Source organism: Pseudomonas sp. D47 (genome assembly GCF_045447305.1).
GTDB lineage: Bacteria > Pseudomonadota > Gammaproteobacteria > Pseudomonadales > Pseudomonadaceae > Aquipseudomonas.
Map to the genome: position 1 here is coordinate 57,672 of NZ_JBJGXU010000017.1, position 56,724 is coordinate 114,395.

Consider the following 56,724-nt stretch of genomic DNA (forward strand, 5'->3'; position numbering starts at 1 on the left):
GGCGCCTTCGGGCGCCGTTTTGCGTTTCTGAGGGCAGGTAGTTTTACCCTCCCCTACTCGCGGAAATTTCCTTCTCTATCTGCCTCTGCATCTGGCATCTGCGCGCCGAAGGCCGCCGTATGGTGGTTGCGTTTTAGGAAAGTTCCCACAACCAGGTCACTTGACCCATGGCGAGTGGGCCACCAAACTATACGCAGGCTAAGTACAGAACATGGATGCTCTATTTATCGAATTGCCGGCCTTCGAGCGGCATCGCAAGGACTATCTGAGTGACGAGCTTTTCCAAGGCTTTCAACAGGAGTTGATGAAAAACCCGGAAGCGGGTGACGTGATCGAGGGAACTGGCGGGTTACGCAAGGTTCGCTTCGTGGATGAGCGACGTAACAAAGGCAAACGCGGTGGCCTGCGGGTCATTTACTACTGGTGGTCGGGCGGTACGCAATTCTGGCTGTTCACCCTGTACGGCAAGCACGAACAGGACGACCTGGCCCCCCATCACAAAAAAGCCCTAAAACACATGCTGGACAGGGAAATCAAAGCGAGAACACACCATGAAACGTGAAATCTTTTCCGAACTGGTCGAAGGCTTCGACGCACTGGCTGAAGAACGCCAAGGCAAAGTCACCCTGCGCACCCACAAGGTCCGGCTCAACAACCTGGCCCCGCTGACGGCCGAAGAAGTGGTCGCCGTGCGCCAACAGCTCAACCTCTCCCGTTCGGTGTTCGCTATGTACCTGCGCACCAACGTCCGTACCCTCGAAAACTGGGAGCAAGGCCGCGCAAAGCCAAATGCCCAGGCCGCCACCTTGATTCGGCTGGTGGCGCGGTTTCCAGAAACCGTGGCGCAACTCGCTGCATTAGGTTGAGAGACTCGTCGCAACCTCTGTGGCGAGCGGGCTTGCCCCGCGTTGGGCTGCGAAGCAGCCCCAAAACCAGGCGCAGCGCTTTATCTGAAAGAATGCAGCGATACTGCACTTCAGACATGCCACTGGCCGCAGTAGCGCGTTCGGGGGGGTTGGCGGATACAAAGGAAGCTTGATGGCGCAGTCGAATGCGGGGCGTTGGCCGCCCCGCATCCAGGCGTTCGCTTAGAACGCGATACCGACTTTGAAACCGTACTCGTCACGCTTGAGCTTGGTGTTGTCAGCGACATACGAGTCATCGTCGAGCTTGTATTCGGTACGGGTGTAATACAGGCCCGCCATCACCGGCAAGTCGCCCTTCTGGTTCATCAGCAGGCTGACTTCGGCGTAAGGGTTGGTGCGGTCCTTGAGGTCCACGGTGTCGCTGCCGACGCCGTCGACCTTGAGCCTGGAGCGGCCGTCGATGGTACGACGGGCGCCGGCTTCGACGCGCAGGGTCATGTCATCGAACTGGTGGTTGTAACCCAGTGCGGCCTTGGCGAACGGCGATTTGTTGGTGAGCTTGACGTCGTAATCGTTGGTGTCCGGCTCGTAGCGGGTCCAGCTGTAGCCACCGCCCACAATCACGTCGACGAAGTTGCGCGCGTCCAGCGCGGCACGCCAGCCGAGGTCCAGGTCAGCCTGGCCTTCCTTGAGCTTGTTGTCGCTCTTTTCGCCGTACTTGGCTTCGATACCGGCCTGGTAGATAAAGCCGGACTCGGCGGTGAGCTTGTTGCCGAAGTTGTAGAACAGACCCGCTTCGGGCATGTGGTCCTTGTCGCTTTTGCTGCCGCCTTCAAGTTTGAAGTCGTTATAGCTGCCCTGCAAACCGAGGATGGAAATCGGGCCGGTGGACGGTGCGGCGAACACCACGGCAGGCGCGGCGACCAGCGCCAGCAGCGAGGAACCCTTAAGCAGTTTTCCGAATAGCTTGGACATCGTTTTACATCTCCTTGTCTGGTGAGCAAATTATTCAGGAAACGGTTCGAACCCCGGCTTTCGCCAAAGGTTCGAATTAATTTGCGTCGACTTGGAGCAAAAACGATTCAGTGAAGGCTCTACCTCAAGTCTCTTTCGAGTTAGCCATTACTAAGCCATCAAGGGCTTCGCGAAGCAGAGGATGGGCCGGCAGACGAATGCCCAATGTCTCGTGCAGCACTGTCAACAGCTCATCGGCGCTCTCGATTGCGCGCTTTTCACTGGGCCGATCCAGGTAGTGGACGGCATAGTTGGCGTTATTCAAGGTGTAGCGTTTGCCCGGCGCGAGCAGCGCGGCTTTGAGTTGACCGACAAACGTTGAAGCCGGGTGCGTCGACACGTACCAGTTGCCGATTTCATAGTCGATATCCGCCTGCTCTTGCAGGTCGAACACATACAAGCCACGCCACTCCTCGCCGACCTGGGCCCACAAGGTGTAATCGGCGCCATTGAACGTCAGGCGATAGGGTTCATGGGCGGTGGCCTGGGTTGCGTCCGTGTCCAACTGCAACGGGCTGCTCGGCACCATGCCGCCGAAGCCGACGTCGGTGACGTAGCGCACGCCATCCAGGGTGACCAGGCTCAGGCGATGGGTGCGACCGGTGCGCGCATCCGTTGGCCCGCCCATCACCACCCAGCCGGTAAGGCCGCGCGCCTCGAAGCCCAATTCCTGCAACAGCGTCAGAAACATGTGGTTCAGCTCGAAGCAATACCCGCCACGCCCGTCGAGCAGTACCTTTTGCTCGATGCTCGGCAAGTCGATTGGCACCGGGGTGCGCAGCAGTGTCGACAGGCTCTCAAAGGCGAAGGTGCACACATGGCGCAACTGCAGTTCGCGTAAGGTTTGCAAGGTTGGCGGTGGCGGCGAGTCATAGCCCAGGCGTTGCAGGTAGAGCTGACGGTGAGTCAATCGGGGCATGGCGCGATCCTTGAGCGCGTGGCGAAGGCGTCACTATGCCGTGCCAGCCTGCGACTTGTCATTTTGACTGAACCTTTTTGAACACTTGCCTATCCATCTATAACAAGACAGGGAGGCAACATGAGTACCGCAAAAATCTACACCATCAACTATCAGCTGCACGGTCAACCGAAGTCCTTTGTGGTGCGCGCAGAAGTCATGAACAACGCCGAGGCCTGGCATTGGGCCGCGGTGGATGCCGACATCGCCCATGTCAGCCGCATTGGGCGTGTAGGTCACGAACAGGTGAAAAAAACCACCCGGCCTTGGGCGGAGAAGTTCGGTATTACCGAGGTCACTTGGGTACCGCCCAAGTAAGCACAGCCGCATAAACAAGCCCCATAAACATCAGCCCCGCGATGGCGGGTCTGATGCGGGTGCTTCACGTTGTCTTCAAGTCGCCCAACGGATCGTAGGGCGGCTTTTTTTTCGGCTGCTTTTCCTTGTCCAGCGGGGCTATCGCAGGCCCGATGGGGTCGACCTGCGGGTCGGACACGTCGGGGGAATCCGGGTCAAAGCCCAGTTCGTCCTTGCCGCTGGCATGCTCGCTTGAACGCGGGCCTTTCGGGGGATTGCTCACAGTGACCTCCTAAACTTAAAGCGGGCGGGCTTTGTCGTGCAGGTTTTCCAGGTCTTCCTCGACCCGCTCCACATCGTCGTCATGACGCTGGGCCGGGTCATTGGGACGCAACGCATCGTTGTCACGTTCCTCTTCGCCGGGCGTGCGGTCGGGGTTGGGTGTACCAGGCGGTGGCTGTTTATAATCGGGCATGATGGTCTACCTCACGGTGGCTACACAGGTTTAGAGAAACCGCCGCGAGCCATCGTTCAACTTGATTGCGCAAAGCGTGCGAAGATGCCACCCCGCCCCTTCTTGAGACCTGACCCGGATGTTCGAGCTCAAACCCTGCGACCCTGCCACCTTCCGCCAACAGACCCGACGCAGCACGCTTATCATCGCCGTGCTGTTCGTGGCCCTGGCAATGCTGCTGTCGAGCCTGGCGGTGATGCTGTTTGGCACGCCCGGCGGTGACAACTTTCGCTTCAATGTCGGCGGCGTGTTCGCCGGCGTATTGATCACCGTCGCCCTGGTGCGCGGCCCGTTCTGGACTCAGCCTTGGCTGGCGCCGGCGGTGTATGGCTGGCAGCTCAAGCGCAGCTTGATGAGCGTCACCAACGTGATGCACAAGGTCACCGAACGCGTGCAAGCCAACGACCCGACGGCGATCAAACTGCTGCGTTTTTACCACTTGGGGCTCACGCAGATGCATGAACTGGAGGCCAACTCCAGCGCCCAGGCGCAATTGGTCGGCGAGATCGACGTACACACCGCGAAGATGCAGGGCTTGAGGATCGACACCGAGCAAACCCGCCTCGACCCCGCCTGGCTGGGCAGCGTTAAAAAGGCCTGACAGCGTCAGTTAGAAAGCTTAGTTCGCCAGCAGAACACCGCGCTCACCGCGATTGCCGCGCCAGCCAGGCCAAACACCCAGGGCGCCGAGGCCACCGGCAGCAACAGGCCGGCCAGCAAAGGCCCGAGGCCGGCGCCGACGTCGCGCCACACTGCGTTGGAGGCCAGGGCTGAAACACGCATCGAACCGGGGTTGCGCTCGGCCACCAAGGTGGTCACCAGCGGCAGTTGTAGCGCGCGCAGCACCAGCACCGCCGCCGCGCCGACGATCACCCAATAACTGCCGAACGCGGTCAGGGCCAGGGCACTCAAAAACGAAAACAGCAGCAGCATCGAGGTCGCGCCAAAACGTTGCGCCGCCCGGCCGCCCAACGGGCTCAGGAGCATCTCCGAGGCATACCGCAGGGCCATCAGGCCACCGGCGATCAGCACCGCATCGCCGCCGAGAAGCTTCTGTGCCTGGATCGACAAGCCAAAGATAAACAGCCCATCGAGCGCCACACCTTCGATAAACGACCAGGTTGCCACACTGTCAGGCCACTTGAAGCGTCGCCCGGTGCTGTGCAAGTCATGGCTTGCGGTGGGTAAGCCGCGCGCCACCCACAGGCCGACCAGGCAGCAACCGGCGAGAATCACAAAGATCGGGCGCGGCCCGGCCCATAAGGTCAGCCAGCCACCCAGCGGCAACGCCAGCATCGGCCCGAGGGCGATCACCGCCCGTGAACGCCCCGCACGGCGGGCTGCGCCAGCGGGTTCGGAAGTCGCCAACACTTGGGTCGAGAGGTTCAACGCGGCAAAACACAGGCCCCAGATCAGTCGTAACCCCAGCAATGCGGCGAAACCCGACAACAGCGAGTTGCCCAAGGCACACACCGTGGCAGCACCGGCGGCGATCATGCAGGTCAGCCGGTCGCCGTTGCGCGCGTAGAAATTCAACACATGCCGGTAACCGAAAATCCGCACCAGGCGGTTGGCTGCCAGCAACACCCCGGCCTGGGCCAGCGTGATGCCAAAGGCCTGGGATTGCATGGGCAGCAGCAAGTAGAGCAGCACGTCACTGGGCAGGCATAACGCGAGGGTCAGCGCGGCGCGTCGGGAGGTGAGATCAGCAGTGCGTTGGGCCAGGCTGGGCATAAATCTGAAACATCCCGAAATATTCAGGTCGCAACGTTAGCCTTCTCACGCCGGGTTTTACAACGATCTATCCGGCTTTTTTCCATAGGGCAGTAAACGCAGGCCGCTGGCCACACTGCCCACCAGTGCAAACCCGCAACCCAGCCACAGCGCGTATTGCGGGCCGCTGCCCAGGGACAGATGAAAACAGAACGCCACCAACGACGCCCCCAGCGTCTGGCCCAGCAACCGCGAAATCGCGACGATGCCGCTGGCCCCACCGCTGCGGGCCAACGGTGCGCTGGTCATGATCGCCTTGAGGTTGGGCGATTGAAAAAAGCCAAACCCGGCGCCGCACAGGGCCATGCGCCAACCAATATCAAAGGCTGACGCGCCATTGCCCAAGTTCGCCAACGCGGCCATGCCCACGCTGAGCATCAGCAAGCCGACGCCGCACAGCACGCCCAGCGACACCCGATCCGCCAGGCGCCCCGCCACCAAGGCCATGACGGCGACCACTGCCGGCCACGGCGTCATCAGAAACCCGGTTTCTACCTGGCTATGGCCGAGCACCGCCTGCAACAGGAACGGCAGCGACACAAAGGCCAGGCCCTGGGCGCTGAACGCGCAGATCGCGGTGAGGGAAGACAGCGCAAACACCGGCCGTTTGAACAAATCCAGAGCCAGCATCGGCGCCGGATGACCGGCCTGGCGGCGCAGCAACACCGCGCCGCACATCAGCGCCACGGCGATCAGGCCCAAGGTCAGTGCGCCCTGGGCACCGTGTACCGCCGTGCCCAGGCCCAGCACCAGCAGGGCAAACAACCCGGTACATAGCAACGCGGCGAGACGGTCGAAGGCGTGGCCGGTCATGGGCAGCGTGGGTAATGAACGCAGGCCCAGCCCCAGGGCCAGCAGCCCCAGCGGCACGTTGATCAGGTACAACCAATGCCAGGTCGCCACCGACAGAATCGCCGACGCAGCGGTCGGCCCGAGGGTGAACGCCAGCCCCACCACCAACGAGTTATAACCCAGGCCACGCCCAAGCATTTTTGAAGGGTAGATATGCCGCAGCAACGCGGTGTTGACGCTCATCACCGCCGCCGCGCCCAGGCCTTGCGCCACGCGCGCGGCGGTCAGCGTCAGCAGCGACCCGGCCAGCCCGCAAAACAGCGACGAGATAATAAACAGCAGCAACCCGCCGAGGTACACCCGGCGGTGCCCCAGCACATCGCTCAACGACGCGAACGGCAGCACCGTGGCGATAATCGCCAACTGGTAGGCGTTGACCACCCAGATCACCGAGGCGGAGTCGGTGCCGATGCCTTCGGCCAGGGTCGGCAGCGCCGTATTGACGATAGCCGTGTCCAGGGTGGCCATGCCGATCCCCAAAGAAAGGGCGATCACTGCCGGCAGGCGTTTATTGGCGGGCAACCCATCGGCAGCAGAAGACATGAACAACCTGGCGCTGGTAACAAAGGCGTTTAGATTACGGGCAGCCGGGAAATTTTTCAGTGGCCGTTTGCCTGTCTGTCAAAGTTTTCATGTCCACTGTGGAGCGATAGTGAGCAGAAGGCTTTCTGTGGAGAGCGGGCTTGTTGTGACAGGCGCAGATTGCGACGGACTTGGCGCGGTTGCAGGAGCCCAAGCTGCGCATCGCCTCCCTGCCCCGCTTCCAGCACCGCCAGTGTGATCGCTCCATAGACGCTCCGCGTCCACTCTCAAGGTGGTAACGCAGAGCGTCACGGGAGGCGTTCCCACACAGGGTGGGAACGATCATTCAGGTGGTCCCTGCCTTCAGTTGTTGTCGAAACCGAGCTGACGGTACAGCGTTTTCATGTCGTAGTAATCGGTGCATTCGACAATTTTATTGTCCTGAATCCTGATCACGCAGGTACCATCCACGTTGATCTGATTGTAAGTTGCGCCATAACCGAACAGCTCGCCCTTTTGGGTTCCCGTCATATGCCACTGAATCGTCCCGCCGCGCTCGCCAAGGCTGATCAGGTCGCTGATAACCTTGAAATCGGGCAATGCCTTTCTGATCTGGTCAAAAAAATCGCCCAACTCGTTCCGTCCGCGCATGATTTGCCGCGCGGCCTTGTCCTCATAGACAGTCGTCTCTGAAAATATCGCGAGAAATCGCTCTTTTGAGGGTGTGGACCAGCTCTCGGCCCACTCGTTGATCAAATTACGCTGTTGATCTGTCATGTTGAAACTCCTAGGAAAGTTGGAAACAGTTCAGCGACAACCTGACGGTTAACGCGTCCATCCCTCGCCTGTGACAGATACAACTTCAGCTCCTGCTGAGCAGATACTCCCTCTGAACCCAAAGCGCTAACCAAGCGTAGCCTGCACGGCGCTTAAATCAATCGCGCCACGACCCACCCATCCGCTACCGCTTGGAATGAGGCATACGACACCGAGTCGCCAGGCACAGCTTTTCGGGCAATCTGCGCCGCCGTTCGCTTGATCAGCGGGTTGCCGTCGATGTCTTTGCGTTCGCGTTTGGTTTCGCTGCGGGTCATTTTCATGTCGCGGCCCAATAGCCGGCGCTGCATGGATACCAAGCTGCCTGCATCGCAGGCAAGCCCTCTCCCACAGTTTCAGATGTGCGCCTAAACGCAGATTGCACTCAGGTCCAGATGCCCATCCTTGAGCGGCGGGCACCAGTAATAACCCCCGGTCAACGGCGTGCTGATGCGATACAACCCATCCACAATCCCATCCTCCAACCCGCTCATGCGCCGCAGTTGCGCTTCAAACGCATCAAAGGAATGACCAAAGGCAAGGAACATCAACCCCGCCTGACCGTTCTCGGCCCAAGGCATCGAGCGGCGCACCACGAAGGCTTCCGGGGTGAAGCTTTCCTGGGCCGTGCGTTTGGTGTGGGCGGACTCGGGTGCGTCTTGCAACTCTTCGTTATCACCATGGCGGCGGCCGATGATGTGGTCGCGCTCTTGCGCAGGCAACGCGGCAAAACCGTCGAGGTCGTGCTGCCATTGCTGGATCGCGGCAAAACTGGCGCCACTGTCGGTCATCGCGGCTTCAACCGCTGCATCGTCGTGGGGGTTTTCGGTGCCGTCTTCGTAGTCGGTCAAATCGAAACCGGTCTTGTAACGGAAGCCTTCGGTCATCTGCACCAGGCGAAACGCCGGGGCCAAGGCTTTTTCAAAGGTGCGGCTACGCAACAGCAGCTCACCACGATCCACGCCATGCAGCCACACCCACAGCGCCTGCTGGGCGCCCGGGCCGCTGACGGCCGGGAATGCGCGCAAGCCTTCAACCTTTGCACCCAAGGCGGTTACCAGCGGCTCACCAAAACCGACCACCGCGGCCGAATCCGCCAGCTGCACCAGCGCGTCCAATGCGGCGGGCACGGCTGCCAGGCTATCCACGGCAAAAAACAGATGGCGTGCCTGCAACGGCACCGGTGCGGCAAGAATGCCCGGCTGGTACTGACTCATGTGAACTCCTTCTGAAAAGCCGCGCAGTTTACTCCGACGAGCGTGACACACACAGCGGCGCGTACAAGAAAGCGCACAAGCCTTGCCATAGAGCCGGTTGTTGGGCGACTCTCTAGTCATGTTTTGCAACTATTCCAGGGGTAGCGACATGACCACCAGTAACCTGCTCGCCCAGCTGTTTCCGACTTCCGCCAACGACATTCCCGAGCAATTTCGCCTCGCAGCGCCCATTGAACAGCGTGATTACTTGGTCGACGGCCAGTTGCAGGTGTGGAACGGGCCGTTGGCTCAGGTGCTGAGCCCGGTGCAACTGGGCGATGAGCGCGTGCATATTGGCAGCACGCCGTTGCTGGACGCCGACACCGCCCTCACCGCCCTCGACGCCGCCGTGCGCGCCTATGACCGTGGCCAGGGCGAATGGCCGACGATGCGCGTGGCTGAACGTATCCAGCATGTGGAAGCCTTCTTGCGGCGCATGCGCGAACAGCGTGATGCGGTGGTCAAGCTGCTGATGTGGGAGATCGGCAAGAACCTCAAAGACTCGCAGAAAGAGTTCGACCGCACTTGCGACTACATCACCGACACCATCAATGCGCTCAAAGAACTCGACCGCCGCAGCAGCCGCTTCGAGCTGGAACAGGACACCCTCGGGCAAATCCGCCGCGTACCGCTGGGCGTGGCGCTGTGCATGGGGCCTTATAACTACCCGCTGAACGAGACCTTCACCACGCTGATCCCGGCGCTGATCATGGGCAACACCGTGGTGTTCAAGCCGGCCAAGCTCGGCGTGTTGCTGATTCGCCCGCTGCTGGAGGCGTTCCGCGACAGCTTCCCGGCCGGGGTGATCAACGTGATCTACGGCAGTGGCCGCGAAACCGTCAGCGCGCTGATGGCCAGCGGCAAGATTGATATTTTCGCGTTTATCGGCACCAACAAGGCCGCCAGCGACCTGAAAAAACTGCACCCCAAACCGCACCGTTTGCGCGCGGCATTGGGCCTGGATGCGAAGAACCCTGGCATCGTGCTGCCCCAGGTGGACCTGGACAATGCGGTCAACGAGGCTGTCACCGGTTCCCTGTCGTTCAACGGCCAGCGCTGCACCGCACTGAAAATCCTGTTTGTACATGAAGACGTGGTCGACAGCTTTATCGAAAAATTCAACACCAAGCTTGCGACGTTAAAGCCTGGCATGCCGTGGGAAGACGGCGTGTCGCTGACGCCACTGCCGGAAGTGGGCAAGGTCGATTACCTCAACGCGCTGGTGGGCGATGCGGCGCAGCACGGCGCCCAAGTGGTGAATGCCAACGGCGGCATCAGCCGTGGTTCGTTCTTCTACCCGGCGGTGCTGTACCCGGTGAACCCGCAAATGCGCGTGTACCACGAGGAGCAGTTTGGCCCGGTGGTGCCGATCGTGCCTTACCGTAACCTGGAGACGGTGATCGACTATGTGCTGGACTCGGATTTCGGCCAGCAACTGAGCATTTTCGGCACCAACGCCGTGGAAGTCGGGCGGCTGGTGGATGTGTTTGCCAACCAGGTCGGCCGTATCAACATCAACGCCCAATGCCAGCGCGGGCCGGACACGTTCCCCTTCAACGGCCGCAAGAACTCGGCCGAGGGTACGCTGTCGGTCCATGACGCGTTGCGCGTGTTCTCGATCCGCACCCTGGTGGCGACCAAGTTCCAAGAGAGCAACAAGGCGCTGGTCAGCGATATCTTGCGCAACCGTGATTCGAGCTTTTTGACCACTGACTACATTTTCTAAGAACACCTCAATTCCTGAGTGAAAGCAGTCTTGTGTGGGAGCAGGCAAGCCAGCGCCCACACAAGCCCGGCTCCCACAATTTAGACCGCGTTCGCCCTGACTACCGAGGCCACTTAACTACCGATGAACCTGCCCTTCTTCGCCCGGCGCCTGTTGCGCCCCTTGCTCGACCCCTACCGGCGCTATCGCCATGCCAAGCTGATCCACGCCGTACGCGTGTCCATCGGTTTGTTGGCGACGATACTGCTTACCACCGGCATTAACCTGCCCCACGGTGAGTGGGCTTCGGTGACCATGCTGATCGTGATCGGCGGCTTGCAACACCACGGCAACATCGGCAAAAAAGCCGTGGAGCGCGCCTATGGCACCTTGATCGGCGCCAGCGTCGGCTTGCTGCTGGTGGTGCAACAGGCCTATTTCGGCCAGCCGTTACTGACCTACTTGCTGATGTCGGTGGTGTGCGGGTTCTTTTCCTATCACGCCATCGGCAAGGGCGGTTATATCGCGCTGCTGTCAGCGATCACGGTGTTTATTGTCGCCGGCCACGGCGATAACCCGATCTCGGATGGCTTGTGGCGCACCGTGGACATCCTGATCGGCATTGTGTTGGCGCTGGCGTTCTCCTTCGCCCTGCCGCTGTACGCGGTGTACTCGTGGCGCTACAACCTGGCCAGTGCATTGCGCGACTGTGCCGAGATTTACAGCCGGATCATCAGCGGCCAGTCGGTCACCGATGATGAGCACTTCAAGCTGCTCAACCGCCTGAATGCAGCGATGCTGCAACTGCGCTCGTTGATGCCGTCGGTGTCCAAGGAAGTGCGCATCTCCATGACCGAGTTGGACGCCATCCAGCGACACTTGCGCATGTGCATCAGCACCCTGGAGATTCTCGGCAATACTCGGCCCGATCCACGCGATGAACAGGCGATGGCGCGCATGCAGGTGATGTTGAAGGCCGAGCATCGGCAGATTCGGGTGCATCTGGTGGGGATGGCGCGGGCATTGAAGTTGGGGTTTACCGACCGGCTGGATCGACCGGCCGCGCAGGTCTCGGATGAAGCCGGGTTGGAGGCGCCGGTACAGAGTGCACTGGATGGGTATCGGTTATTGACGTTGCAGTTGGCGAGCAACGTCGACGCCATGCGTCAGCGGTTGGCAAAAACGTCGAGCCATTGGAAGATTTGAGTTAGGGAAAAAGAACAGTCTACGGTTGAGTAGAACTGTCCCGACTCAGTACTCCTTACAGTGGCTTCAAGCAGGACCTATATAGCGACTGCGCAGAGTTTCTATGCTGACCTGAAAGACGTAAAAGGATTAGACCGTATCGTCGGATCGATCTGTTCCTCAAAAAGATAATAGGTAATGTATTGGTTCATAGGCCTGGGCCTGCGCACGCATGCCAATGGTGACTGTTTGACGCAAGAAAGCGAGACAACGCTATGTTTACGATAGCGTTGTCTCGCTGAGTTCAAGCGTATTACCGCACAGGCGTTTTGAGAAATTAAACAGCGCTAAGGAACAAGGAGCTCTGTCCAGGTGTGTTCACCGAAATCAGTGTGCGAGTTCCATTAAACTGGTTATACGCCATTGATACACCTCCTCCATTGACGACTGCCGTGGTCCAAAAATAGGTTGTGGCCTGAGGGCCGACTGAAATTGGAATTTTTCCAAAAGCGTGGTACAGCAACCCCCAGTCGGTTTCGGTCAGTTCACGTGCGCTTGGAAATCCGCCGCCTATCAGCGCATTCCGATTAATAACAAAGTTGGCTTGGCCATCTTTTGCATTGCCCCATCCCACTAAATGCAGCATCCAGCAGTTCGATACGTTCACCGTATAATTTACGCTGTTTCGATTTGCATCAGTGACCGTGATAACCGCTGAGCCGCTACGCAAACCTGTGATTTTTCCAGTATTTGCATCAACTGTTACCCGATCCCCTATAGCCGAGAAGGTGTAAGGGCGGCGCCCCCCTTCTGGTAGCCTGGTAATGGTATTACCAGGGAAATCATTAATCAGATTAATGCCCGAGAGTATGCTTTGCCCAGACAACATGACGAGTGAACTGTCTATTCGCAAGGGTGACAACAACAGGTACGTCGTCTGTGGAAATGCAATAGTCTGGCCGTTAGTGTTGATCGAACACGTGATGATTATTTTGTTGCCGTGGGGCACGCTGTTTAACCAACTTCTTGATACCGCTATATTCGCCAGTCCGTTCAGTACCTCGGATTCCAAGATCCTATAGTCGCTGCGTACGGTCAACGGCACGACGCCCTCACTGTTCAGCGTTATCGTGATTGTTTGTCCAGCAACACTGAGAGGCCACTTGGTTATTGCGATGTACGCATCGCCCACGAGGTAGCTCAATTCCAGCGTCCCACCGTCAGCAATCCCATTAATAAGCGCCCTCGGATAGTCGGCGACACTGGCAGTTTGCACCGTCAGTTCCTGAGTCTCTGACGTCGGTGTTTTGCCCCCCACTGTCACCTGGTAACTTAACTTGATAGTTTGGCCCGCGCTCTGGGCGAGGATTTGCGCACTGATGGGGAAGAACACTGTTCCACCGGTTGTCCCGGTCTGGGGCGCAATGTTGACGACGTTGCCATTTGGAATGCTCCAGTTGAGGCGGATTACATCGGCAGGGGACATGCTGCGGTACGCCACCGCCACAGCGGCGCCATTGAGATAGTTCTGCAGCGTGATCGTCTGAGGCCCTGACATGTTGTCGAAGGCCGGCGCCGGATACGTCAATACCGGCGTGCCCAGCACCCGCACCGTGCTGCTGCCCGAGCGCCCAAGCAATACCCCTGTTGGGGTGAACAGCTCGAACGACATGCGAACAAACCCTTCCTCTTTGAAATACTCATTGGGCACCGGCGTTTGATTGCCGGCCCTTTGCGTGTGGGAAAACGGCGGCAAGCGCTTGCTCGTTTGTGTACCGTCAGCCTTGATCAGGGTCAGCGTCACAACGATCTGGTTGGGTTGGCTGGCGATCGCTACCGAGCGTGGCGGTGTCGCCAGCACGCTGAGAGGGAGATTACTTTGGGTGCCCAAGTCTAGCAGCGTTGACTCAAGGCCATTGACATAAAACAACGGTGGATCAAACAGCGCGGGGTCCAGGTTGCTGCTCAATAGGTAGGGCGGCGAAAACTTATCGTTCCCCTCCGGGATGTTTCCGGCCACATCTATCACGGTGCAAATGAGCGCTACGGTGCCCGATTGACTGATCCTCTGGAAAACCGCCGACGGAATAAACACTCGATACGGCCCCGCCCCGGCGGCCTCTGCGGCGCTCAAACGGCGTTTGGTGGCGATACCGTCCAAATAGACGAAAATTTCGTCGTTCTCACGGGCGTTCTGATACTTATCAACCAGGGCCCACATTCCGTTTGCTGCTGTGCTTGCATTAATATCCGCGTCTGCCGAAAAACCTTCAGCCACCACGCGCAATCCATCGTGCCCGAAGATGTCCGGCCTACGGTCTATGCCGGCAGGGCGGGTTTTCTTGACCAGATACTTCTCGGTAGTCGAACGACTTCTCTGACCGCTAGCCTTACGCACCACTTCCCAGTAAACATCGACTAAGCCCTCCTGCAGGCTGGTCGGGAGGAGGTTGTTCAGGAGGACGTTCAAGAAGTAACGCGGTGCCTTGGTGGTAATGCTGCCCTTGCTCAACTCTTTGCCATTACCGTACAGGTAGAATTCGTCACCGATGGTGTCAGCGAACCAGGCCTCGGAGGAGAACTCGGCATAAGGGTCGCTGGCGCGTAGCCCCAAGGCCCATTTAGCTTTTTCAGGGTAATCGAGCTTATCTGGTGGGTCGGTTTTATCAAGCTGGATGCCGAAGGTCGCGGTGGGTGGATCCAGGGATATGTCAACGGTTGAGCCGGTTGGAGTCGTCATCATCATTACCTTGCTGGTTCAGGGCGCGCGGGAACCGCGCGATGGGCAAGGTGAATGAAGCGCTTGGGGTATTAACCGAATCTACTGTCAGAATTGACAGTGCCGACGAGTGGTCAGTGGGCCGCGATCAAGCGATACGTCAGCGGTTGGCGAAGACGTCGAGCCATTGGAAGATAGGGTAATAAAAAAGGGCCGCCTACCGTTAAGTAGAGCTGCCCCATTGCATGGTCACATGCGTTTACTGAAGTGACCAAGTACCTCAAGTCGGAATAAAACTCACTGTATTCGATGCTTGATTGGCGATCAGCGCGAGTCTGGTATTGGGCACGAAAGCAATGCTTGCAGCGTTTTCGAAGCCCGTGAGACGTCTGATGATTTGGTCCGTATCAACATTGATAACGAACACCGAATCACGGTAAGCCGCTAAACCTCCAGGGCCCACCGACCCCACCCAGAGCTCTCGCGCATTCGGATTGAGCGCAGCGCCCCAAGCGTAACGAACACCCGGTATCTTCTTGATAACGACGTTTTTAGCGGGATCAATAACGAGGATATTATCAACGTCAGTGACATAGACGCGGCTGGCCGCGCCACTGTCCGGGCCAAACACCATCTGTACGGGTCTATTAGTGCCTGGAATTCTTCCCACAAGGCCGCTGCGGCCGCTGGCATTAACGATACCCACCTCCAAATAGGAGGAGATGAAAACCTGTGTTTGCTCACGATTGATCGCCATAGCGACCGGGTCACGCGTCACGGCGATACGGTTAATACTTGTACCCGTTGCCGTATCATGCACAGATACCAGTGCGTTTCTGGTGCACGCTACGAACAAGCGCAAGCCATCGGCACTCATCGCGAGCCCCGAAACATCGTCACCGCCTGCGATCTGAACGGTCATAATCGTCTGGTAGGTCGAGGTATCGATGACCGTGTAGCTGCGGCTACCAAAATTGCTGACATACAAACGCTTATTATCTGGACTCAACACCGAATCGAAAGCCATCGGTACTCCGAAAATGGTGCTGATGACGCTACGCGTCTTGATATCAATCACCGAAATCGAATTGCTATCCCGACAGGTTACAAAAGCCCGCAGCCCGTCGTTGGTAATACTAATTGCGTGTGGCCCTACCCCTACAGCGACAGTGGCGGCAACCCCACCGGCCTGTGCTTGAAACGTCAGTACCTGAAAATCTGAGCCGGTTCTTTTCAGCCCCGACGTCACTTCGTAATTTAACCGGATAACTTGGCCCGCGCTCTGGGCAATAATTGACGAACTGATAGCGAAGAACACAAGCCCACCGATCACCCCGGCCTGCGCAGGAATGCTGGCGAAAGTGCCATTGGCAAAGGTCCATTTAAGGTTGATGGCGTGTGCGGGGGTCATACCCTGGTACGCCACTGCCACAATGGCACCTCCCGCGTAATCATTCGGGGCGATAGTCTGAGGCCCAGGCCGGTTGTTGAAGGATGGCGCAGTGAGCCTCAAAGCCGGCGTGCCCACCATCCGCACCGTGCTGCTGCCCGAGCGTCCAAGCAATGCCCCTGTTGGGGTGAACAGCTCGAACGACATGCGAACAAACCCTTCCTCCTTGAAATACTCATTGGGCACCGGCGTTTGATTGCCGGCCCTTTGCGTGTGGGAAAACGGCGCCAAGCGCTTGATCGTTTGCGTACCGTCAGCCTTGATCAGGGTCAGCATCACAACGATCTGGTTGGGTGGGCTGGCGATCGCTACCGAGCGTGGCGGTATCGCCAGCACGCTGAGTGGGAGATTACTTTGGGTGCCCAGGTCCAACAGCGTTGACTCAAGGCCATTGACATAAAACAACGGTGGATCAAACAGCGTGGGGTCCAGGTTGCTGCTCAATAGGTAGGGCGGCGAAAACTTATCGTTCCCCTCCGGGATGTTTCCGGCCACATCTATCACGGTGCAAATGAGCGCTACGGTGCCGGATTGACTGATCCTCTGGAAAACCGCCGACGGAATAAACACTCGATACGGCCCCGCCCCGGCGGCCTCTGCGGCGCTCAAACGGCGTTTGGTGGCGATACCGTCCAGATAGACGAAAATTTCGTCGTTCTCACGGGCGTTCTGATACTTATCAACCAGGGCCCACATTCCGTTTGCTGCTGTGCTTGCATCAATATCCGCGTCTGCCGAAAAACCTTCAGCCACCACGCGCAATCCATCGTGCCCGAAGATGTCCGGCCTACGGTCTATGCCGGCAGGGCGGGTTTTCTTGACCAGATACTTCTCGGTAGTCGAACGACTTCTCTGACCGCTAGCCTTGCGCACCACTTCCCAGTAAACATCGACTAAGCCCTCCTGCAGGCTGGTCGGGAGGAGGTTGTTCAGGAGGACGTTCAAGAAGTACCGCGGTGCCTTGGTGGTAATGCTGCCCTTGCTCAACTCTTTGCCATTACCGTACAGGTAGAATTCGTCACCGATGGTGTCAGCGAACCAAGCCTCGGAGGAGAACTCGGCATAAGGGTCGCTGGCGCGCAGACCCAAGGCCCATTTAGCTTTTTCAGGGTAATCGAGCTTATCTGGCGGGTCGGTTTTATCAAGCTGGATGCCGAAGGTCGCGGTGGGTGGATCCAGGGATATGTCAACGGTTGAGCCGGTTGGAGTCGTCATCATCATTACCTTGCTGGCTTAGGGCGCGCGGGAACCGCGAGACGGGCAAGGTGAATGAGGCGCTTGGGGTATTAACCGAATCTACTGTCAAAATTGACAGTGGCGACGAGTGGTAGATATACGCAAGAATCTGACAGACAACGCAGTGATCATGAATCTGCCGTTACCCAGTCTTTTTCTTACATTTTTTTCACGATTTCTTCACATCCGGAGACGTAGGGTGAAGCCTCATCCGTTACAAATGTTGTACATCAAGCCCGCCGCCCCAGCGGGCTTTTTTTTGCCTGGATTTTGTGAGTTATCGCGCCGCTTTGGTGGCGGGCGTGGCGGCTTGTTCACGAATGGCGCGCTGGGTATCGAGCACCTTGGCCAGCGCGGTTTCAGCTTCGGGGCTTTGCTGCGGCACGCGAATCGCTGCCGAGACCAGGGTAATCAACTTGGCCATCACCTCGGCGTCCGTCGCCGGGCGGCCCAAGCTCATGGAGTTCATCAGCAGGCGCAGCTCAGTCCCCGCCATCACCCCGGAAATCGCCTTCAGGGCAAATTGCAGGCGCACGCCCAGCTCATTGCGGGGCAGGTCCGGCAGGGCCAGGGCGAAGGCTTCGAAGAAACGCTGGAAGACCGGCTGGTAATGCACCTTGAGGTATTCCTGGATAAACGGCGAGGTGTCGCTGTAAACCCGGCCCAGGAACCGAATGAATGAACGCCCTTCCCCACTGGCCGGGTCACTGCGCTCCAGGCCCATGGCCGGCGCGAACAACACACCGAGCAAGGTATCGCAGTCGAGAGGGCCGCTGGATTCGGCTTCACAGCGCGCCAGCAGTTCCAGGCGCTGCTCGTTGAGCGGCTCCAGACGCTGCATCAGCAAGGTTTTCATCAGGGAGTCCTTGTCCCCGAAGTGATAGTTCACAGCGGCCAGGTTCACCTGGGCACGCTCGGTAATCTGCCGGAGCAGAACGGCGTCATAACCGTATTTGATGAAGAGAGCCTCTGTCGCATCCAGCAGTCGAGTCTTGGTAACGTTTGGAGCGCTGAGTTTCTTCGCGACCATAGGAGTTCCACGGGGGAAATATTGTTTTAAAAAATAATTTGATTTTTTATACCGGGGCAGCCCTTCGAAAGCAAGTACTGCCACTGCAGTATGCATCTAAAAGCCCGTGTAACCGGGCCCTCTGAGACTAGCCGAGGGCAATGGGACCTGCCCGATCCGCTTGACTGAGAATTCGTTTCAAAGGGTAAAACCGCTCTACATCCGTGGCTGGCGAAGCGCATGGAACACGGTTACTATTCAAACAATATTTTAAAAACAAGAAATAAAACCAGTCCGTGACGCGTACCAGGCAACTCCCAAACTTGTTACAACCATTTACCGGGGGCAAGCGGTACCGTCAAGACTGCAGGCGTAGTCACGATGACAGACATCTCCGCGCACCCAGGCTTGATCTCCCTGCAAGGCATCGGCAAAAGCTATCAGCTCGCCGGGCAGCACCTGTCCATTCTTAATGATGTGTGCCTATCGATTGCCAGCGGTGACAGCTGCGGCATTCTCGGCGCCTCCGGCTCCGGCAAAAGTACCCTGCTCAATATCCTCGGCTTGCTGGACTTGCCCAACTGCGGCCAGTACCACTTTGCCGGCCACGATATTTTCAGCGCCAGCCCGGATGAGCTGGCGGCGATTCGCAACCAGCAAATCGGCTTCGTGTTCCAGAGTTTCAACCTGCTGCCGCGCCTCAGTGCCCTGGACAACGTCGCCCTACCCCTGAGTTACCGCGGCGTGTCGCGCCATGAATCAGTGGAGCAGGCGTTGCGCATGCTTGAGCAAGTCGGCCTGGCCGAGCGCGCCCACCACCGCCCGGCTGATCTCTCCGGCGGCCAGCGTCAACGCGTGGCGATTGCACGCGCGTTGGTCGGCAAGCCTTCGGTGATTCTCGCCGACGAACCCACCGGCAACCTCGACAGCACCACCGCCCAAGAGATCATGGACTTGCTCCTGGCCCTCAACCGCGAGCAGCAGGTAACGCTGATTATCGTCACCCATGACGCGCATATCGCCGAGCGCCTGGAACGCAAGATCCTGGTGCGCAATGGCGTGGTGCATGAGGCCGGGCGCCTATGAGCCTGCGGGTCGAACAAAGCTTGAGCCAACTGCTGCACGAGGCGTTTGTGAGCCTGCGCACCTTGGGCAAACGTTCGGTCCTGGCGCTGCTGGGCATTGTGATCGGCAGTTCATCGGTGGTGGCGCTGATCAATATCGGCCATAACGCTTCCGTGGATGCGGCGATGATTTTCAAGGACATGGGCACCGACACCTTGGTCGCCCAGTTCCCACCCAAAGGCAACAGCAGCGCACCAATGCGCGCCAGCCTCGACCTCGAGGCGGTGCGCCAGGCAATACCGGGCATTGCCCATATCGGCGCGCTCAGCGTGTTCGGCGGCCCCGTCGTGTTTCACGGCCGCACCGTCAACGCCAACTTTGTCGGCACTACGCCGGATATCAAGGATGCCATGCGCCTGGCCGTGCGCGAGGGGCGTTTTCTATCGAGTTTCGACGCCGGCGAAACCTACGGCGTGATTGGCGACCAAGTCGCCCAGGCCCTGAGTACACCGGGCGACCCGCTGAAACTGGGGGATCGCATCCGCATCAACGACTACCTGTTCCTGGTGGTGGGCATCCTGCACAACCAACCCCGGGCCATGCTGATGCCGGTGCAAGCCAACGAATCGCTGTTCATCCCCGCCGAAGGCATGCGCCGCATCTACCCGACCCCGCAAATCGGCAACGTGATCATCCGCGCCGCGCCGGGCCAGGACATGGAGCGCATCGCCCGCGACGCCGCCAGCGCCCTGAAAAGCCAGCTCACCGACCACGATGTCGACATCCAGGTGCCCCAGCAAATGATCGATGGCATGACCCGCCAAAGCCGCACATTCGCCTATTTGTTGCTGGCCCTGGGCGCCATCTCGCTGGTGGGCGGCGGTGTCGGCGTGATGAACGTGATGCTGATGAATGTCTCGGAGCGCCGCCGTGAAATCGGCATCCGCATGGCCCTGGGCGCACGCCAACGGGACATTCGCAACCTGTTCCTGCTGGAGGCGGTCACCCTGACGGCCGTCGGTGCGCTCTGCGGCGCCGTGCTGGGCATGACCGCCGCCTGGCTCTACGCCTGGCTGTCGGGCTGGGTCTTTTCCCTGGCCGCCGCCGCCCTGCCCTTGGGCGTGGGCAGCACGTTGCTGGTGGGCTTGTTCTTTGGCATCTATCCGGCGGTGTCGGCCTCGCGGCTGCAGCCGGTGGAGGCCTTGCGTGATGAATAAATGGCTATGGCTGCTCGCGCTGGTCAGCCTGCCCGGCACGGCCGCCGACGTGGTGATCAACCCTTCAGCTGCCAGCACCACTCGCAGCGGTTACGACCGAGGGGTGTCGTTGAACGCCCAGGTGACCACGATGACCCTGGGTGACGCGGTGTACCTGGGCTTGCGCAACAACCCAGCAATCCGCAGCGCCTACCTGCAACGGGTGGCGCAGAAGTTCGACCTGCGCGTGGCCGAAGACACGTTCAACCCCAAGCTCACCCTCAACAGTTATTACCGCAACAGCCGTGGCTCGGCCGACAATGCGCGCAACGCCAGCCTGGCGCCGAATGCGACCTTGCTCGGCGAGTACGGCACCCGGCTGAGCATGGCCTGGACCCAGCAACTGAACACCGCCGACCGCGCCGGCCGCTACCGTAGCGACGGCCTGGACCTGGCCCTCATCCAGCCGCTGATGCGTGGCGCAGGCTGGGACGCCACCACCGCGCCGCTGCGCCTGTCACGCCTGTCTGAGCAAGCCAACCGCCTGAACCTCAAGGCCACGGTGGCGCAGACCATCAGCCAGATCATCGCCACCTATCGCGAACTGCTGCGTGCCCAGGAGCAGTTGAGCATCGTCCAGGACGCCCTCAAGCGCTCCGGCACTTTGCTCGAGGTGAACAGAGCCTTGATCAGCGCCGGGCGCATGGCCGAGTTTGAAATCGTGCAGACCGAAGCCGACATTGCCACCCAGCAACTCGGTGTGGAAGAAGCCCAGAACCAGCTTGATACGAGCCGCCTCGCCCTGCTGCGCCTGCTGGCCTTGGACCTGTCGACGCCGATCCGCGCCAGCGAAGCCCTGGAGGCCCAGCCGATGACCATCGACAAACGCCAGGCCTTCAACCTGGCGCAAACCCAGCAACCGGAATACCTCGCCGCCCTGCTCGGCAGCCAGCAGGCCGACCTGAACCTGGTGATCGCCAAGGATTCCGGGCGCTGGCAGGTGGACCTGGTGGCCGGTGCCAACCAGATACGCGACGCCTACAACAACGACAATGGCAACACCAATAACCGTACCTGGAACAGCTACGCCGGGGTGCAGGTGCAGATCCCTATTGGCGACATCAGCACGCGCCAGGCCGAAGTGCGCGCGCGGGTCAATGTGGAGGATCAGGAGATCCGTATCACCGACGCCCGCCAGGAATTGGAACGCAACGTCAACGACGTGGTGCGCGACCTTGGCACGCGCTGGCGCCAATATGAAATCGCCCAGCGTGCGGTGGGATTGTCACGGCGCAAGATCGAGATCGAGCGGGAAAAACTCAGCGCCGGGCGCTCCACCAACTTCCAGGTGCTGAGTTTCGAGACCGACCTGCGCAACGCCGAAAACGCGCAGCTCAACGCGCTGATCGCTTATTTGAACGCCCAGACCCAGCTCGACTTGACGCTGGGCATGACGCTGGAAAGTTGGGAAATCGCCCTCAATGACTACTAATAAAAAACGCCTGCTGGGTGCTGTGTTGACCGTGCTGCTGGCGGGCGCGGGGATTGCCCTGTACACCCCCGCCGACACGCCCGTTGCGAGCGCCGCACAGTGGCTGGCGGTAAAACCCGACCCGCTGGTGCACCAGATCGGTCTGGTAGGCAAAATCGAACCCGACACCACCATCACCCTCACAGCGCCGTTCGACGGCAACGTGCTGGCCAACCTGGTGGAGCAAGGCCAGCGCGTCGAAGCCGGCCAGGTGCTGTTGCGCATGGACCCGGCCACCCTCGAAGTACAACTGCGTGACGCACTGTCCGCCCAACTCAAGGCGCGGCGCACCGTACAGGAGATGCAGGACTGGGACAGCAGCCCCGCCGTCAGCCGAGCGCGCCGCAGCCTGCGCACCGCCGAAATGACCGCCGGCAACACCCAGCGCAAACTCACCGAGAGCGAAAACCTGTTCAAGCGCGGCATCATCCCGCGTAACGAGTTGGACGACCTCAAACAGCAGACTCAGCAGCAACAGCTGGACCTCGCCTCTGCCCGCAGCGACCTTCAGCAAGCGCAGGATCAAGGCCGTGGCGAATATAAACAGATCGCCGATATGGAACTGACCAATGCCACGGTGAAATACGACGCCCTGCACGAGCTGCTCGACGGCAAGGAGGTCAAGGCGCCGTTCTCCGGCATCGTGGTGCCCGCGCCCGGCAACAACAGTTCGCCCCAGGGCGGTGGCAACAACAACGCGCCGGTACAGGCCGGCAGTAAGGTCAGCCAAGGCCAGGTACTGTTTGGCCTGGCGAATATCGAACGGCTGAAAATCGTCGCCAAGGTGTCGGAGCTGGACATCAACCAACTGCACCAGGGCCAGGCGGTGGAAGTGATGGGCGATGGCTTCGACGGCGAGCGCCTGACCGGTTCCGTCAGCGTGGTCAGTGGCCTGGCGATTGCCAGCGACAGCCAGGGCAGCGCGCAGTTTCCGGTGACGTTGTCGATTCCCAAGCTCACGCCCCAGCAGTTGCAACGGGTACGACTGGGGATGAGTGCGCGGCTGACCATCGTCACTTACAACAATGAACAGGCGATTGTGATCCCAAGCCAAGCGATCAACCGCGATGACATGACCGTGGAGTATCGCCCGGCGATGGACCTGCCGGTGGAACGGGTGAAGGTAACCACCGGGCAATCGACCGCCCAAGGCGTTGAAGTGTTTGGGCTCAAACCGGGTTTCGTAAAAGCCGGGGGCTGAACCCCTCCTCAAAATCAGTGGAGATCAACAATGTGGGAGCTGGCTGGCCTGCTCCCACATTTAGATTGAAGTGAGTTTGGCAGCCAATGCCTTAGCCTGAATCGCCACGTCGGTCACCGCCGTGCTCTCCCACCACATCCCCCGCAACGGCGGGCCCATGGCGAACAGGCGCCCGCTGACATTGCCTTCGGCATCCACCACCGCCCCCGACACATCCGCCGCAACCCCCAACGCCAGCGGCCCAGGCTGGATCAGCCCGCGCTTGAGCAATTGCTGCGGCAATGGCCTGGCCACGCGGCGCCAGTCGTATTCAATGCCGCTGGAGTTGATCAACGCCGCCCCTGACACCTGGGTCACAACCTGTTCACCCCGACGCCGTAAATGGATGGTTACGCCATCCGGCGAACCCACCAAGCCCTTGAACGACGCTGCCTGAACCCGCAACCGCCCTTCCCCCTGCAAGCGCGCCACCAGCTGCGCGCTCAATGGCGGTGAACGGTGGTGATGGCTTTCCCACCACGGCCGTACATGGCGCACGAACTGACGTTTCTCGCCTTCGCTGGCCTGGCTCCACAAACGGCCGATATGCGCACGCACGGTGTCCAGCGGCGCCTGCCAATCGATGCCCTGGGCCTGCGCAATCCGGCACTGGCGGCGTACCTCGCGCAGCAGTTGCCTCGGGCTGCGCAGACTATGGTCGGCAGCCAGAAAATCTTCCCAGCTCGGGGGCTGGCGGCGTACATGGGGCAGCAGACCATGGCGCGAGAACACCTCGATCGGCCCACGATGGCCCGCCTGCGCCAGCGACACCACGGCGTCCACCATGGTCAGCCCGGAACCGATGATCAACACCGCCGATTGCGGGTCGATCTGGGTCATCGCCTGCACATCCCACGGGTCCACCGCCGCAGCGTTCAATCCGCTGGACTCAGTCTGCGGCGTACGTGCCGCCGGGAACATGCCGGTGGCCAATACCGCATAGGCGCCGCGCAGTTGCTGGCCGTTATCGAGCGTGAGCACGGTGGACGTCTCATCCACTTGCAGGTCGACCCCTTCGCCACACACATGCTCGACAGTGGAGGCTGACAGCGCCCGGGCTTCGGCCAGCCGCTGCTGCGCGTACAGCCCAAAAATCCCGCGCGGCGGGAACAGTTCGCTGATCGGTACGTGCTGCTGATCCGATTCCGGCCAACCGCCGGCGCCGATGTAGTCAGTGAGCCACTGGGTCAGGTCATCGGCATTGTCCGGGTCGACACTCATGCGCGCGGCATTGCCGTTCAAGGTGTGGCCCAGCTCGACCGCACTGTAGGCCTCGCCACGGCCCAGCTCGGCGCGGGGCTCGATCACCAGGATGCGACGCTGCCCGGGCAGGCGCAGCAGTTGCACGGCGAGCAGCGTGCCGCTCAGGCCGCCGCCGATGATCAACACATCAGCGTCGCGGATGGATTCAGTCATGCACGTTCGCCCTTACTGTTTACCCAGATAAATATCATGCAAATCGCCGCGTGCCAGCAACTCAGCGGCGCTGCCGCTCAAGACCACGCGCCCAGTATCCAGCACGTAACCCTGGGACGCATAGCTAAGCGCGACGTTGATGTTCTGCTCGGCGATCAGGAAGCTCACCTGCTGCTCGCGGTTGAGCTGCGCGATGATCTCGAAAATCTCCTGCACGATCATCGGCGCCAACCCCATGGAGGGCTCGTCGAGCAGCACCAACGTAGGGCGGGTCATCAACGCGCGGCCGATGGCGACCATCTGCTGCTCGCCGCCGGAGGTCAGCCCGGCGCGGGTCTGGCGTTTGGTCTTGAGCCGCGGGAACCAGGAGTAGATGCGTTCCAGGTCGTGCTCCAGGTCCTTGCGGCTCAGGCGCCGCACAAAGCCGCCACTGCGCAGGTTGTCTTCCACGCTCAGTTGGCCGAATACATGCCGGCCTTCCAGCACGTGGACCATGCCCTGGCGCACGCGCTGGCTGGGGTCGATGCCGGCCAGGTCGCGGCCCGCATACTCGATCACGCCCCGGCTGACCTCGGCGCGTTCGGCTCGCACCAACCCCGAGATTGCCTTGAGCGTGGTGCTCTTGCCCGCGCCATTGGCGCCGAGCAAGGCGACGATGGCGCCCTTGGGCACGCTCAATGACACCCCGGCCACCGCCAGGATCGCGCCGTCGTAGATGACTTCAATATCATTGACCGTCAGCAGCGACGGCTGCGCAGGTTCAGCGGCGAGCTGGCTCATGGTTTATTCATCCCCGGTGCAGGTGCGTGGCGTCAGGCCTTTTTCCTTCGCAAACGCGGCGGACTTCTCATCGATCAGCGGGCGCAATAGCGCGCGGTCGGCGGCGATCCAGTCGCTGATCAGCGTCCAGTTGGCGCCGTCCCACTGCTGCACCCGCGCCGAGCCGCCGCCTTCATGGTCGCGGCACGACAGCTTGAGGTTCTGCATCAGGCCCAGGTAACCCATGCCCTTCAATCGAGCGTCGTCGATGTTCAAGTGTTCCAGGCCCCAGCGGCCTTCTTCGCCGTTGAGTGGGCGCTTGCCGAATTTGGCCTGGCCGGTGCGGATCGCTTCCACGGCCACGGCGGCATTCACCAGGCCTGAGTTGTAGTAGACGCTGCCGAAGTTTTTCAGGTCCTTGAGGTCGCTGTGGCCCTTGTCGAGGATGTATTGCTTGAGGCGTTTGTGGATCTCAAAATCGCTGCCTGCCGGGTAAGGCGTCAGCGCCAGATAACCTTTGGCGGAAGCGCCGGCGGGCAGTACGTCTTCGCTGGAGCTGGCCCAGATATCGCCGATGATATGGTCGACCGGGAAGCCAAAGCGTGCGGCGGTTTTCACCGCCACGGGCGTGGATACGCCCCAGGTGCGCAGGAACACCCAGTCCGGATTCGCCTGGCGCACCTGACGCCATTGCGCCGATTGCTCGTTGCCCGGGTCGGCCACTGGAATCTGGATATTTTCAAAGCCGTATTTCTCCGCCAGCAACTTCAGCGGGCCGAGGGTTTCGCGACCATAGGCCGAGTCGTGATAAACCGTGGCGATCTTCTTGCCCTTGAGTTTGTCGAAGCCACCTTCGCGCTGGGCGATGTAGTTCACCAAGGTCGAGGCTTCGCTGTAGAAGGTCAGCATCACCGGAAAGTTATACGGGAACACCGTGCCGTCGGTGGCCTCGGTGCGGCCGTAACCGAGGGTGATCAGCGGGATCTTGTCCACCTCGGCACGCTCACTCAGCGCGTACGCCGCCGGGGCGCCATTGGGTTGATACACCGCGACCGGCGCGCCATCCAGGCCATTCTTGAAGCGCTCGTAGCACTCGATGCCCTTCTCCGCCGTCCACTCGGTCTCGCACTCCTGCCACACCAGTTTCACCCCATTGATGCCGCCTTCGACCTCGTTGATGTAACGCAGGTAGTCGATCATCCCGGCCCACACCTGCACGCCGCTGGACGCGTACGCGCCCACACGGTAGGTGGCCAGGGGAATGAATTGCTGGTCGGGCGAGGCCATCGCCTGAGGCACAGCGCCCGCCAATGCGGCCAGCGCGAAGGCGGCGCCGACCAGGGAACGTTTCAAGGTTGCACGCATGTTGGATTCTCTTGAGGGAATGTTAGAAGCGCAGCGGCCACTGCCGCAGACGGTCACGCAGGTTGTGCAACAGGCGAATCAACCCCTCGGGTTCCTTGATCAGGAACACGATGATCAGCACGCCAAAGATGATTTTCTGCAGGTTCTGCAACTGCCCCGCATCCACCGAGCCACCGAGCAACGCCTGGCCTGCATGGCTGAGAAAAATCGGCAGCAAACTGATGAAGGCCGCGCCGACAAAGTTGCCGGCGATGCTGCCCATGCCGCCGATAATGATGATGAACAGGATCTGGAACGAGCGGTTGATATCAAAGCTGCTGGCGCTGGCCGTGCCCAGGTAGGCGAAGGCCCACAGCGCGCCGGCAATGCCTAAATAGAACGAGCTGACAGCGAACGCCAGGCGCTTGTAGCGCACCACTGGGATGCCGACCACGGCGGCGGCGGTGTCCATGTCGCGGATCGCCATCCAGTTGCGCCCGACCTGGCTGCGCACCAGATTCACGGCGGTCCAGGTCAACAACAGCACCGTGATCAGGGTCAGCAAGTAGCGCCCCAACGGCGTGTTGAGGTCATGCCCGAACAGCGCCAGTTTTGGCGCGGAAATGGTCCCCGAGGAGCCGTAGTTGTAGAACCAGGGAAATTTGACGAACAGCCACTCCAGGAAGAATTGAGCCGCCAACGTGGTGACCATCAGGTAGAAACCCTTGATTCGCGAGCTGGGCAAACCGAACAACAGCCCCACCAGTGCGCTGATAATGCCCCCACCGAGCAGCGCCACCGGCAAACCCAACTCCGGCAGACGCAACACAAAGCCGTAGGTGGCAAACGCGCCGACGGCCATGAAACCCGCCGCGCCCACCGAGGTTTGCCCGGTGTAGCCGGTCAACAGGTTAAGGCCCAACCCAGCCAGGGACAGCACTAGGAACGGGATCAGGATCGCGTTGAGCCAATAGTCATTGCCCCACAGCGGCACCACGATAAAAGCCAGCGCCAACAGGCCAAGCAGGCCCCACGGCACGCGCCGCTGGATCAACACTAACGGCGCGGTTTCTTGAGCAACGGGAATCGACATGGTTTCAGACTCGCTCGATGGCGCGCTCGCCGAACAGGCCGGCGGGACGGATATACAGGAAGGCCAGGGCCAATACGTAAGCGAACCACGGCGTGATACCGCCGCCGATCAACGGGCCGATATACACCTCGGCGAGGTTCTCCGCCGCGCCGACAATCAGCCCGCCGACAATCGCCCCACCAATCGAGGTAAAGCCGCCGATGATCAATACCGGCAAGGCCTTGAGCACCACCAGCGACAGCGAAAACTGCACACCCTGGCGCGCGCCCCACAACAGCCCCGCCACCAGCCCGACCACACCGGCCACGGCCCAGACGATCTGCCAGATGCGGTTGAGGTTGATGCCGATGGACAGCGCCGCCGTGGTGTCATCCGCCACCGCGCGCAACGACACGCCGATGCGGGTCTTGTTGAACAGCAGCGCCAACACCGTGACCAGCACCACCGCAGCCGCTGCGGCGATCAGGTCGAACTGGCTGAGCATCAGCGGCCCGACAAACAGCGGCACGTCGTCGATGCCCAAATCCAGCGCGCGCACCTGCGAGCCCATCAAGCCTTGGGCCAGGCCTTCGATAATGAACGACAGGCCCAAGGTAGCCATGAACAGCGTGATCTGCGAACGGTTGACCAGCGGGCGCAACACCAGCCGTTCGATGAGCAAGGCGCCGACGATCATCACGATCACCGTCAGCAGCAGCGCCAGGGCGAACGGCACGCCTTGGTCATGCAGGCTGACAAAGGTCAGCGCGGCGAACAGCAGCATCGAGCCCTGGGCGAAGTTGAACACGCCGCTGGCCTTGTAGATCAGCACGAAGCCGATGGCGACCAGCGAGTACAGGGTGCCGGCGAGCAGGCCGCCGAGCAGGGTTTCAAAGAAGAAGGTCATCAGTGCACCACGCCCAGGTAGGCTGCGATCACCTCGGGGTTGGCCTGTACCTCGGCCGGCGTGCCATCGCCGACCTTGCGCCCGTAATCGAGCACCACCACGTGGTCGGACAGGCTCATGACCACACCCATGTCGTGTTCGATCAACACCACGGTGGTGCCGAGGTCGCGGTTCACGTCGGCGACGAAGCGCGCCATTTCCTGTTTTTCCTCGGCATTCATCCCGGCCATGGGCTCGTCGAGCAGCAACAGGCTGGGGCCTGCGATCAACGCCCGGCCCAGCTCCACACGCTTTTGCAGGCCGTAGGACAGGTTGCCCACCAGCACGTCGCGATGGGCTTGCAGCTCGAGGAATTCGAGGATGCCTTGGGCGCGCAGGCGGAAAGCTCCAGCCTCACGCCGGGCGCGGGGCAAGCCTAGGGCCTGTTCGATAAAGGTGCTGCGCATATGCCGCGACAGGCCGGTGAGGATGTTGTCGAGCACGCTCATCTTCTTGAACAGCGCGTTGTTCTGGAACGTGCGGCCGATGCCTCGGCGCGCGGCGCCCAACGGGTCGATGCGGTGGAAGTGGTGTTGCTCAAACACGATCTCGCCGGCATCAAAGCGATACACGCCGTTGAGCACATTGAGTAACGAGCTCTTGCCCGCACCATTTGGCCCGATCAACGCGCAGATTTCGCCGCGCTGCACGTCAAACGACAACGCATTGATGGCCTTGACGCCTTTGAACGACAGCGAAATATCTCGCACCTGGAGAATGGCCTGGCTCATGCGATGTCCCGTTTTAATTCAGCCAGCCACACCGACTCGGCCGTGGATTTAAGCGGTTGCCAGATATACGACAGACGCTGGAAGCCGAGCAGCCTGCGCACGCGGCTTTTCAGCAACTGGCGCAGGCCGCTTTGCGGGTGGGCGATGGCCCAGTCGCACAGGCGTCGGCGCCACGTGCCGTGGGGTGCGAGGCGGCTTTCGATGTCGTCGGCCAGGTGCTGCAAACGCTCGGGCGACAGCAGCAAGCCCGTCGGCGCAACTTCACTGCGATCACGCCGGGCCGAGCCAGAGCTTTCGGGAAAGGCCAGGCCGTGGCCGCTGTTCAGCCACTGTTCCAGCACCACCGCCAACCCGCCTTGCCAATGGGTGCCCTCCTCGCTCCACAACGCGGTTTCAGCGCTGGGTTGCCACCAGCGATGCAGGTGCTGCGCCGGGTCTACGGGGCCGAGCAGTTGGGCGAAATCCACCGGGTTGGCGGACTGCCAGTGCCGCACTTGCTGGCGGCCCTGCGCATAAGAATGGGTGGGGCGAATGCGCCACAGCTGTTGGTACAGCACCTCGGGCTCAAGGTTATCGGCCAGGGTCAGTACCTGCCCGCCGATGGACTGAGCGGCCAAGGCCAACAGCAACAGGTTCGGCTCGAAAGCGCCGCTGAGGGCCAACCGCGATTGCTCGTTGAAGCCCTGCTGACGCAAGCCATCTGCCAGGCGCTCGACATCGCGCAAAGTGTCTATCCAGCGCCAGGCATACCACTGGCCCTGGCGCTTATGGCGCAAGGCAGTGTGCAGCGGGGTGATCTGCGCCCAGTGGTGCAGTTGTTCCAGGGCCTTGGGCAGATTGCCAAGCAGCTCGGCGGGCCATTCCAGGGCCAGCGGACGTTTGAGTTCGTGCACGCTCATAGGGGTAATGCTCCTATTGGGTGGTTAAGCGTGCGGTGGTCCGCTGGCTGAGTTATTTGGATCAATACCGATCAACTGCGGGAGCTGGCTTGCCTGCTCCCACATTGAGCGAGGTGTTTCAGTTAGAGGGTGGTGGCCTTGAGGTCGCGATAACCGACGCCCGGGTGGTTCGCCCCCAGCCGCGCGCCGTCGCCGAACAGCTTTTCGCGCAAGGTGCCCGGGGCGTATTCGGTCTTGTACACACCGCGCTTTTGCAGCTCCGGCACCAGCAGGTCGACGGCGTCGATGAAGGTTTCGTGGGTCAGTGCATAGGCCAGGTTGAAGCCGTCCACGTCGGTCTCTTCGACCCATTCCTGCAGCAGGTCCGCTACCGTCTCAGGGCCGCCGACGAACAGTGGGCCAAAGCCGCCGATGCCGACCCAGTCGGCCAGCTCGTTCGGCGTCCAGACCTTGTTTGGGTCGGCCGTAGAGAAGGCTTCCACTGCCGATTGAATGGCGTTGGTGTGCACGTGCTTGAGCGGCTCATCCGGTTTGAACTGGCTGAAGTCGATCCCGGTCCAGCCGGAGATCAACGCCATCGCGCCTTCATAGCTGACGTAGGATTTGTATTCCTCAAACTTGGCCTTGGCCTTCGCGTCGGTCTCGCCGACGATCACGGTCTGCAAGTTGAAGATGAGGATTTTCTTCGGGTCACGCCCAGCGTCGGCCGCGCGGCGGCGGATATCGGCCACGGTCTTTTTCAGCAGCACCTTGGACGGCGCGGCGACGAACACGCACTCGGCTTGCTCGGCGGCAAACTGCTTGCCACGGCTGGACGCTCCCGCCTGGTAGAGCACCGGCGTGCGCTGTGGCGAGGGTTCGCACAAATGAATGCCGGGCACCTGGAAGTGTTTGCCGACATGGCGGATCTCGTGGATTTTGCTCGGATCGCTGAAAAATCGGCGTTCGCGATCACGCACTACCGCGCCCTCTTCCCAGCTGCCTTCCCAGAGCTTGTAGCAAACCTCCAAGTATTCCTCAGCGTAGTCGTAGCGCGCGTCGTGTTCGGTTTGGGCTTTCTGGCCGAGGTTCTTCGCGCCGCTTTCCAGATACGAGGTGACGATGTTCCAGCCGACGCGGCCCTTGGTCAGGTGGTCGAGGGTTGAAAGCCTGCGGGCGAACGGATACGGATGCTCGAACGACAACGAGGCGGTCAGGCCGAACCCCAGGTGTTCGGTGACCAACGCCATCGGCGCGATCAATGACAACGGATCGTTGACCGGCACCTGCGCGGCCTGGCGAATCGCCGCGTCACCGTTGCCGTTGTACACGTCATAGATGCCCAGCACGTCGGCGATAAACAGGCCGTCGAACTTGCCGCGCTCGAGGATTTTCGCCAGGTCGGTCCAGTATTCGAGGTCTTTGTACTGCCACGAACGGTCACGCGGGTGCGCCCACAGGCCCGGAGACTGGTGGCCGACGCAGTTCATGTCGAAGGCATTCAAGCGGATTTCACGGGACATCAAAGCACTCCGTTGAGGTGGTAGTTGCCGACAATCTGGTATTTCCAGCGCAACGGATCATCAAGGCTGGGCGGCAGCGCGGTGCGTTGGCCGGTGAGTTCGAATTCGGTGTTGCTGGCGAAGATCAGCGCTTCGGCGGCAGCGATTTGCGCTTCGGTAGAGGCGACGGGGCTTGGGTGAGTGTCGGCGCGCTCCAGCAAGGCGGCGGCCACATCGACACGGATCTGCCAATCGCCGAAACGGCTGATCACGTAGGGGTCGTCGCTTTTCTCAACCGTGCGGCGAGTGTCTTCCAGCAGTTGGCGAGCTTGATTCAGTGCAGTCATGGGGCAGGCTCCTCAGTTCCAGGCGTGGCGCGCGGGCTTCACGCCGTTGAGCACGAAGTTGCCGATCAGGTGGTATTTCCAGCGGGCCGGGTCGTGCAGGGTGTGGGTGCGCGCGTTGCGCCAGAAGCGGTCGAGGTTGTGCTTGCCGGTCACCGAGCGCGTGCCGGCCAGTTCGAAGAGCTTGCTGCTGGCGAGCAAGGCAGTTTCGGCCGACAAGACTTTGGCCTGGGCAACGACCAGCGAAGCGTGAGCCACCGTGTCTTCATTCGGTTCGGCCAAGGCGAGGTCGACCGCCTTGCCGGCCTTGGCGAGGATGTCTTCGGTGCCGTGCACACGCCATTGCAGATCGCCGATAGCGGCGATGGTGAACGGGTCTTGCCAGCCGTGTTCCTGCTGGCTGTCGATCCATGGGCGGGCCTGACGCGCGTAGATTTTTGCCTGCTCCAGCGCGCCAAGGGCGATGCCGGTGTCGACCGCCGCCTGGATAATCTGCGAAATCGGGCCATTGGCGGTGGGTTGGTCAAAGGCCAGGTGGGCCGGAATCACCGCCGTGCGGGGCACGGTCACGCCGTCGAGGGTCACGCCACCGCTGGCGGTGGTGCGCTGGCCGAAGCCATCCCAGCTATCAATCACAGTGAGGCCCGGCGCATCACGCTCGACGAAAGCAATAAAAGCCTGATCGTTTTCGTTATTGCCGACGGTGGGCACGATATGCGCGAACAACGCGCCGGTGCAGTAGAACTTCTCGCCGTTGATTTGTGCGGTGTCGCCGTCAAAACGAATCTGGGTATCGAAAGTGCCGGCGTTTTTGCTCTTGGCTTCGGAGAAGGCATTGCCGAAGCGGTAACCCGCCAAGACCTTGCCGAAGTAGTGCAGCTTTTGTTCCTCGCTGGCGGTTTGCAGCAGGATGTCGACGACGCCAAGGTGGTTTTGCGGTATTTGCCCCAGTGAGGGATCGGCGGCGGAGATCAATTTGATCACCTCTGCCACCGTCACATAGGACACCTCGGCGCCGCCGTAGGCCTTGGGAATGGTGATGCCCCACAGGCCGCTGGCAGAGAACGCCTCGAGTTCGTCCACGGGCAGGCGCCGCTCGCGGTCGCGCACGCTGGCGTCGATGGCGAAGCGGGCGGCCAAGCGCGTGGCAACCTCAATGGCTTCGGCATCCGAGCGGATGATATGGGCAGGGTGTTGAGGGTGGGCTGACATGGGCCGACTCCAGGCTCCGAGGGGGTACTGGAGTGTTTGCAGGAGTCGTGCCTGAATTTAATCGCCAATAAAATCAGCAGGTTGCTGAATAAATAAGGCTATTTGGCGCGCTTCAAAGCAGCAAAGTGTCCATCCACTGTTGCCGGGTAAACAGTTAGATCACCACATTGCGCACAAAGCGCACCGCCACCTCACCCTCATTGCGATAGGCATGGGCCTGGCGACTGGCGAACATATAAAACTCACCGGCGGCGACGTGTTTTTCTTCGTCATCAAGGATCAGGGTCAGGCGGCCTTCGAACACAAACAGCTGCACGCTCCAGCCGTCCGGGTCGGGTTCCGGGCTGTAGCGGTCACCCGGCTCCAGGCGCATCTCCCACAATTCCACTTCGCGTCGAGCGGTGGCCTTGGCCAGCAACACGGCTTTACTGCCGGGGATGTCACCGGCCCAAGCCAGTTCGTTGATGCGGCTATGGTCGAGCGCATCGGGGGCCTGGATCAGGTCGCTGAAGGCCACGTCCAATGCCTCGGCCACGCGGTCCAGGGTCGACAGGCTGACGTTCTTCTCCCCGGCTTCGATGGCCACCAGCATGCGCCGACTGACCCCGGACTTTTCCGATAGCGCGGTCTGGCTCATGTCGGCAGCATGCCGCAGACGACGGACGTTCTGGCTGACGTGTTGCAGGACCGATGCCCGTTGTGGATTTTCTTTGTGCACTATATTGCTCATGAGGTAGGTGTGCGCAGTATACTGCCCAGCGTGCGGCGCATTGTGCGGTCCGTGCCTTTCCCTTGCAAGACCGAGCCGCCATGACAGCCCCGAACACGCCCTCACGTTTCAACCGTTTCAGCAAAGCCGAATGCATCCTGGTGGTGATCACCATGATTTGGGGCGGCACCTTTTTGCTGGTGCAACATGCGATGACCGTCAGTGGGCCGATGTTTTTCGTGGGCCTGCGGTTTGCGGCGGCGGCGATTGTGGTTGGGTTCTTTTCCTTGCGTACCCTGCGCGACCTGACCCTGTTTGAATTGAAGGCGGGCGCTTTCATCGGCACCTCGATCATGTTCGGCTACGGCATGCAGACCATCGGCCTGCAGACGATTCCGAGCAGCCAATCGGCGTTTATCACGGCGCTGTATGTGCCCTGTGTACCGCTGTTGCAGTGGCTGGTGCTGGGCCGTCGCCCAGGGCTGATGCCGGCCATCGGCATCATGCTGGCGTTTACCGGGTTGATGCTGCTCACTGGCCCGGCCGGCGCATCGCTGAACTTCAGCCCCGGCGAAATCGCCACGCTGATCTGTGCGGTGGCGGTGGCTGCCGAGATCATCTTGATCAGCGCGTTTGCCGGGCAGGTGGATGTGCGCCGGGTGACCGTGGTGCAACTGGCCACGGCGTCGTTGCTGTCGTTCCTGATGGTGGTGCCGATGGGTGAAGCCTTGCCGGGTTTCTCCTGGCTTCTGCTGTTCAGCGCAGTGGGCCTGGGCTTGACCAGTGCGGTGATCCAGGTCGCGATGAACTGGGCGCAGCAGAGTGTTTCACCGACACGTGCCACCTTGATCTATGCCGGTGAGCCGGTGTGGGCCGGTGTAGTTGGGCGGATTGCCGGGGAGCGCTTCCCGCCGATTGCGATGGTCGGGGCCGCGCTGATTGTGGCGGCGGTGATTGTGAGTGAATTGAAAACGAAGGGGCAGAAGGCGCTCGAACTGCAAGCTGAGAGGGAACAGGAACAGCAAGGGTAAGGTCAGACTGCTGGCGATGGCTGTCAGATCGCCATCGCGGGCAAGCCCGACTCCCACAGTGTGGGGTGTCGCTGGCTGGAATGGGTTCACCTGAAACAATGCTAAATCGGGGTTTTCAGCCTACTTTGTAGGATCCTGCCACATCTTGCCGTTTGGTGATCGAGAAAGCGGCACGTATGATGCATCCCAAACTCCCGCAGATTAGAAGCCTATGTCCCTGATAGTTCTACTGCTTCTGCCTTTTATTGGCAGCTGTCTGGCGGCCTTGCTGCCGCACAATGCACGTAACACCGAATCCCTGTTGGCCGGCCTTGTAGCTCTGGTCGGCACCATTCAAGTCGCCCTGCTCTACCCCCAGATCGCCCACGGTGGCGTGATCCGCGAAGAATTCATGTGGTTGCCCAGCCTTGGGCTGAACTTCGTGTTGCGCATGGATGGTTTTGCCTGGCTGTTCTCGATGCTGGTGCTGGGCATCGGCACGCTGGTGGCGCTGTACGCGCGTTACTACATGTCGCCGGACGACCCGGTGCCGCGTTTCTTCGCGTTTTTCCTGGCCTTCATGGGCGCCATGCTCGGGCTGGTGATTTCCGGCAACCTGATCCAGATCGTGTTCTTCTGGGAACTGACCAGCCTGTTCTCGTTCCTGTTGATCGGCTATTGGCACCATCGCGCCGATGCCAGGCGCGGTGCCTATATGGCGCTGATGGTCACCGGTGCGGGCGGCCTGTGCCTGCTGGCGGGCGTGATGCTGCTGGGGCATATCGTCGGCAGCTACGACCTGGACCAGGTGCTGGCGGCGGGCGACCAGATTCGCGCGCACTCGCTGTACCCGGTCATGCTGGCCCTGGTGCTGATCGGCGCTTTGAGCAAAAGTGCACAGTTCCCGTTCCACTTCTGGCTGCCCCACGCGATGGCGGCGCCGACCCCGGTTTCAGCCTACCTGCACTCGGCGACGATGGTGAAGGCCGGCGTGTTCCTGCTGGCCCGCCTGTGGCCATCGCTGTCCGGCAGCGAAGAATGGTTCTGGATCGTCGGCGGTGCCGGCGCGATCACCCTCCTCCTCGGCGCTTACTGCGCTATGTTCCAAAATGATCTCAAGGGCCTGCTGGCCTACTCCACTATCAGCCACCTCGGGCTGATCACCTTGCTGCTGGGCCTCAACAGCCCACTGGCCGCCGTCGCTGCGGTATTCCATATTCTCAACCACGCCACGTTCAAGGCCTCGCTGTTCATGGCCGCGGGCATCATCGACCACGAAAGCGGCACCCGTGATATCCGCAAGCTCAGTGGCTTGGTGCGGCTGATCCCGTTTACCGCGACACTGGCGATGGTGGCCAGTGCGTCGATGGCTGGCGTGCCGTTGCTTAACGGCTTCCTGTCCAAAGAGATGTTCTTCGCCGAAACCGTATTTATCTCGTCGACCGCCTGGGTGGAAATCGCCCTGCCGGCCATTGCGACGATCGCCGGTACTTTCAGCGTGGCCTACGCCTTGCGCTTCACGGTCGATGTATTCTTCGGCCCGCCCGCGACCGACCTGCCCCACACACCCCACGAACCGCCGCGCTGGATGCGTGCACCGGTTGAGTTGCTGGTATTCACCTGCCTGCTGGTTGGCATCTTCCCGGCCCAGGTGGTCGGTTCGATCCTCGCCGCCGCCGCGCTGCCGGTGGTGGGCGGCGTACTGCCCGAGTACAGCCTGGCGATTTGGCACGGCTGGAACGCACCGATGATCATGAGCCTGGTGGCCATGTCCGGTGGCGTGGTGCTCTACCTGCTGCTGCGCAAGCAACTCAAGCGTGGCCGCTTCAAATATCCGCCGATCATCAGTTACTTCGACGGCAAGCGCATGTTCGAGCGCTGCCTGGTGGTGATGATGCGTGGCGCGCGCAAGATCGAGAAACGCATCAACACCAAGCGCCTGCAGACCCAGCTGTTCCTGCTGGTGCTGGCGGCGGTGGTCACCGGCTTGATCCCGATGCTCAACAGCGGCATCAGTTGGGGCGACCGGCCGAAGATCCCGGGTTCCATCGTGTTCGTCACCCTGTGGCTGCTGGCAATTGCCTGCGCTCTCGGCGCCGCGTGGCAAGCCAAGTATCACCGGCTGGCGGCCCTGACCATGGTCAGCGTGTGCGGCATGATGACCTGCATCACCTTCGTGTGGTTCTCAGCGCCGGACCTGGCACTGACGCAATTGGTGGTTGAAGTGGTGACCACCGTGCTGATCCTGCTGGGCCTGCGCTGGCTGCCACGGCGGATCGAAGAAGTCTCGCCACTGCCCAGCTCGCTGCGCAAGGCGCGCATTCGTCGCCTGCGTGACTTCCTGCTGTCCACCGTAGTGGGCGGCGGCATGGCGCTGCTGTCCTACGCGATGCTGACGCGCCAGACGCCCAACGACATTTCCTCGTTCTACCTGAGCCGCGCCCTGCCCGAAGGCGGCGGCAGCAATGTGGTGAATGTGATGCTTGTGGACTTCCGCGGTTTCGACACCCTCGGCGAAATCACCGTGCTCGGCGCCGTGGCACTGACGGTGTATGCGCTGCTGCGGCGCTTCCGCCCATCGAAAGAAAGCATGCAATTGCCTGCACAACAGCGCCAATTGGCGCCGGACGTGGCCACCGACCTGGTCAACCCACGCCATGCCAGCGATACGGCCCTGGGCTTCATGATGGTGCCAGCGGTGCTGGTACGCCTGCTGCTGCCGATCGCGCTGGTGGTGTCGTTCTACCTGTTCATGCGCGGCCACAACCAGCCGGGCGGCGGTTTCGTCGCAGGCCTGGTGATGTCAGTGGCGTTCATCCTGCAATACATGGTTGCCGGTACCCAGTGGGTAGAAGCGCAGATGAGCCTGCGCCCGATGCGCTGGATGGGCTTCGGCCTGCTCTCGGCAACGCTCACCGGGCTCGGCGCGTTGTTTGCCGGTTACCCGTTCCTTACCACCCACACCTGGCATTTCAGCGTGCCGGTGCTCGGCGACATCCACGTCGCCAGCGCGTTGTTCTTCGACGTCGGCGTGTACGCCATGGTCGTCGGTTCCACGCTGCTGATGCTCACCGCCCTCGGTCACCAATCCGTGCGGGCCCACAAACCGAGCAACCAGGCCAAAGTGGTTGCCGCAACGGAAGGAGCCGCCTGATGGAAGAAGTCATTGCAATTGCCATTGGGGTCCTGGCGGCCTCCGGCGTCTGGTTGATCCTGCGGCCACGGACGTTCCAAGTGGTGATGGGCCTGTGCCTGCTGTCGTATGGGGTCAACCTGTTCATTTTCAGCATGGGCAGCCTGTTTATCGGCAAGGAACCGATCATCAAGAACGGCGTGCCGCAAGACCTGCTCCACTACACCGATCCGCTGCCCCAGGCCCTGGTGCTGACGGCCATTGTGATCAGCTTCGCCATGACCGCGTTGTTCCTGGTGGTGCTGCTGGCCTCCCGGGGCCTGACCGGCACTGACCATGTAGACGGCCGGGAGCCCAAGGAATGACGTGGATGAATCAACTGATCGTCGCGCCGATCCTGCTGCCGTTGCTGACCGCCGCGCTGATGCTGATGCTCGGCGAGAAACGCCGCCCGCTGAAAGCCAAAATCAATCTGTTCTCCAGCGTCGTCGGCCTGGGCATCGCTATCCTGCTGCTGTACTTGACGCAGCAAGGCGGCCCCGGCTCGATTGGCGTGTACCTGCCGGGCAACTGGCAGGTGCCGTTCGGTATTGTGCTGGTGGTGGACCAACTGTCTTCGATGATGCTGGTGCTCACCGGGATCATCGGCGTGAGTGCGCTGCTGTTCGCCATGGCCCGCTGGGACCGAGCGGGCACCAGCTTCCATGCATTGTTCCAGATCCAGATGATGGGCCTGTACGGTGCTTTTCTCACCGCAGACCTGTTCAACCTGTTCGTGTTCTTCGAGGTGCTGCTGGCGGCGTCCTACGGTTTGATGCTGCACGGCTCGGGCCGTGCGCGGGTGTCGTCGGGGCTGCATTACATCGCCATCAACCTGCTGGCGTCGTCGCTGTTCCTGATTGGCGCAGCGATGATCTACGGGGTCACCGGCACGCTGAACTTTGCTGACCTGGCGCTGAAAATCCCGCTGGTGCCGGAAGCCGATCGCGGCCTGTTGCACGCAGGCGCGGCAATCCTGGCGACAGCCTTTCTGGCCAAAGCCGGCATGTGGCCGCTGAACTTCTGGCTGGCGCCCGCCTATTCCTCGGCCAGTGCGCCGGTGGCGGCGATGTTTGCGATCATGACCAAGGTCGGCGTGTACACCGTGCTGCGCCTGTGGACCCTATTGTTCTCCGGCCAGGCTGGTGCCTCAGCGCTGTTCGGCGGCGACTGGCTGGTGTACGGCGGCATGGCGACCATCATCTGCGCGGCGCTGGCAATGCTGGCGGCGCAGCGGCTGGAACGCATGGCGAGTTTGAGCATTCTGGTGTCGGCCGGGATCCTGCTGTCGGCCGTGGGTTTTGCCCAGCCCAGCCTGACCGCCGGCGCGTTGTTCTATCTGGTCAGCTCGACGCTGGCCTTGAGCGCGCTGTTCCTGCTGGCGGAATTGATCGAGCGTTCGCGTTCGGCCAATGACCTGCCACTGGATGAAGAAATCGATGCGCTGCCCAAAGCCATGGAATCCCTGCATCCGCGTCCCGGCGTGAACCTGGACGATGAGCAGAAAGCCGTGGTCGGCCAAGTCATTCCCTGGACCATGGCCTTCCTCGGCTTGAGCTTTGTCGCCTGTGCACTGCTGATCATCGGCATGCCGCCGCTGTCCGGGTTTATCGGCAAGCTCAGCCTGCTAAGTGCGCTGGTTAACCCTATGGGCCTGGGCAACGCAGTGGATGAGCCAATCCGCCCAGCTGCCTGGGGCTTGGTGGCGTTGCTGATTCTGTCGGGCCTGGCCTCGTTGATCGCCTTCGCGCGCTTGGGCATCCAGCGCTTCTGGACCCCGGAAGAGCGCCCCTCGCCGCTGCTGCGCCGCTATGAGTGCCTGCCGATCTTCTTCCTGCTCGGCCTGAGCATCCTGCTGACCTTCAAGGCCGAACCGTTGATGCGCTACACCCAGGCCACCGCCGATAGCCTGAACAACCCGGAACACTACGTGATGGCCGTGATGGCGACGCGCCCGATTCCGAGCCCTGAAGCCAAGGCCGCCGCCCTGGAGGTGCAGCCATGAAGCGTCTGCTCCCTGCCCCGTGGCTGTCGCTGGCGTTGTGGCTGTTGTGGCTGGTACTGAACGTGTCGGTCAGCCCCGGCAACCTGCTGCTGGGCGCATTGCTGGGCTTTCTCGCGCCGCTGCTGATGGCGCCACTGCGCCCGCTGCCGATTCGCATCCGCCGCCCTGGCGTGATCATCCGCCTGTTTTTCCTGGTGGGTCACGACGTGATCATCTCCAACCTGAAAGTGGCCTGGGGCGTGCTCACGTGCGGCTCACGAGCACCGCGCTCGCGCTTTATCAAGATCCCGCTGGACCTGCGCAATGCCAATGGCCTGGCCGTGCTCTCGATGATCACCAGCGTGACGCCTGGCACCGTCTGGTCGGAACTGGCGCTGGACCGCAGTGTTTTACTGATCCACGTGTTCGACCTGGATGATGAAGCCCAGTTTATCCAGCACTTCAAACACGCCTACGAACGGCCCCTGATGGAGATCTTCGAATGAGCGCCCTGCTCTCCAATGCGATTCTGGTCAGCCTGTTCCTGTTCTCCTTGGCGATGGCGCTGACCCTGGTGCGCCTGTTCAAAGGCCCCTCGGCCCAGGACCGGGTACTGGCGCTGGACTACCTGTACATCCTGGCGATGCTGATGATGCTGGTGCTCGGCATTCGCTACGCCAGTGACACCTACTTTGAAGCGGCGCTGCTGATTGCGCTGTTTGGCTTTGTCGGGTCGTTCGCCCTGGCGAAATTCCTGCTGCGTGGCGAGGTGATTGAATGATGCCGATATGGGTTGAAGTAATCGTGGCGGTGCTGCTGGTGCTGAGCAGCCTGTTTGCGCTGATCGGCGCGATTGGGTTGTTGCGCATGAAGGACTTTTTCCAACGTATGCACCCACCGGCATTGGCCTCGACGTTGGGCGCGTGGTGTGTGGCGCTGGCGTCGATTATCTACTTTTCGGTGCTCAAGTCCGCGCCGGTGCTGCACGGGTGGTTGATTCCGATTTTGTTGGCGATCACCGTGCCGGTGACCACCTTGCTGCTGGCGCGCACGGGGCTGTTTCGCAAGCGTATGGCGGGTGATGACGTACCCGCCGAGGTGAGTAGTCGCCGAGCTGAAGACGTATCAAAATCAGCCTAGCGACTCCATCGGCCCGCCGGCACTAAGGGGTTTTAGGGGTAAAGCCTGGCAGGGGCGAGCCGCCTGGCAAACCGCTGTCGGGATCGATCGCATACCATTTTTCCTGCTCCTTGATGGCCTTCAGCGTTACCTCATTAACCGTGCCCTCTACAGGCGTCATAGGCTTGGCATTCGCCTTTTTGAGCATCTCGGATACGGTGGGAGCAGCATCCTTGGCAAAGCGAGCCTTTGCGAAAAGATCAACAGGTACGAACACCCCCATCCCGATCCTGACGGGAACGCCCTTGTGCGAACGCCTTAGAAAATTTCCAAGTCGACTCGGGTGGTTCGGCAGACCAAAGAAGCCTTCACCCGGATTAAATATCCCACGCAGCAATGCAGTGCCTTCCTGGATAACAGAGACACGAAATGCCTGCTTGTTCAGGCGTGATGCAAACTTGATCGCCTTCCATGCTTTGCGGGCGGCCTGTAAACCTCCCGCGCCAATAAACAGCAACGTATCAATTGCCAAGCCTTTCAAGCCGTCCTTAATGTTGCCCTCATAGATGTCAACCAACGGGCCGATGAACGAAATCATCGACACCAGCGCGCGACCATTTTCTTTGTTCATTAGACGATTGACGTAGCCCCGGACGTTATCTTCACTGGGCAGCACTGCATTTGCATGATCAATGAGTGCCTGGCGATGCCCGCTATAGTTGCCTATGTAATTACCCGAAAGTATAACGTCGATAATCGCCTGGCTTTTGGCGGAGCCAAAGGTGTCAGGCACCCACTCATTGCGGTTGTCACCAGCCCCTTTCAAAGCCGACCCTGCCAGGGAAACCCCTACTTTGGAAATGATGACCTTCGACGAGTATTTGTCACGAGGGGCCTCCCCCGTGTGGTGTGCGTTGAAATCAAAAGGTTGTTGAGTGCCCCGCAAATACCGAAGTGTCTTCGTACCACTTCGCCAGGCGGACACGGTATCTTCTTCAATGACACCCCCATTCAGGTCCAATTTTTTTCCCGCCAAACTGGCCGTGCGATCAATAATCGTCCCGGACGTTGGGAAATACTCAAGCGTCCGAGTTTTTCCCTCGTATTTGATCCGCAGCAGCACCCCGTACCACCCCCGATTCTGGGCTACTTTATTTCCCTTGTTAGCGTCTTGGCTCTGCGTCTCTCCGGTTTCCCGACGCAGCCTATAGACCTGAACATCCCCCCACTCAATAGCCTGCCGAACGTCCAGAGGTAAGTCTGCAAGAGTCATCTTCATAAGCGAGGGCATCGCTCCCTTGACATCGCTTAGATATTGATTGACTGCGCCCCCGACCTGACCGGCAATAGGCTCAAGTGTCTTTATGCGGGCGTCAAATTGCGCTTGTGTAATCCGAGGATGGGTGAAGGAAAGCCAACTTTCATGCAGTTCCCCCGTTGCATACGCCTCAACCAACGTGAGCCACTTAGTATTTGTGCCGACACCTGAGAGGCTGTATTTAGTTGGGGGCTTCTTCACTTCGACAGTTTCTATCTCACTGTCAGTCAACTCAGGAAACGCCCGCTTCAGCGCCTTGATTGCCAGACTGCTACGGGTGGGCGGTGCAGTCCCCAGGGTGACCACGGATTGCTCGACCGCCTCGGAACGACGAGTAATGCCGTCAGACGCCAACTGGTAATCGCCGGGCGTATAGTTACCGTCGCTGCGTCGGGGCACAGTACCGGTCATGACCCCCACATCGAGCACCCGCTTAGCACCAAGCGCTATAGCCAGAGCTTGTTGTTGCGGCAGAACGGCCTCCTGGGTGGTCAGTGCTCCAAGCTCATTCAGGCTCATGCCGCGACTGGCTCCAGCGCCGCCCCACACGTCGGCCAATGCACTGCCCAGGCTAACCGTCATCCACGCCGGGCTGCCTATACGTATTTTTTCTGGAGACTGAAGTAGCGGCACAGGGAGTTTTGCTGACGCCTGCTGGTCCGGTTTCACCAGAAACTCAGGTGCGGCGTGTGCCAGGAACAGATGAGCCACCAACGGCGCAGCACGTACGCTCACGCCTTTTTTCTCGATCAAGTGTTTTTCAAAGTCTTTGCGTACAGCCCCCATCTCACGGCCCATATTGGCCGGAGTGTAAAATTGATAACCGGCGGCACTTCCCGGGGCAGCGGGAACATTAGGGTCAACACTGAGCATGATGGCGGAGGTCAGCAGACTTTTTCGCTCCGCGGCATCCATATCGTCATCACCCTCTCCCTTATACCAACCCAACGCCTGGGCGAGTTCCCGCCCCCACTGCTGGGCCTGCGGGGTGTTGAGTAATTCGTCCCAGATCTGGTCTGCCTTGGCTGCTGTTTCCTGCGGGTCGACTTGAGTCACGATCCGACGACCCAATTCGATCCCTATCGTATTAGCTCCATACTTCTGATTCGTCGCCAACGAAATCAACGTACTTTTGTCGCTAGCCGACAAGGTGCCCGCAGCCCACTCCTGAGGAAGTAATTTCGCATAATTGCCGACAGGCGTCGTCGGGGCGAATTGGGTGCGCAACCATTTGGCAGCGGCGCGAGCCTGCCCTGCTGTGTCGAGTGCATCCAGGCCCATCGACCTCGCGACTTGCCGCAGATCGTGGCGATCGTCTGAGTAGAGCGCGTTACCCGTCTGTTCGCTCAGCACGACAACTGCCGCCAATGCGTCTTTCAACGGCTGGCTCCAACTATCACTGACAGCTACATCCAGCCACTGATTTGGGGTCAGTTGCAGCACTTGCAGGCGACCTTCGCTGATACGAACCGTCTGGTCCGGCAATGTTTGCCCCAGCTCCGCCAGCACACCCTGCATTTCAGGAAGTGCCATCAGCTCGGCCAAGCGCCTGCGGGCCTCTTGATCGCTCTTCAACGGGTTTGTTCGTGAGACCTCGAATTCGGTACCCGCTAACGATAATGGCCCATTGTCCGCAACGCCCTTCGCCGCGCGCTCCAAAGCGTCTGCGAGATTTTCTCGATCATCGAGCTCATTGATCCCCCGCTTTGACCATTCAAACCTGAGTTGGTGATTGCGTGTTTCTGCTGCAGACAGCGCGGGCCAGCCTGCCACCAGACTTGTCACAAGCGCACTCGCCTGATCCTCGGTATAAGGCGCACTGACGCCATAAAACAAGCTCGCCACATTCCGCGAAACTTGCTGGCTGTTCATAGACACATAAGGCACACCCTTGTGCTTGGGGTCTAACGCCTCAAGCGCTTGCATCACGCGCGCCGATACCTGCCACCAGCCGGAAGTGTCTTGCAGGGTGAATGTCTGAGGAGAGGTCACTCCATTCTGGGTAACAAGGCCCGATACGCTGTTTTTGCCGATAGTCACCGACTCCAGGGAAAAACCCTTGCTCCTCAGCCAGGCTAAAACCTCGGGCTGATTCACCACGCGCTTGTAGATTTCGAACGGCTGAGAAATCAGAGACTGCTCGGGCACGGTCACCAGCGAATCCGACACACTGCCCATCTTCGCAATCAACTGCGCCTGAAGGGTTTTATCGGTATCGGCGGAATGAGAGTGCGGGCCCGCCCACATGCCCAGCGTGTTGCGCGCAGGTTTGTCAGACGTGCTCACAATCGCGCGTTTCTCGCGCCGGGCAGCGACAGGGTCGGCGTCATCAGAAGGTTCCTCGAATCGCCCGGGCGATCTCAGGCCTCCACGTGTTTCGATGGACGGGAACACGGGCAGTCGTTTTTGATCGTCTGTCGGTGCAAGCGACGGGGAGCCGCCCAGGCTTTGGCTTGCAGGTTGGGGAGGCTCGGAGGATGGAGCGAATGTGGAAGGTGAGTTATCCGCGGTCGATGGGTACCCACTCTGAGGCTTGGCGTACGGCATAAGGGAAATTGGCATCATCAATCCTCTGCAACAGAGCCACTGAAAAGTGTCCTCGTCCTAAGAACCGTTGCAGCCAAACTAGGAAAAAAATCCCGCACCCTCTATAAGAAAGTTCCTATCCGCCCATTGAAAAATCCAGGCAGCCGAAGACCGCCCACCGTTTTTTGTAGGTCTACAGTCAATGGTGGTGACAGGATCAAGGTGTCCGACTTCATCGCCAAATATGAAGGCACGGGGTACGCCGTCACCACGCTGGCGTTTTTCCTTTCGCCTTTTGCCTGTGCAGGTCTTCTTAAGCAAGCGTGGGAAAACGGCAAAGTACTCTGTGGTGTCAGTGCCGGAGCCATTTGCTGGCTTGGCGCGGGGCACTCTGATTAAAGCGCGCCTATGCAGTCGACGATGGCGTTGCTTTGCATTTCAAAAATGGCAAATACCACTGGATGATCTTCAGCCGAACGATCGAATATGCGCCGCCAGCTGCGCCAATTCGGCATCATCGGCCCGCACAAAATCGTGGGATGAGATGTAACCCTCATACGCCTCAAAAAACTTATCCACCTTGGAACTGATAGGCTTGAACGCACTGTCCTGCCCCGTGCCATGCATGGGAAACAGCTTCGCGTGCAAGTGATCCACCCCATAGCCTTCCAGCATCATCCCCGTGCGTGCCACGTCAGGAAACGCCCGGTCAATCTGCAGCGCCGCCTTCTTGGAGGCCACGATCAGCGCCGACAACACCGCATCCGACTGCGCGAACGCGTAGCTGCCGTAATGCTGTTTGGGGATCACCACGCTGAAACCCGGTGTGTTCGGGAAGATCGACAGGAACGCCATGTGGTGTTCGTCCTCCCATAGAATGTGGGCTGGAGAGGTCTTTCGGACAATGCTGCAAAAAATACAATCCATTTAGATATCCGCCGGTTTCTTCATGAGTTTGGTCGTGGCGGTCATCTAAAACCATGGTTCGGCGGGCGTCAAAACAAATGTATTTTCTGCAAGCCCCTAGGAAATAGCCCCCTCAGCGGCATGAATCGCCATCAAAGGCGGTGCGACGGTTGAGCAGTTGGCGGGTATTGCAGCGTTTGGGATACAGTCGGTGGGTGCAAAGCTGCCAATGACTATGTGTTTAAGGAGGTCTACGTCTAATGGATATCAAATGCTCCGTCTTTATCGCAGTAAGCCTCGACGGTTTTATTGCTCGGCCAGACGGTGACATCGAGTGGTTGCACCGGCCGGAGTACGAAGCTGCGCAGCTGAACGGCGTGACGTATGAAAGCTTCATCGCCACGGTCGATGCGCTGGTGATGGGCCGTAAAACCCTGGAGAAAGTCTTATCCTTCCCGGAATGGCCCTATGAAGGCACGCCTGTCATCGCCCTCTCGCACCAATCATTCGAGCTACCTGCGCATGTGCGAGGCAAGGTTGAGATGATGTCAGCGGGCGTAACCACCCTCGTGGAACAGTTAGCCGAGCGCGGTATGAAACACCTCTATATCGACGGAGGCCAAACGATCCAGGCGTTTCTTGAAGCAGGCCTGATCGATGAGTTGATCATCACCCGTATTCCGGTGTTGTTGGGCCAAGGGCTGCCCTTGTTCAGCCAGGTCGGCAGTGAGCGTGAACTGCGCCATGTCGGCACGTATGTGTCGGACAATGGGTTTGTGCAGAGCACGTATCAGGTCGCCTGAATCAGCCTGACGCTCAGATTCGGGCAGCTCAAGACAACCGGAGGCCACCGTGGATAAGCACATCATTGTTATGGGTGGCGAATCCCCCGAGGACATGACGCGCATGACGCGTATTGACGAACAGATCGTCTCGTCTTCGGGCAAATCACATCCCACCGTTCTGTATATCTCTACCGCCAATGGCGATGACAGGGTCAAGATTTCCGACTTTATCGCCAAATACGAAGGCGCGGGTTGCGCCGTCACCACGCTGACGTTTTTCATCTCGCCGTTTCCCAGCGCAGAGCATATTTCGTCGTTGTTTGAACAGGCCGATATCGTTTATGTGCCAGGTGGGAATACGCGAGCCATGTTGGCTATCTGGCGCGAGTTTGGCGTTGCAGAGCTTCTTAAGGCGGCGTGGGAAGACGGCAAAGTGCTGTGTGGTGTCAGTGCCGGGGCCATTTGCTGGTTTGACTATGGGCACTCTGACTCAGGGGGGGCCTTCGCGCTGGTCGAGGGTTTGGGCTTACTTCCTGGAGCGTTGTGTCCCCACTTCAGCTCAGAGGCAGGAAGGGAAGCATCGTTTGTCGAGCTTGTTCGTCTTCAGGGTATACGGCCTGCGTACGCGGTAGATGATGGCGTTGCTCTGCATTTCAAAGAAGGCAAATACCACCAGACGATCCATGACGGCGCAGCGGGCAGCGCTTATGAAGTCAGCACGTCCGGGGCGTACCTGACACTCCGATAGCGATAGTGAAGCGGTTGATCGTTCCCACGCTCCGCCTGGGAATGCATCCCGTGACGCTCCGCGTCACCGTATTCAGGGTTTGAGGCGTTCGCTAAAAGCGCGACGCAGAGCGTCCGGGGCGGCATTCCCACGCAGAGCGTGGGAACGATCCAAAAAAAACGCCCCGAACCAGTCGGGGCGTTTTTTATTCAGCGGGTAAATCAGGCTTGATCAGCCAACCGCCACGTCGTCCCACCCTTGCCGTCTTCCAACACCACACCCATCGCGGTCAGTTGGTCACGAACCCGGTCGGACTCCGCCCAATCTTTATTAGCCCGAGCAGCCAAACGCGCCTGAATCAGCGCATCAACCTCAGCCGCATCCACACGCCCTTCAGCGCCCGCTTGCAGGAAGTCATCGGCTTCCATCTGCAGAACACCCAAGACGCTAGCCAGCTCTTTCAAGCGCGCCGCAAGCCCCGCCGCTGCGTCGAGATCCGTCTCACGCAAGCGGTTGATCTCACGCACCATCTCAAACAGCACCGCGCAGGCTTCCGGTGTGCCGAAGTCGTCGTTCATGACTTGGGTAAACCGCGCAACGAACGCTTCACCGCCCGCAGGCGCCACGGCCGGCAAGCCTTTCAACGCATGATAGAAACGCTCCAGGGCGCCTTTGGCGTCCTTGAGGTTGTCTTCCGAGTAGTTGATCGCGCTGCGGTAGTGGCTGGACACCAGCAGGTAACGCACCACTTCCGGATGGTACTTTTCCAGCACGTCGCGAATGGTGAAGAAGTTGTTCAAGGACTTGGACATCTTCTCGCCATTGATGCGGATCATGCCGCAGTGCATCCAGGCATTGGCGTAGGTCTTGCCGGTGGCGGCTTCGCTTTGGGCGATTTCGTTTTCGTGGTGCGGGAACTCGAGGTCGCTGCCGCCGCCATGAATGTCGAAGGTGTCACCCAGGCAGCAGGTCGACATCACCGAGCATTCGATGTGCCAGCCCGGACGCCCGGCGCCCCATGGCGACTCCCAGCTCGGCTCGCCGGGCTTGGTGCCTTTCCACAGCACGAAGTCGAGCGGGTCTTGCTTGGCTTCGTCGACTTCAATACGCGCACCAATGCGCAAGTCTTCGATTTTCTTACGCGACAGCTTGCCGTAGCCCATGAACTTAGCGACACGGTAGTACACGTCGCCATTGCCCGGAGCGTAGGCGTAACCCTTGTCGATCAGGGTCTGGATCATCGCGTGCATGCCAGGGATATGATCCGTGGCGCGCGGTTCCATGTCCGGCTTGAGGATGTTGAGGCGCGCCTCGTCCTCATGCATGGCGGCGATCATGCGCTCGGTCAGCGCGTCGAACGACTCGCCGTTTTCGTTGGCACGGTTGATGATCTTGTCGTCGATGTCGGTAATGTTGCGCACATACGTCAAGTCATAGCCGCTGAAACGCAACCAGCGGGTCACCAGGTCGAAGGCAACCATGCTGCGGCCGTGGCCGATGTGGCAGTAGTCGTACACGGTCATGCCGCACACGTACATGCGCACCTTGTTGCCATCCAGGGGCTTGAAGACTTCTTTGGTCTTGCTGAGCGTGTTGTAGATCGTTAGCACGTTGAATCCCTTAAGACTTAATCACTGGCCCCACGAATCACGCAAGGTCACGGTACGGTTGAATACCGGCTGACCAGGTTTGGAGTCCTTGATATCCGCGCAGAAGTAACCTTCGCGCTCGAACTGGAAACGGTCTTCCGGCTGTGCGTCGCCAAGCGATGGCTCGGCACGACAACCGGTGAGAACTTGCAGCGAGTCAGGGTTGATGTTGTCCAGGAAGCTGGCGCTGTCTTCGGCCTTCTCAGGGTTCGGCGAGCGGAACAGACGATCGTACAGACGTACTTCGCACTCGATGCTGGCAGCGGCCGGCACCCAGTGCACCACGCCCTTGACCTTACGGCCTTCAGGGTTCTTGCCCAATGTTTCTGGGTCGTACGAGCAGCGCAGTTCAACGATGTTGCCATCGGCGTCCTTGATTGCTTCATCGGCACGGATCACGTAGCTGCCGCGCAGGCGCACTTCGCCATTCGGCTCCAGGCGCTTGTAGCCTTTTGGCGGCTCTTCCATGAAGTCATCGCGGTCGATGTAGATTTCACGCGCGAACGGCAGCTTGCGCACGCCGAGTTCTTCTTTCTGCGGATGACGCGGCAGTTCGAGGTTGTCGACCTTGTCTTGCGGGTAGTTGGTGATCACGACTTTCAACGGACGCAGCACGCACATGGCGCGCGGGGCGTTCGCGTCGAGGTCCTGGCGGATGCTGAACTCGAGCATGCCGAAATCGACCACGCCGTCGGAACGGTTGGTGCCGACCATGTCGCAGAAGTTACGGATCGACGCCGGGGTGTAGCCGCGGCGGCGGAAGCCCGACAGCGTCGACATGCGTGGGTCGTCCCAGCCAAACACGTGCTTTTCATCGACCAGTTGCTTGAGCTTGCGCTTGCTGGTGATGGTGTAGTTCAGGTTCAGGCGGCTGAATTCGTACTGACGCGGGTGCGCCGGTACCGGCAGGCTGTCAAGGAACCATTCGTACAGCGGGCGATGGCTTTCGAACTCCAGGGTGCAGATCGAGTGGGTGATGCCTTCGATGGCGTCCGACTGACCGTGGGTGAAGTCGTAGTTCGGGTAGATGCACCACTTGTCACCGGTCTGGTGGTGGTGGGCATGGCGGATGCGGTACATGATCGGGTCGCGCAGGTTCATGTTCGGCGAGGCCATGTCGATCTTGGCGCGCAGTACACGGGCACCGTCCGGGAACTCACCGGCGCGCATGCGGGCAAACCAGTCCAGGTTCTCTTCGACCGAACGGTCGCGGAACGGGCTGTTCTTGCCAGGCTCAGTCAGGTTGCCACGGTATTCCTTGGCTTGTTCCGGGCTCAGGTCGTCAACGTAGGCCTTGCCAGCCTTGATCAACTCCACTGCCCAGTCGAACAGCTGGTCGAAATACTTGGACGCATAGCGCACTTCACCGGACCATTCGAAGCCCAGCCACTTGATGTCGCTTTCGATGGCGTCGATGTATTCCTGGTCTTCCTTGGCCGGGTTGGTGTCGTCGAAACGCAGGTGCGTAACGCCACCGAACTCCTGGGCCAGGCCGAAGTTCACACAGATCGACTTGGCGTGACCGATGTGCAGGTAGCCGTTGGGCTCTGGCGGGAAGCGGGTGACGATCTGCGTGTGCTTGCCCGAATCCAGGTCCGCCTGGATGATCGGGCGCAGGAAATTGACCGGGACGGCAGGTCCGGCCTTGGAATTCGAGGTAGTGTCGACAGTGGGCTTGCTCATAGGATCCTTGAACAGACAGGTTCGTGGCCGGGTGGGGCCAGATAAAACAAAGGGCTCATAATAGCCGAAGCAGTCAAGACACTGACAGGCCACGACCAAAAACTGCTGCTTTAATTACTGCTTTAATGACAGGAGCGGTAAAAAACCACCTCGAAATTCCTGCTGGTCACGCTAAACTGCGCGCCTTGGCACACATTCAGCCAAACCGGTAGCGGCGCCCAGGCGTCCAAACCCACGAATTCCCTGAAAAGAGTAGTGAACATGACTCAAGTCAAACTGACCACCAACCACGGTGACATCGTCATCGAGCTGAACGCCGAGAAAGCGCCGATCACCGTCGCCAACTTCATCGAATACGTGAATGCTGGCCACTACGAAAACACCGTTTTCCACCGTGTCATCGGCAACTTCATGGTCCAGGGCGGCGGTTTCGAGCCTGGCATGAAAGAAAAGAAAGACAAGCGTCCAAGCATCCAGAACGAAGCGGACAACGGCCTTTCCAACGACAAATACACTGTCGCCATGGCCCGTACCATGGAGCCGCATTCGGCCTCCGCACAGTTCTTCATCAACGTGGCCGACAACGCCTTCCTGAACCACAGCGGCAAGAACGTGCAGGGTTGGGGCTACGCCGTGTTCGGTAAAGTCACCGAAGGCCAGGACGTCGTTGACAAGATCAAAGGCGTGCAGACCACCGGTAAAGCCGGTCACCAGGATGTTCCGGTAGAAGACGTTATCGTCGAGAAAGCCGAGATCGTTGGGTGATATTGCTGATTTCAGATTTGCATCTGGAAGAGGGGCGCCCGGATATAACCCGGGCGTTTCTGGATTTGCTCCACGGCCGCGCCCGTGGCGCCCAGGCGTTGTACATTCTGGGGGACTTTTTTGAAGCCTGGATTGGCGACGATGGGATGACACCGTTCCAGCGTTCGATTTGCGCGGCGCTGCGCGAGCTGAGCGACAGCGGCACCCCCATTTTCATCATGCACGGCAACCGCGACTTCCTGATCGGCAAGGCGTTCTGCAAAGCCGCAGGCGCCACCTTGCTCAAGGACCCGAGTGTCGTGCAGCTCGCAGGCGAGCCTGTGCTGTTGATGCACGGCGACAGCCTCTGCACCCGCGACGTCGGCTATATGAAGCTGCGGCGGGTCCTGCGTAACCCGATAGTGCTGTTTATCCTGCGGCACCTGCCCTTGCGCACCCGGCACGCGCTGGCGCGCAAGCTGCGCAGCGAGAGCAGCGCCCAGGTACGCATGAAGGCCAACGACATTGTGGATGTGACACCCGAGGAAGTGCCGCGGGTGATGCAGCAATTTGGCGTACGCACCCTGGTCCACGGCCACACGCACCGCCCCGCCATTCATAAGTTGCAGATTGGTGACCAGGCGGCCAAGCGTATTGTGCTGGGGGATTGGGACAAGCAGGGCTGGGCGTTGCAGGTGGATGAGCAAGGGTTTCAGTTGGCGGCGTTTGACTTCGTCAACCCGCAGCTGGCGTTGCCCGGGGCCTGAATCCCACAACACACATCAAATGTGCAAGCAGGCTTTTGTGGGAGCTGGCTTGCCTGCGATAGCATCGCCTCGGTGTATCTGATGTACCAAGGTGCCTGCATCGCAGGCAAGCCAGCTCACACACTTGATTGCATTTCACACTTTGCAGATCAGTGCCCGGACGCCTCCGGCCCCGCCTTCGCCGCAAACGGCGGCTTGGCCAGCCACACAATCACGATCAAGCCCATGAACATCCACCCCAGCAACGTGAAGTAATCCACGGTGGACATCATGTACGCCTGGCTGGTGAGGATCTGGTCCAGCTGCGCATAGGCCTTGTGCCCTGCCCCACCGAGCGCCTGCAAAGCATCGCGGGTCGCCGAGTCGTAGGTGGTCATGTTCTCGCTCATGTACGCATGGTGCTGGTCCGCGCGGCGAATCCAGATCCAGGTGGTCAACGACGCCGCAAAACTACCGCCCAAGGTCCGCAGGAAGGTCGCAAGACCCGCGCCATCGGCAATTTGGGCCGGCGGCAAGTCGGACATCAAGATGCTCAAGGTCGGCATGAAGAACAGCGCCACGCCAATCCCCATGAACAACTGCACCAAGGCGATGTGGGTGAAGTCCACCTCGTTGGTGAAACCGGCGCGCATGAAACAGCTCAAGCCAATCGCCAGGAACGCCAGGCCCGCCAGCAAGCGCAGGTCGAACTTGTGCGCGTACTTGCCGACAAACGGCGACATCAGCACCGGCAGAATGCCAATCGGCGCCACCGCCAGGCCGGCCCAGGTGGCGGTGTAGCCCATCTGGGTTTGCAGCCATTGCGGCAGGATCAGGTTGATGCCGAAGAACCCCGCATAACCCAGCACCAACACGATGGTGCCGATGCGAAAGTTGCGGTAGGCAAACAACCGCAAGTTGACCACCGGGTGCTTATCGGTCATTTCCCAAATGACGAACACCGCCAGGGCTATCGCCGAAATCACTGCACCAATGATGATGAAGTTGGATTCGAACCAGTCCAGGTCGTTGCCCTTGTCGAGGATGATCTGCAAGGCGCCGACACCGACGATCAAGCTCAGCAGGCCGACGTAATCCATCGGCTGGTAGCTGGTGACCACCGGGCGTTTCTTCAGCTGCGAACGCACCACCATCACCGCAAAGATGCCGATGGGCACGTTGATAAAGAAGATCCACGGCCAGCTGTAGCTGTCGGTGATCCAGCCGCCGAGGATCGGGCCGGCAATCGGCGCCACCACCGTGACCATCGCCAGTAACGCCAGGGCCATGCCGCGCCTCGCAGGCGGGTAGACCGCGATCAGCAACGTCTGGGTCATCGGGTACAACGGCCCGGCGACCAAACCTTGCAGTACCCGAAAGCCGATCAGCTCGGGCATCGAGGTGGAAATACCGCAGAGGAACGATGCCAGCACAAACAGGATGGTCGCCCACAAAAACAGCTTCACCTCACCAAAGCGCCGGCTCAACCAGCCGGTGAGTGGCAAGGCGATGGCGTTGCTCACCGCAAACGAGGTGATCACCCAGGTGCCCTGCTCCGAACTCACGCCGAGGTTGCCGGAAATGGTCGGCAACGCCACGTTGGCGATGGTGGTGTCGAGCACCTGCATAAAGGTCGCCAGCGACAGGCCAATAGTGGCCATCAAGAGGCTGGGTGGCGTGAACGAGGCGTTATTGCTCATCAGCGTTGCACAGCCTTAGGCGCGGCGAGGCTGTTGTCATGGATCAACTGGGTGATCATGGCATCGGCTTCGGCCAATTGGCGGTCATACACGTTGGTGGTGAACGAGGCCTTTTGCGGCGCCTGTTGCGCCAGCACTGGGCCGCTCTTATCGTGCAGGTCCACATTGACCAGGGTGCTCAAGCCTACGCGCAGCGGGTGCTTGGCCAGTTCTTCGGCGTTGATGTGGATACGCACAGGCACCCGTTGCACGATCTTGATCCAGTTACCGGTGGCGTTCTGCGCCGGCAGCAGGGCAAACGCGCTGCCGGTACCGGCGCCCAGGCTGTCCACGGTGCCGCTGAACTTCACGTCACTGCCGTAGATGTCCGACTCGATGTCCACCGGCTGACCAATACGCATATCGCGCAGCTGGGTTTCCTTGAAGTTGGCATCGATCCACAGCTGGTCCAGCGGGATCACCGCCATCAACGCGGTGCCCGGCTGCACGCGTTGGCCCAGTTGCACGGTGCGCTTGGCCACGTAACCGGTGACCGGTGCGATCAAGGTACTGCGCGCGTTGGCCAGGTAAGCCTGGCGCAGTTGCGCGGCGGCGGCCTGCACGTCCGGGTGCGACGAAATCACCGTGTCGTCCACCAGCGCGCTGGAGGTCTTCAATTGCTGCTGTACGTTGGCCAGGGCGTTTTGTGCCGAGGTCAGGTCGTCACGGGCATGGGACAGTTCTTCCTGGGAAATCGCGCCGCCGGCGGCGAGGTTCTTACGACGGTTGTAGTTGTCCTGGGCCTTTTGCACGTTGGCCTGCTGGGCCAGCACTTGGGCTTTCATGCCATCCACGTTGCTGTACAAGCCCCGCACTTGGCGCACAGTGCGCGCCAGGTTGGCCTGGGCACTTTGCAGGCCGACCGCGGCATCATTCGGGTCGAAGTTGATCAGCACCTGGCCTTCGTGGACCAAATCGCCATCGTCGGCGCCGATGCTGACCACGGTGCCGGTGACCAGCGGGGTGATTTCCACCACGTTGCCGTTCACATAGGCATCGTCGGTGCTTTCGTTGAAACGCCCGTAAAGCTCATACCAGGCCCACACGCCGATGACGCCGAGAATGACGATCAGCGCCAGGCTGAGCAGCATGATTTTGCGTTTGCGCGGGTTGTTGTCTTTGGGTTGCTCTGTTGCGTTAGTGTTTTCGGCAGTGGCCATCACAAATACCTCAAATTATTCCGTGCGTGTAGCGGGGGTGGTTACGGCCACGTTATCGGCGTTGAACCCGCCACCCAGGGCTTGCATCAATTGAATCGACAGGTCGATCTGCGCAGCATTCAGGGTCGCCAACTGACGCTGGGCCTGCAGCAATTGCTGCTCGATACTGAGTACATCCAGGTAATTCCCGATCCCTGAGCTATAGCGCTGAACCCCGGTGTCGTAGGACTGCTGGGCAATGTCCGCAGCGTGTTGCTGGGCCTGGATCTGCCGACCGGTATCACGCAATTGCGAGAGGGTGTTGCCGATATCGCCCAAGGCTTGCACCAGGGTTTTGTTGTACTGGGCCACGGCCAGGTCGTAATCAGCGTCGCGCGCATCGAGGTCGGCGCGCAGGCGGCCGCCATCGAAGATCGGCAACGAAATGGTCGGCGCAATGCTGAAGAACCGGCTGGCCGAACCAAACATTGCATCGCCCAGCAACGACTCGGCCCCGGCGCTCGCGCTCAGGTTGAGGTTGGGGTAAAAACGGGTTTTGCTCGCGGCGACGTTCTTGCTCGCCGCCTCCACCCGCCAGCGTGCGGCGATCAAGTCCGGGCGACGGCCCAACAGCTCGGCCGGCAGCACCGAAGGCACGGCGACGGCGCTGGGCTTCAACACATTCGGGCGGCTGAGCTCGTTGCCACGGTCGGGGCCTTTGCCGAGCAACACGGCGAGGGCGATCTTGGCGCTTTGCAGTTGTTTTTCCGCATCGATCAATTGCGACTGGGAGCTGGCTTCCAGGCTTTCGGTCTGCTGGTACTGGTACTGGCTGTCGATGCCGGAACTCAGGCGGCGCTTACTCAACTCGAGCATCTGGCGGGTTCGCTTGAGGTCGTCGGTGGCCAGGTCCCGCACGATGTGCGCCTGACCCAAGTCGCTGTAGGCCTTGGCCACGTTGGCGGCCAGAGTCAGGCGCGCGGCTTGCTGATCGACTTCGGCGGCACGCGCCTGGCCCAAGGCCGCTTCCCAGGCGGCGCGCTGGCCACCCCAGAGGTCAAAGTTGTAGTTGAAGCTGGCGCCGATGTTACGCACGGTGGCGTAGGCATCGCCCTGCCCCAGCGGGTCCTGGTCTTTGGCCAGGCGCGAACGGCTCACGCCGGCGCTGGCATCCAGGGTCGGCATGCGTGCGGCATCGGCAGCATAGGCCGCCGCTTGCGCCTGATGGGCACGGGCGCTGGCGACTTGCATGTCCGGGCTGTTTTGCAGGGCTTCGTGGATCAGGCCGTCGAGCTGTGGGTCACCGAGGCTTTTCCACCAATCAGCAGTGGGCCAGGCGGCGCTGGACAAGGTCACGCCG

At 60.3% G+C, this 56,724-nt stretch carries 51 protein-coding genes and 1 pseudogene (1 of these 52 cut by a window edge); 22 read left to right on the forward strand and 30 right to left on the reverse strand.

What is annotated here, in order from left to right:
* Positions 1-211 precede the first annotated feature (211 nt).
* Together ACI77I_RS13945 and ACI77I_RS13950 are read left to right on the forward strand one after the other, a co-directional pair.
* On the forward strand, positions 212-562 hold the full coding sequence (locus tag ACI77I_RS13945) for a toxin (RefSeq protein ID WP_094950600.1): 351 nt from the start codon (positions 212-214) through the stop codon (positions 560-562).
* Positions 552-866 carry a DNA-binding transcriptional regulator gene (locus tag ACI77I_RS13950; RefSeq protein WP_094950599.1) on the forward strand — a complete coding sequence of 105 codons (315 nt, stop codon included), beginning with the start codon at positions 552-554 and terminating at the stop codon, positions 864-866. Before ACI77I_RS13945 ends, ACI77I_RS13950 begins: the two co-directional genes overlap by 11 nt.
* Positions 867-1,088: 222 nt before the next feature.
* On the opposite strand, the gene ACI77I_RS13955 is transcribed toward ACI77I_RS13950, so the two are convergent.
* On the reverse strand, positions 1,089-1,841 hold the full coding sequence (locus ACI77I_RS13955) for an outer membrane beta-barrel protein (RefSeq protein ID WP_094950598.1): 753 nt from the start codon (positions 1,839-1,841) through the stop codon (positions 1,089-1,091).
* A 124-nt stretch (positions 1,842-1,965) separates the two neighbouring features.
* Positions 1,966-2,799: an arylamine N-acetyltransferase gene (locus ACI77I_RS13960; protein ID WP_406997789.1), complete on the reverse strand. Its 834-nt coding sequence runs from the start codon at positions 2,797-2,799 to the stop codon at positions 1,966-1,968.
* A 120-nt stretch (positions 2,800-2,919) separates the two neighbouring features.
* Here ACI77I_RS13960 and ACI77I_RS13965 point away from each other — a divergent pair, with 120 nt between their 5' ends.
* Positions 2,920-3,156, forward strand: a complete 237-nt coding sequence (locus ACI77I_RS13965) for a DUF6555 family protein (RefSeq protein ID WP_094950596.1) — start codon at positions 2,920-2,922, stop codon at positions 3,154-3,156.
* A gap of 64 nt (positions 3,157-3,220) precedes the next feature.
* On the opposite strand, the gene ACI77I_RS13970 is transcribed toward ACI77I_RS13965, so the two are convergent.
* Positions 3,221-3,418, reverse strand: coding sequence for a DUF6021 family protein (locus ACI77I_RS13970; RefSeq protein WP_094950595.1), 198 nt, complete (start codon positions 3,416-3,418; stop codon positions 3,221-3,223).
* A 15-nt stretch (positions 3,419-3,433) separates the two neighbouring features.
* Entirely contained in the window at positions 3,434-3,610 is a 177-nt protein-coding gene (locus ACI77I_RS13975) for a hypothetical protein (RefSeq protein WP_176462926.1), read from the reverse strand.
* A gap of 118 nt (positions 3,611-3,728) precedes the next feature.
* Between ACI77I_RS13975 and ACI77I_RS13980 the strand changes: the two genes are divergently transcribed.
* Positions 3,729-4,250 (forward strand): DUF3087 domain-containing protein, encoded by a 522-nt coding sequence (locus ACI77I_RS13980; protein WP_406997790.1) that lies wholly within the window; start codon positions 3,729-3,731, stop codon positions 4,248-4,250.
* Positions 4,251-4,255: 5 nt separating this feature from the next.
* Here ACI77I_RS13980 and ACI77I_RS13985 read toward each other — a convergent pair whose 3' ends face one another.
* The 5 genes and pseudogenes from ACI77I_RS13985 to ACI77I_RS14005 all read right to left on the reverse strand — a co-directional run bounded on the left by ACI77I_RS13985 (position 4,256) and on the right by ACI77I_RS14005 (position 8,829).
* Positions 4,256-5,383: an MFS transporter gene (locus tag ACI77I_RS13985; protein ID WP_094950593.1), complete on the reverse strand. Its 1,128-nt coding sequence runs from the start codon at positions 5,381-5,383 to the stop codon at positions 4,256-4,258.
* 57 nt (positions 5,384-5,440) lie between these two features.
* A complete protein-coding gene (locus tag ACI77I_RS13990; protein WP_406997791.1) occupies positions 5,441-6,817 on the reverse strand; it encodes an MFS transporter in 1,377 nt (458 codons plus the stop codon).
* A gap of 342 nt (positions 6,818-7,159) precedes the next feature.
* Positions 7,160-7,573 (reverse strand): ester cyclase, encoded by a 414-nt coding sequence (locus ACI77I_RS13995; protein WP_094950591.1) that lies wholly within the window; start codon positions 7,571-7,573, stop codon positions 7,160-7,162.
* Positions 7,574-7,784: 211 nt separating this feature from the next.
* A pseudogene (locus ACI77I_RS14000) lies at positions 7,785-7,929 on the reverse strand (EscU/YscU/HrcU family type III secretion system export apparatus switch protein); the annotation flags it as partial.
* Positions 7,930-7,980: 51 nt separating this feature from the next.
* Positions 7,981-8,829: a Dyp-type peroxidase gene (locus ACI77I_RS14005; protein ID WP_406997792.1), complete on the reverse strand. Its 849-nt coding sequence runs from the start codon at positions 8,827-8,829 to the stop codon at positions 7,981-7,983.
* A gap of 148 nt (positions 8,830-8,977) precedes the next feature.
* On the opposite strand from ACI77I_RS14005, the gene ACI77I_RS14010 reads away from it, so the two are divergent.
* Together ACI77I_RS14010 and ACI77I_RS14015 are read left to right on the forward strand one after the other, a co-directional pair.
* A complete protein-coding gene (locus tag ACI77I_RS14010) occupies positions 8,978-10,594 on the forward strand; it encodes an NADP-dependent glyceraldehyde-3-phosphate dehydrogenase (protein ID WP_094950588.1) in 1,617 nt (538 codons plus the stop codon).
* Between the two features lie 123 nt (positions 10,595-10,717).
* The gene (locus ACI77I_RS14015) at positions 10,718-11,779 is read left to right on the forward strand and encodes an FUSC family protein (protein ID WP_094950587.1); all 1,062 of its coding nucleotides are present in this window, start codon (positions 10,718-10,720) and stop codon (positions 11,777-11,779) included.
* A 316-nt stretch (positions 11,780-12,095) separates the two neighbouring features.
* Here ACI77I_RS14015 and ACI77I_RS14020 read toward each other — a convergent pair whose 3' ends face one another.
* The 3 genes from ACI77I_RS14020 to ACI77I_RS14030 all read right to left on the reverse strand — a co-directional run bounded on the left by ACI77I_RS14020 (position 12,096) and on the right by ACI77I_RS14030 (position 18,193).
* Positions 12,096-14,498 carry a hypothetical protein gene (locus ACI77I_RS14020; RefSeq protein ID WP_406997793.1) on the reverse strand — a complete coding sequence of 801 codons (2,403 nt, stop codon included), beginning with the start codon at positions 14,496-14,498 and terminating at the stop codon, positions 12,096-12,098.
* 259 nt (positions 14,499-14,757) lie between these two features.
* A complete protein-coding gene (locus tag ACI77I_RS14025) occupies positions 14,758-17,142 on the reverse strand; it encodes a YncE family protein (RefSeq protein WP_406997794.1) in 2,385 nt (794 codons plus the stop codon).
* Positions 17,143-17,440: 298 nt separating this feature from the next.
* A complete protein-coding gene (locus ACI77I_RS14030) occupies positions 17,441-18,193 on the reverse strand; it encodes a TetR/AcrR family transcriptional regulator (RefSeq protein ID WP_094953104.1) in 753 nt (250 codons plus the stop codon).
* 360 nt (positions 18,194-18,553) lie between these two features.
* On the opposite strand from ACI77I_RS14030, the gene ACI77I_RS14035 reads away from it, so the two are divergent.
* The 4 genes from ACI77I_RS14035 to ACI77I_RS14050 are packed head-to-tail and all read left to right on the forward strand — an operon-like array spanning position 18,554 to position 23,165.
* Positions 18,554-19,258 (forward strand): ABC transporter ATP-binding protein, encoded by a 705-nt coding sequence (locus ACI77I_RS14035; RefSeq protein ID WP_094953106.1) that lies wholly within the window; start codon positions 18,554-18,556, stop codon positions 19,256-19,258.
* Positions 19,255-20,454, forward strand: coding sequence for an ABC transporter permease (locus ACI77I_RS14040; RefSeq protein WP_094953108.1), 1,200 nt, complete (start codon positions 19,255-19,257; stop codon positions 20,452-20,454). Before ACI77I_RS14035 ends, ACI77I_RS14040 begins: the two co-directional genes overlap by 4 nt.
* Positions 20,447-21,925, forward strand: coding sequence for a TolC family protein (locus tag ACI77I_RS14045; protein ID WP_094953110.1), 1,479 nt, complete (start codon positions 20,447-20,449; stop codon positions 21,923-21,925). The genes ACI77I_RS14040 and ACI77I_RS14045 overlap by 8 nt, the downstream gene beginning before the upstream one ends.
* Positions 21,915-23,165: an efflux RND transporter periplasmic adaptor subunit gene (locus ACI77I_RS14050; protein ID WP_406997795.1), complete on the forward strand. Its 1,251-nt coding sequence runs from the start codon at positions 21,915-21,917 to the stop codon at positions 23,163-23,165. Before ACI77I_RS14045 ends, ACI77I_RS14050 begins: the two co-directional genes overlap by 11 nt.
* Positions 23,166-23,225: 60 nt before the next feature.
* On the opposite strand, the gene ACI77I_RS14055 is transcribed toward ACI77I_RS14050, so the two are convergent.
* From ACI77I_RS14055 to ACI77I_RS14105, 11 genes are all read right to left on the reverse strand, one after another.
* On the reverse strand, positions 23,226-24,620 hold the full coding sequence (locus ACI77I_RS14055; protein WP_406997796.1) for an FAD/NAD(P)-binding protein: 1,395 nt from the start codon (positions 24,618-24,620) through the stop codon (positions 23,226-23,228).
* Positions 24,621-24,632: 12 nt separating this feature from the next.
* Positions 24,633-25,400 (reverse strand): ABC transporter ATP-binding protein, encoded by a 768-nt coding sequence (locus tag ACI77I_RS14060; RefSeq protein WP_242150656.1) that lies wholly within the window; start codon positions 25,398-25,400, stop codon positions 24,633-24,635.
* A gap of 3 nt (positions 25,401-25,403) precedes the next feature.
* Positions 25,404-26,744, reverse strand: a complete 1,341-nt coding sequence (locus ACI77I_RS14065; protein WP_094953118.1) for an ABC transporter substrate-binding protein — start codon at positions 26,742-26,744, stop codon at positions 25,404-25,406.
* Between the two features lie 22 nt (positions 26,745-26,766).
* Entirely contained in the window at positions 26,767-27,816 is a 1,050-nt protein-coding gene (locus ACI77I_RS14070) for a branched-chain amino acid ABC transporter permease (RefSeq protein WP_406997797.1), read from the reverse strand.
* Between the two features lie 4 nt (positions 27,817-27,820).
* Positions 27,821-28,702, reverse strand: coding sequence for a branched-chain amino acid ABC transporter permease (locus tag ACI77I_RS14075; RefSeq protein ID WP_145164041.1), 882 nt, complete (start codon positions 28,700-28,702; stop codon positions 27,821-27,823).
* Complete coding sequence (locus ACI77I_RS14080; RefSeq protein WP_094953123.1) at positions 28,702-29,472, reverse strand: ABC transporter ATP-binding protein; 771 nt, start codon at positions 29,470-29,472, stop codon at positions 28,702-28,704. The genes ACI77I_RS14075 and ACI77I_RS14080 overlap by 1 nt, the downstream gene beginning before the upstream one ends.
* Complete coding sequence (locus ACI77I_RS14085) at positions 29,469-30,371, reverse strand: acyl-CoA synthetase (protein WP_406997798.1); 903 nt, start codon at positions 30,369-30,371, stop codon at positions 29,469-29,471. The genes ACI77I_RS14080 and ACI77I_RS14085 overlap by 4 nt, the downstream gene beginning before the upstream one ends.
* 122 nt (positions 30,372-30,493) lie before the next feature.
* Positions 30,494-31,873: an LLM class flavin-dependent oxidoreductase gene (locus ACI77I_RS14090; RefSeq protein ID WP_406997799.1), complete on the reverse strand. Its 1,380-nt coding sequence runs from the start codon at positions 31,871-31,873 to the stop codon at positions 30,494-30,496.
* Positions 31,873-32,199: an acyl-CoA dehydrogenase gene (locus ACI77I_RS14095; RefSeq protein WP_094953127.1), complete on the reverse strand. Its 327-nt coding sequence runs from the start codon at positions 32,197-32,199 to the stop codon at positions 31,873-31,875. Before ACI77I_RS14095 ends, ACI77I_RS14090 begins: the two co-directional genes overlap by 1 nt.
* 12 nt (positions 32,200-32,211) lie before the next feature.
* Positions 32,212-33,408, reverse strand: coding sequence for an SfnB family sulfur acquisition oxidoreductase (locus tag ACI77I_RS14100; protein WP_406997800.1), 1,197 nt, complete (start codon positions 33,406-33,408; stop codon positions 32,212-32,214).
* A 154-nt stretch (positions 33,409-33,562) separates the two neighbouring features.
* On the reverse strand, positions 33,563-34,126 hold the full coding sequence (locus ACI77I_RS14105) for a helix-turn-helix domain-containing protein (RefSeq protein WP_094953129.1): 564 nt from the start codon (positions 34,124-34,126) through the stop codon (positions 33,563-33,565).
* 92 nt (positions 34,127-34,218) lie between these two features.
* Between ACI77I_RS14105 and ACI77I_RS14110 the strand changes: the two genes are divergently transcribed.
* The 7 genes from ACI77I_RS14110 (at position 34,219) to ACI77I_RS14140 (ending at position 41,423) form a co-directional block, all read left to right on the forward strand.
* Positions 34,219-35,148, forward strand: a complete 930-nt coding sequence (locus ACI77I_RS14110) for a DMT family transporter (RefSeq protein ID WP_263273458.1) — start codon at positions 34,219-34,221, stop codon at positions 35,146-35,148.
* 211 nt (positions 35,149-35,359) lie between these two features.
* Complete coding sequence (locus ACI77I_RS14115; RefSeq protein ID WP_406997801.1) at positions 35,360-38,281, forward strand: monovalent cation/H+ antiporter subunit A; 2,922 nt, start codon at positions 35,360-35,362, stop codon at positions 38,279-38,281.
* On the forward strand, positions 38,281-38,625 hold the full coding sequence (locus ACI77I_RS14120) for a Na+/H+ antiporter subunit C (protein WP_094952903.1): 345 nt from the start codon (positions 38,281-38,283) through the stop codon (positions 38,623-38,625). Before ACI77I_RS14115 ends, ACI77I_RS14120 begins: the two co-directional genes overlap by 1 nt.
* Positions 38,622-40,304, forward strand: a complete 1,683-nt coding sequence (locus ACI77I_RS14125) for a monovalent cation/H+ antiporter subunit D (protein WP_094952904.1) — start codon at positions 38,622-38,624, stop codon at positions 40,302-40,304. The genes ACI77I_RS14120 and ACI77I_RS14125 overlap by 4 nt, the downstream gene beginning before the upstream one ends.
* Positions 40,301-40,789, forward strand: a complete 489-nt coding sequence (locus tag ACI77I_RS14130; protein ID WP_094952905.1) for a Na+/H+ antiporter subunit E — start codon at positions 40,301-40,303, stop codon at positions 40,787-40,789. The genes ACI77I_RS14125 and ACI77I_RS14130 overlap by 4 nt, the downstream gene beginning before the upstream one ends.
* Positions 40,786-41,064 carry a K+/H+ antiporter subunit F gene (locus ACI77I_RS14135; protein WP_094952906.1) on the forward strand — a complete coding sequence of 93 codons (279 nt, stop codon included), beginning with the start codon at positions 40,786-40,788 and terminating at the stop codon, positions 41,062-41,064. Before ACI77I_RS14130 ends, ACI77I_RS14135 begins: the two co-directional genes overlap by 4 nt.
* Entirely contained in the window at positions 41,061-41,423 is a 363-nt protein-coding gene (locus tag ACI77I_RS14140) for a Na+/H+ antiporter subunit G (RefSeq protein WP_094952907.1), read from the forward strand. The genes ACI77I_RS14135 and ACI77I_RS14140 overlap by 4 nt, the downstream gene beginning before the upstream one ends.
* Before the next feature lie 22 nt (positions 41,424-41,445).
* Here the strand turns inward: ACI77I_RS14140 and ACI77I_RS14145 are convergent, their stop codons facing one another.
* The gene (locus tag ACI77I_RS14145) at positions 41,446-45,114 is read right to left on the reverse strand and encodes a hypothetical protein (RefSeq protein WP_406997802.1); all 3,669 of its coding nucleotides are present in this window, start codon (positions 45,112-45,114) and stop codon (positions 41,446-41,448) included.
* Positions 45,115-45,468: 354 nt separating this feature from the next.
* Between ACI77I_RS14145 and ACI77I_RS14150 the strand changes: the two genes are divergently transcribed.
* Positions 45,469-45,645 carry a Type 1 glutamine amidotransferase-like domain-containing protein gene (locus ACI77I_RS14150; protein WP_242150680.1) on the forward strand — a complete coding sequence of 59 codons (177 nt, stop codon included), beginning with the start codon at positions 45,469-45,471 and terminating at the stop codon, positions 45,643-45,645.
* A gap of 69 nt (positions 45,646-45,714) precedes the next feature.
* Here the strand turns inward: ACI77I_RS14150 and ACI77I_RS14155 are convergent, their stop codons facing one another.
* Entirely contained in the window at positions 45,715-46,173 is a 459-nt protein-coding gene (locus ACI77I_RS14155; protein WP_242150683.1) for an HIT family protein, read from the reverse strand.
* 239 nt (positions 46,174-46,412) lie between these two features.
* Here ACI77I_RS14155 and ACI77I_RS14160 point away from each other — a divergent pair, with 239 nt between their 5' ends.
* Positions 46,413-46,955, forward strand: coding sequence for a dihydrofolate reductase family protein (locus tag ACI77I_RS14160; RefSeq protein WP_094952910.1), 543 nt, complete (start codon positions 46,413-46,415; stop codon positions 46,953-46,955).
* A 49-nt stretch (positions 46,956-47,004) separates the two neighbouring features.
* Positions 47,005-47,685 carry a Type 1 glutamine amidotransferase-like domain-containing protein gene (locus ACI77I_RS14165; protein WP_406997804.1) on the forward strand — a complete coding sequence of 227 codons (681 nt, stop codon included), beginning with the start codon at positions 47,005-47,007 and terminating at the stop codon, positions 47,683-47,685.
* A gap of 200 nt (positions 47,686-47,885) precedes the next feature.
* Here ACI77I_RS14165 and cysS read toward each other — a convergent pair whose 3' ends face one another.
* Positions 47,886-49,274: a cysteine--tRNA ligase gene (gene cysS / locus ACI77I_RS14170; RefSeq protein ID WP_094952912.1), complete on the reverse strand. Its 1,389-nt coding sequence runs from the start codon at positions 49,272-49,274 to the stop codon at positions 47,886-47,888.
* 21 nt (positions 49,275-49,295) lie between these two features.
* Entirely contained in the window at positions 49,296-50,996 is a 1,701-nt protein-coding gene (locus tag ACI77I_RS14175) for a glutamine--tRNA ligase/YqeY domain fusion protein (RefSeq protein ID WP_094952913.1), read from the reverse strand.
* A 261-nt stretch (positions 50,997-51,257) separates the two neighbouring features.
* Between ACI77I_RS14175 and ACI77I_RS14180 the strand changes: the two genes are divergently transcribed.
* Together ACI77I_RS14180 and lpxH are read left to right on the forward strand one after the other, a co-directional pair.
* Positions 51,258-51,761, forward strand: a complete 504-nt coding sequence (locus ACI77I_RS14180; protein WP_016977438.1) for a peptidylprolyl isomerase — start codon at positions 51,258-51,260, stop codon at positions 51,759-51,761.
* Positions 51,758-52,507 (forward strand): UDP-2,3-diacylglucosamine diphosphatase, encoded by a 750-nt coding sequence (lpxH, locus tag ACI77I_RS14185; protein ID WP_094952914.1) that lies wholly within the window; start codon positions 51,758-51,760, stop codon positions 52,505-52,507. The genes ACI77I_RS14180 and lpxH overlap by 4 nt, the downstream gene beginning before the upstream one ends.
* 149 nt (positions 52,508-52,656) lie before the next feature.
* Here lpxH and ACI77I_RS14190 read toward each other — a convergent pair whose 3' ends face one another.
* The 3 genes in view from ACI77I_RS14190 to ACI77I_RS14200 are tightly spaced (at most 15 nt apart) and all read right to left on the reverse strand, a layout consistent with a single transcriptional unit that may run on beyond the window.
* Entirely contained in the window at positions 52,657-54,186 is a 1,530-nt protein-coding gene (locus tag ACI77I_RS14190) for a DHA2 family efflux MFS transporter permease subunit (protein WP_242150690.1), read from the reverse strand.
* The gene (locus ACI77I_RS14195; protein ID WP_406997805.1) at positions 54,186-55,385 is read right to left on the reverse strand and encodes an efflux RND transporter periplasmic adaptor subunit; all 1,200 of its coding nucleotides are present in this window, start codon (positions 55,383-55,385) and stop codon (positions 54,186-54,188) included. The genes ACI77I_RS14190 and ACI77I_RS14195 overlap by 1 nt, the downstream gene beginning before the upstream one ends.
* Before the next feature lie 15 nt (positions 55,386-55,400).
* On the reverse strand, positions 55,401-56,724 hold the 3' portion of the coding sequence (locus ACI77I_RS14200; protein WP_406997806.1) for an efflux transporter outer membrane subunit. The gene runs 128 nt beyond the window's last position; the window shows 1,324 of its 1,452 coding nt (coding positions 129-1,452); its start codon lies beyond the right edge, outside the window; it ends in the stop codon at positions 55,401-55,403.

Excerpts from the sequence above, each read along its gene's own strand:
- ACI77I_RS13945 (WP_094950600.1), top strand. The coding sequence starts at position 212 with ATGGATGCTCTATTTATCGAATTGCCGGCCTTCGAGCGGCATCGCAAG.
- ACI77I_RS13950 (WP_094950599.1), top strand. The coding sequence starts at position 552 with ATGAAACGTGAAATCTTTTCCGAACTGGTCGAAGGCTTCGACGCACTG.
- ACI77I_RS13955 (WP_094950598.1), bottom strand. The coding sequence starts at position 1,841 with ATGTCCAAGCTATTCGGAAAACTGCTTAAGGGTTCCTCGCTGCTGGCG.
- ACI77I_RS13960 (WP_406997789.1), bottom strand. The coding sequence starts at position 2,799 with ATGCCCCGATTGACTCACCGTCAGCTCTACCTGCAACGCCTGGGCTAT.
- ACI77I_RS13965 (WP_094950596.1), top strand. The coding sequence starts at position 2,920 with ATGAGTACCGCAAAAATCTACACCATCAACTATCAGCTGCACGGTCAA.
- ACI77I_RS13975 (WP_176462926.1), bottom strand. The coding sequence starts at position 3,610 with ATGCCCGATTATAAACAGCCACCGCCTGGTACACCCAACCCCGACCGC.
- ACI77I_RS13980 (WP_406997790.1), top strand. The coding sequence starts at position 3,729 with ATGTTCGAGCTCAAACCCTGCGACCCTGCCACCTTCCGCCAACAGACC.
- ACI77I_RS13985 (WP_094950593.1), bottom strand. The coding sequence starts at position 5,383 with ATGCCCAGCCTGGCCCAACGCACTGCTGATCTCACCTCCCGACGCGCC.
- ACI77I_RS13990 (WP_406997791.1), bottom strand. The coding sequence starts at position 6,817 with ATGTCTTCTGCTGCCGATGGGTTGCCCGCCAATAAACGCCTGCCGGCA.
- ACI77I_RS13995 (WP_094950591.1), bottom strand. The coding sequence starts at position 7,573 with ATGACAGATCAACAGCGTAATTTGATCAACGAGTGGGCCGAGAGCTGG.
- ACI77I_RS14005 (WP_406997792.1), bottom strand. The coding sequence starts at position 8,829 with ATGAGTCAGTACCAGCCGGGCATTCTTGCCGCACCGGTGCCGTTGCAG.
- ACI77I_RS14010 (WP_094950588.1), top strand. The coding sequence starts at position 8,978 with ATGACCACCAGTAACCTGCTCGCCCAGCTGTTTCCGACTTCCGCCAAC.
- ACI77I_RS14015 (WP_094950587.1), top strand. The coding sequence starts at position 10,718 with ATGAACCTGCCCTTCTTCGCCCGGCGCCTGTTGCGCCCCTTGCTCGAC.
- ACI77I_RS14020 (WP_406997793.1), bottom strand. The coding sequence starts at position 14,498 with ATGACGACTCCAACCGGCTCAACCGTTGACATATCCCTGGATCCACCC.
- ACI77I_RS14025 (WP_406997794.1), bottom strand. The coding sequence starts at position 17,142 with ATGACGACTCCAACCGGCTCAACCGTTGACATATCCCTGGATCCACCC.
- ACI77I_RS14030 (WP_094953104.1), bottom strand. The coding sequence starts at position 18,193 with ATGGTCGCGAAGAAACTCAGCGCTCCAAACGTTACCAAGACTCGACTG.
- ACI77I_RS14035 (WP_094953106.1), top strand. The coding sequence starts at position 18,554 with ATGACAGACATCTCCGCGCACCCAGGCTTGATCTCCCTGCAAGGCATC.
- ACI77I_RS14040 (WP_094953108.1), top strand. The coding sequence starts at position 19,255 with ATGAGCCTGCGGGTCGAACAAAGCTTGAGCCAACTGCTGCACGAGGCG.
- ACI77I_RS14045 (WP_094953110.1), top strand. The coding sequence starts at position 20,447 with ATGAATAAATGGCTATGGCTGCTCGCGCTGGTCAGCCTGCCCGGCACG.
- ACI77I_RS14050 (WP_406997795.1), top strand. The coding sequence starts at position 21,915 with ATGACTACTAATAAAAAACGCCTGCTGGGTGCTGTGTTGACCGTGCTG.
- ACI77I_RS14055 (WP_406997796.1), bottom strand. The coding sequence starts at position 24,620 with ATGACTGAATCCATCCGCGACGCTGATGTGTTGATCATCGGCGGCGGC.
- ACI77I_RS14060 (WP_242150656.1), bottom strand. The coding sequence starts at position 25,400 with ATGAGCCAGCTCGCCGCTGAACCTGCGCAGCCGTCGCTGCTGACGGTC.
- ACI77I_RS14065 (WP_094953118.1), bottom strand. The coding sequence starts at position 26,744 with ATGCGTGCAACCTTGAAACGTTCCCTGGTCGGCGCCGCCTTCGCGCTG.
- ACI77I_RS14070 (WP_406997797.1), bottom strand. The coding sequence starts at position 27,816 with ATGTCGATTCCCGTTGCTCAAGAAACCGCGCCGTTAGTGTTGATCCAG.
- ACI77I_RS14075 (WP_145164041.1), bottom strand. The coding sequence starts at position 28,702 with ATGACCTTCTTCTTTGAAACCCTGCTCGGCGGCCTGCTCGCCGGCACC.
- ACI77I_RS14080 (WP_094953123.1), bottom strand. The coding sequence starts at position 29,472 with ATGAGCCAGGCCATTCTCCAGGTGCGAGATATTTCGCTGTCGTTCAAA.
- ACI77I_RS14085 (WP_406997798.1), bottom strand. The coding sequence starts at position 30,371 with ATGAGCGTGCACGAACTCAAACGTCCGCTGGCCCTGGAATGGCCCGCC.
- ACI77I_RS14090 (WP_406997799.1), bottom strand. The coding sequence starts at position 31,873 with ATGTCCCGTGAAATCCGCTTGAATGCCTTCGACATGAACTGCGTCGGC.
- ACI77I_RS14095 (WP_094953127.1), bottom strand. The coding sequence starts at position 32,199 with ATGACTGCACTGAATCAAGCTCGCCAACTGCTGGAAGACACTCGCCGC.
- ACI77I_RS14100 (WP_406997800.1), bottom strand. The coding sequence starts at position 33,408 with ATGTCAGCCCACCCTCAACACCCTGCCCATATCATCCGCTCGGATGCC.
- ACI77I_RS14110 (WP_263273458.1), top strand. The coding sequence starts at position 34,219 with ATGACAGCCCCGAACACGCCCTCACGTTTCAACCGTTTCAGCAAAGCC.
- ACI77I_RS14115 (WP_406997801.1), top strand. The coding sequence starts at position 35,360 with ATGTCCCTGATAGTTCTACTGCTTCTGCCTTTTATTGGCAGCTGTCTG.
- ACI77I_RS14120 (WP_094952903.1), top strand. The coding sequence starts at position 38,281 with ATGGAAGAAGTCATTGCAATTGCCATTGGGGTCCTGGCGGCCTCCGGC.
- ACI77I_RS14125 (WP_094952904.1), top strand. The coding sequence starts at position 38,622 with ATGACGTGGATGAATCAACTGATCGTCGCGCCGATCCTGCTGCCGTTG.
- ACI77I_RS14130 (WP_094952905.1), top strand. The coding sequence starts at position 40,301 with ATGAAGCGTCTGCTCCCTGCCCCGTGGCTGTCGCTGGCGTTGTGGCTG.
- ACI77I_RS14135 (WP_094952906.1), top strand. The coding sequence starts at position 40,786 with ATGAGCGCCCTGCTCTCCAATGCGATTCTGGTCAGCCTGTTCCTGTTC.
- ACI77I_RS14140 (WP_094952907.1), top strand. The coding sequence starts at position 41,061 with ATGATGCCGATATGGGTTGAAGTAATCGTGGCGGTGCTGCTGGTGCTG.
- ACI77I_RS14155 (WP_242150683.1), bottom strand. The coding sequence starts at position 46,173 with ATGGATTGTATTTTTTGCAGCATTGTCCGAAAGACCTCTCCAGCCCAC.
- ACI77I_RS14160 (WP_094952910.1), top strand. The coding sequence starts at position 46,413 with ATGGATATCAAATGCTCCGTCTTTATCGCAGTAAGCCTCGACGGTTTT.
- ACI77I_RS14175 (WP_094952913.1), bottom strand. The coding sequence starts at position 50,996 with ATGAGCAAGCCCACTGTCGACACTACCTCGAATTCCAAGGCCGGACCT.
- ACI77I_RS14180 (WP_016977438.1), top strand. The coding sequence starts at position 51,258 with ATGACTCAAGTCAAACTGACCACCAACCACGGTGACATCGTCATCGAG.
- ACI77I_RS14190 (WP_242150690.1), bottom strand. The coding sequence starts at position 54,186 with ATGAGCAATAACGCCTCGTTCACGCCACCCAGCCTCTTGATGGCCACT.
- ACI77I_RS14195 (WP_406997805.1), bottom strand. The coding sequence starts at position 55,385 with ATGGCCACTGCCGAAAACACTAACGCAACAGAGCAACCCAAAGACAAC.